General features: G+C 60.6%; 51 protein-coding genes, 1 tRNA gene and 6 pseudogenes (1 of these 58 cut by a window edge). 32 read left to right on the top strand and 26 right to left on the bottom strand.

Going from position 1 to position 56323, the window contains the following annotated elements; all coding sequences use genetic code 11:
- The 3 genes from G8O24_RS24070 to G8O24_RS24060 all read right to left on the bottom strand — a co-directional run.
- Positions 1–185, bottom strand: partial view of a glutathione S-transferase family protein gene (locus tag G8O24_RS24070; protein WP_188103649.1) — the start only. It extends 427 nt beyond the left edge of the window; the window shows 185 of its 612 coding nt (coding positions 1–185); it begins with the start codon at positions 183–185; the stop codon falls past the left edge of the window.
- Between the two features lie 172 nt (positions 186–357).
- Positions 358–1200, bottom strand: coding sequence for a fumarylacetoacetate hydrolase family protein (locus tag G8O24_RS24065; protein WP_188103647.1), 843 nt, complete (start codon positions 1198–1200; stop codon positions 358–360).
- Positions 1201–1342: 142 nt separating this feature from the next.
- Positions 1343–2194, bottom strand: a complete 852-nt coding sequence (locus tag G8O24_RS24060) for an MBL fold metallo-hydrolase (protein ID WP_188103646.1) — start codon at positions 2192–2194, stop codon at positions 1343–1345.
- Between the two features lie 121 nt (positions 2195–2315).
- Here G8O24_RS24060 and G8O24_RS24055 point away from each other — a divergent pair, with 121 nt between their 5' ends.
- A complete protein-coding gene (locus tag G8O24_RS24055; protein ID WP_188103644.1) occupies positions 2316–2747 on the top strand; it encodes a DUF3775 domain-containing protein in 432 nt (143 codons plus the stop codon).
- Between the two features lie 3 nt (positions 2748–2750).
- Here G8O24_RS24055 and G8O24_RS24050 read toward each other — a convergent pair whose 3' ends face one another.
- The 4 genes from G8O24_RS24050 to G8O24_RS24035 form a co-directional block, all read right to left on the bottom strand.
- Positions 2751–3740 (bottom strand): NADPH:quinone reductase, encoded by a 990-nt coding sequence (locus G8O24_RS24050; RefSeq protein ID WP_188103642.1) that lies wholly within the window; start codon positions 3738–3740, stop codon positions 2751–2753.
- 180 nt (positions 3741–3920) lie between these two features.
- The gene (locus tag G8O24_RS24045) at positions 3921–4703 is read right to left on the bottom strand and encodes an SDR family oxidoreductase (protein WP_188103640.1); all 783 of its coding nucleotides are present in this window, start codon (positions 4701–4703) and stop codon (positions 3921–3923) included.
- Between the two features lie 131 nt (positions 4704–4834).
- Entirely contained in the window at positions 4835–5347 is a 513-nt protein-coding gene (locus G8O24_RS24040; protein WP_188103639.1) for a CvpA family protein, read from the bottom strand.
- A 216-nt stretch (positions 5348–5563) separates the two neighbouring features.
- Positions 5564–7162, bottom strand: coding sequence for a GMC family oxidoreductase (locus G8O24_RS24035; protein WP_188103637.1), 1599 nt, complete (start codon positions 7160–7162; stop codon positions 5564–5566).
- On the opposite strand from G8O24_RS24035, the gene G8O24_RS24030 reads away from it, so the two are divergent.
- On the top strand, positions 7150–7518 hold the full coding sequence (locus G8O24_RS24030; protein WP_188103635.1) for a hypothetical protein: 369 nt from the start codon (positions 7150–7152) through the stop codon (positions 7516–7518). The two genes, G8O24_RS24035 and G8O24_RS24030, sit on opposite strands and share 13 nt — an antisense overlap.
- Positions 7519–7708: 190 nt before the next feature.
- Positions 7709–7785 (top strand) — tRNA-Met (locus G8O24_RS24025).
- Positions 7786–8458: 673 nt separating this feature from the next.
- Here G8O24_RS24025 and G8O24_RS24020 read toward each other — a convergent pair.
- From G8O24_RS24020 to G8O24_RS24000, 5 genes are all read right to left on the bottom strand, one after another.
- Positions 8459–9274: a DUF8371 domain-containing protein gene (locus G8O24_RS24020; RefSeq protein WP_188103634.1), complete on the bottom strand. Its 816-nt coding sequence runs from the start codon at positions 9272–9274 to the stop codon at positions 8459–8461.
- 124 nt (positions 9275–9398) lie between these two features.
- Complete coding sequence (locus tag G8O24_RS24015; RefSeq protein WP_188103632.1) at positions 9399–10988, bottom strand: hypothetical protein; 1590 nt, start codon at positions 10986–10988, stop codon at positions 9399–9401.
- Positions 10989–11060: 72 nt separating this feature from the next.
- On the bottom strand, positions 11061–11522 hold the full coding sequence (locus G8O24_RS24010) for a HEPN domain-containing protein (RefSeq protein ID WP_188103630.1): 462 nt from the start codon (positions 11520–11522) through the stop codon (positions 11061–11063).
- 311 nt (positions 11523–11833) lie between these two features.
- Positions 11834–12460: a DUF6036 family nucleotidyltransferase gene (locus G8O24_RS24005; RefSeq protein ID WP_188103629.1), complete on the bottom strand. Its 627-nt coding sequence runs from the start codon at positions 12458–12460 to the stop codon at positions 11834–11836.
- The gene (locus tag G8O24_RS24000; protein WP_188103627.1) at positions 12457–12843 is read right to left on the bottom strand and encodes a hypothetical protein; all 387 of its coding nucleotides are present in this window, start codon (positions 12841–12843) and stop codon (positions 12457–12459) included. Before G8O24_RS24000 ends, G8O24_RS24005 begins: the two co-directional genes overlap by 4 nt.
- 234 nt (positions 12844–13077) lie before the next feature.
- On the opposite strand from G8O24_RS24000, the gene G8O24_RS23995 reads away from it, so the two are divergent.
- The 6 genes from G8O24_RS23995 to G8O24_RS23970 all read left to right on the top strand — a co-directional run bounded on the left by G8O24_RS23995 (position 13078) and on the right by G8O24_RS23970 (position 17554).
- Positions 13078–13383 carry a hypothetical protein gene (locus G8O24_RS23995; RefSeq protein WP_188103625.1) on the top strand — a complete coding sequence of 102 codons (306 nt, stop codon included), beginning with the start codon at positions 13078–13080 and terminating at the stop codon, positions 13381–13383.
- Complete coding sequence (locus G8O24_RS23990) at positions 13380–13745, top strand: helix-turn-helix domain-containing protein (RefSeq protein WP_188103624.1); 366 nt, start codon at positions 13380–13382, stop codon at positions 13743–13745. Before G8O24_RS23995 ends, G8O24_RS23990 begins: the two co-directional genes overlap by 4 nt.
- On the top strand, positions 13745–14650 hold the full coding sequence (locus G8O24_RS23985) for an ImmA/IrrE family metallo-endopeptidase (protein WP_244645974.1): 906 nt from the start codon (positions 13745–13747) through the stop codon (positions 14648–14650). The genes G8O24_RS23990 and G8O24_RS23985 overlap by 1 nt, the downstream gene beginning before the upstream one ends.
- A complete protein-coding gene (locus tag G8O24_RS23980) occupies positions 14643–15497 on the top strand; it encodes a thymidylate synthase (RefSeq protein ID WP_191093306.1) in 855 nt (284 codons plus the stop codon). The genes G8O24_RS23985 and G8O24_RS23980 overlap by 8 nt, the downstream gene beginning before the upstream one ends.
- An 80-nt stretch (positions 15498–15577) precedes the next feature.
- Positions 15578–16642: a nucleotide kinase domain-containing protein gene (locus G8O24_RS23975; RefSeq protein WP_188103722.1), complete on the top strand. Its 1065-nt coding sequence runs from the start codon at positions 15578–15580 to the stop codon at positions 16640–16642.
- Positions 16643–16657: 15 nt separating this feature from the next.
- Positions 16658–17554, top strand: a complete 897-nt coding sequence (locus tag G8O24_RS23970) for a nucleoside triphosphate pyrophosphohydrolase family protein (protein ID WP_188103622.1) — start codon at positions 16658–16660, stop codon at positions 17552–17554.
- Between the two features lie 22 nt (positions 17555–17576).
- On the opposite strand, the gene acpS is transcribed toward G8O24_RS23970, so the two are convergent.
- Positions 17577–17969: a holo-ACP synthase gene (gene acpS / locus G8O24_RS23965; protein ID WP_244645973.1), complete on the bottom strand. Its 393-nt coding sequence runs from the start codon at positions 17967–17969 to the stop codon at positions 17577–17579.
- Between the two features lie 576 nt (positions 17970–18545).
- Between acpS and G8O24_RS23960 the strand changes: the two genes are divergently transcribed.
- On the top strand, positions 18546–18743 hold the full coding sequence (locus G8O24_RS23960; RefSeq protein ID WP_188103620.1) for a hypothetical protein: 198 nt from the start codon (positions 18546–18548) through the stop codon (positions 18741–18743).
- Positions 18744–18817: 74 nt separating this feature from the next.
- Here the strand turns inward: G8O24_RS23960 and G8O24_RS23955 are convergent, their stop codons facing one another.
- From G8O24_RS23955 to G8O24_RS23915, 9 genes and pseudogenes are all read right to left on the bottom strand, one after another.
- Positions 18818–19474 carry a nucleotidyl transferase AbiEii/AbiGii toxin family protein gene (locus G8O24_RS23955; protein WP_311972333.1) on the bottom strand — a complete coding sequence of 219 codons (657 nt, stop codon included), beginning with the start codon at positions 19472–19474 and terminating at the stop codon, positions 18818–18820.
- Entirely contained in the window at positions 19471–19758 is a 288-nt protein-coding gene (locus tag G8O24_RS23950) for a hypothetical protein (RefSeq protein WP_244645972.1), read from the bottom strand. The genes G8O24_RS23955 and G8O24_RS23950 overlap by 4 nt, the downstream gene beginning before the upstream one ends.
- Before the next feature lie 384 nt (positions 19759–20142).
- Positions 20143–20346, bottom strand: a pseudogene (locus G8O24_RS23945) (tyrosine-type recombinase/integrase); the annotation flags it as partial.
- A gap of 151 nt (positions 20347–20497) precedes the next feature.
- Positions 20498–21496 carry a site-specific integrase gene (locus G8O24_RS23940; RefSeq protein ID WP_188103617.1) on the bottom strand — a complete coding sequence of 333 codons (999 nt, stop codon included), beginning with the start codon at positions 21494–21496 and terminating at the stop codon, positions 20498–20500.
- On the bottom strand, positions 21493–22437 hold the full coding sequence (locus G8O24_RS23935) for a tyrosine-type recombinase/integrase (protein WP_188103615.1): 945 nt from the start codon (positions 22435–22437) through the stop codon (positions 21493–21495). The genes G8O24_RS23940 and G8O24_RS23935 overlap by 4 nt, the downstream gene beginning before the upstream one ends.
- Entirely contained in the window at positions 22434–23666 is a 1233-nt protein-coding gene (locus G8O24_RS23930; protein WP_188103614.1) for a site-specific integrase, read from the bottom strand. Before G8O24_RS23930 ends, G8O24_RS23935 begins: the two co-directional genes overlap by 4 nt.
- Before the next feature lie 61 nt (positions 23667–23727).
- Positions 23728–24585: a tyrosine-type recombinase/integrase gene (locus G8O24_RS23925; RefSeq protein WP_188103612.1), complete on the bottom strand. Its 858-nt coding sequence runs from the start codon at positions 24583–24585 to the stop codon at positions 23728–23730.
- Positions 24582–25550, bottom strand: a complete 969-nt coding sequence (locus G8O24_RS23920; protein WP_188103610.1) for a tyrosine-type recombinase/integrase — start codon at positions 25548–25550, stop codon at positions 24582–24584. Before G8O24_RS23920 ends, G8O24_RS23925 begins: the two co-directional genes overlap by 4 nt.
- Positions 25547–26464, bottom strand: a complete 918-nt coding sequence (locus G8O24_RS23915; RefSeq protein WP_188103608.1) for a tyrosine-type recombinase/integrase — start codon at positions 26462–26464, stop codon at positions 25547–25549. Before G8O24_RS23915 ends, G8O24_RS23920 begins: the two co-directional genes overlap by 4 nt.
- A 344-nt stretch (positions 26465–26808) precedes the next feature.
- Between G8O24_RS23915 and G8O24_RS23910 the strand changes: the two genes are divergently transcribed.
- The 7 genes and pseudogenes from G8O24_RS23910 (at position 26809) to G8O24_RS23880 (ending at position 34429) form a co-directional block, all read left to right on the top strand.
- On the top strand, positions 26809–27693 hold the full coding sequence (locus G8O24_RS23910) for a site-specific integrase (protein ID WP_188103606.1): 885 nt from the start codon (positions 26809–26811) through the stop codon (positions 27691–27693).
- An 11-nt stretch (positions 27694–27704) separates the two neighbouring features.
- Positions 27705–28910 carry an IS91 family transposase gene (locus G8O24_RS23905; protein WP_188103604.1) on the top strand — a complete coding sequence of 402 codons (1206 nt, stop codon included), beginning with the start codon at positions 27705–27707 and terminating at the stop codon, positions 28908–28910.
- Between the two features lie 529 nt (positions 28911–29439).
- Positions 29440–30633 carry a DUF932 domain-containing protein gene (locus G8O24_RS23900; RefSeq protein ID WP_188103602.1) on the top strand — a complete coding sequence of 398 codons (1194 nt, stop codon included), beginning with the start codon at positions 29440–29442 and terminating at the stop codon, positions 30631–30633.
- A 180-nt stretch (positions 30634–30813) separates the two neighbouring features.
- Entirely contained in the window at positions 30814–32961 is a 2148-nt protein-coding gene (locus G8O24_RS23895) for a ParB/RepB/Spo0J family partition protein (protein ID WP_188103600.1), read from the top strand.
- 163 nt (positions 32962–33124) lie between these two features.
- A pseudogene (locus G8O24_RS45665) lies at positions 33125–33547 on the top strand (DUF6878 family protein).
- 11 nt (positions 33548–33558) lie between these two features.
- Positions 33559–33717, top strand: a complete 159-nt coding sequence (locus G8O24_RS23885; RefSeq protein WP_188103730.1) for a DUF6915 family protein — start codon at positions 33559–33561, stop codon at positions 33715–33717.
- A 322-nt stretch (positions 33718–34039) separates the two neighbouring features.
- Complete coding sequence (locus G8O24_RS23880) at positions 34040–34429, top strand: A1S_2505 family phage non-structural protein (RefSeq protein ID WP_188103596.1); 390 nt, start codon at positions 34040–34042, stop codon at positions 34427–34429.
- 161 nt (positions 34430–34590) lie between these two features.
- On the opposite strand, the gene G8O24_RS23875 is transcribed toward G8O24_RS23880, so the two are convergent.
- On the bottom strand, positions 34591–36093 hold the full coding sequence (locus G8O24_RS23875) for a tyrosine-type recombinase/integrase (RefSeq protein ID WP_202988770.1): 1503 nt from the start codon (positions 36091–36093) through the stop codon (positions 34591–34593).
- A gap of 362 nt (positions 36094–36455) precedes the next feature.
- Here G8O24_RS23875 and G8O24_RS23870 point away from each other — a divergent pair, with 362 nt between their 5' ends.
- The 7 genes and pseudogenes from G8O24_RS23870 to G8O24_RS23840 all read left to right on the top strand — a co-directional run bounded on the left by G8O24_RS23870 (position 36456) and on the right by G8O24_RS23840 (position 45185).
- Positions 36456–40790 (top strand): strawberry notch-like NTP hydrolase domain-containing protein, encoded by a 4335-nt coding sequence (locus G8O24_RS23870; RefSeq protein ID WP_188103594.1) that lies wholly within the window; start codon positions 36456–36458, stop codon positions 40788–40790.
- Positions 40790–41851, top strand: coding sequence for a DUF7146 domain-containing protein (locus G8O24_RS23865; RefSeq protein ID WP_188103592.1), 1062 nt, complete (start codon positions 40790–40792; stop codon positions 41849–41851). The genes G8O24_RS23870 and G8O24_RS23865 overlap by 1 nt, the downstream gene beginning before the upstream one ends.
- A gap of 345 nt (positions 41852–42196) precedes the next feature.
- Positions 42197–43120, top strand: coding sequence for a DUF2493 domain-containing protein (locus G8O24_RS23860; RefSeq protein WP_188103591.1), 924 nt, complete (start codon positions 42197–42199; stop codon positions 43118–43120).
- Between the two features lie 37 nt (positions 43121–43157).
- On the top strand, positions 43158–43745 hold the full coding sequence (locus tag G8O24_RS23855; RefSeq protein WP_244645971.1) for a hypothetical protein: 588 nt from the start codon (positions 43158–43160) through the stop codon (positions 43743–43745).
- Between the two features lie 460 nt (positions 43746–44205).
- Positions 44206–44445, top strand: a pseudogene (locus G8O24_RS23850) (DUF736 family protein); the annotation flags it as partial.
- 1 nt (position 44446) lies between these two features.
- Positions 44447–44938 (top strand): annotated as a pseudogene (locus tag G8O24_RS23845) (TraB/TrbI/VirB10 family type IV secretion system protein); the annotation flags it as partial.
- Between the two features lie 5 nt (positions 44939–44943).
- Positions 44944–45185, top strand: a pseudogene (locus tag G8O24_RS23840) (DUF2274 domain-containing protein).
- On the opposite strand, the gene G8O24_RS23835 reads toward G8O24_RS23840, so the two are convergent.
- A complete protein-coding gene (locus G8O24_RS23835) occupies positions 45158–46117 on the bottom strand; it encodes a LysR family transcriptional regulator (RefSeq protein WP_188103712.1) in 960 nt (319 codons plus the stop codon). The pseudogene G8O24_RS23840 and the gene G8O24_RS23835 overlap by 28 nt on opposite strands.
- 156 nt (positions 46118–46273) lie before the next feature.
- Positions 46274–46513, bottom strand: a pseudogene (locus G8O24_RS23830) (integrase core domain-containing protein); the annotation flags it as partial.
- Positions 46514–46696: 183 nt separating this feature from the next.
- On the opposite strand from G8O24_RS23830, the gene G8O24_RS23825 reads away from it, so the two are divergent.
- The 6 genes from G8O24_RS23825 to G8O24_RS23800 are packed head-to-tail and all read left to right on the top strand — an operon-like array spanning position 46697 to position 52196.
- Positions 46697–47428 (top strand): transglutaminase-like domain-containing protein, encoded by a 732-nt coding sequence (locus G8O24_RS23825; RefSeq protein ID WP_188103587.1) that lies wholly within the window; start codon positions 46697–46699, stop codon positions 47426–47428.
- Positions 47425–47874: a MaoC/PaaZ C-terminal domain-containing protein gene (locus tag G8O24_RS23820; RefSeq protein WP_188103585.1), complete on the top strand. Its 450-nt coding sequence runs from the start codon at positions 47425–47427 to the stop codon at positions 47872–47874. The genes G8O24_RS23825 and G8O24_RS23820 overlap by 4 nt, the downstream gene beginning before the upstream one ends.
- The gene (locus tag G8O24_RS23815; RefSeq protein ID WP_210324909.1) at positions 47871–48980 is read left to right on the top strand and encodes an acyl-CoA dehydrogenase family protein; all 1110 of its coding nucleotides are present in this window, start codon (positions 47871–47873) and stop codon (positions 48978–48980) included. The genes G8O24_RS23820 and G8O24_RS23815 overlap by 4 nt, the downstream gene beginning before the upstream one ends.
- Positions 48973–50124 carry an acyl-CoA dehydrogenase family protein gene (locus tag G8O24_RS23810; RefSeq protein WP_188103581.1) on the top strand — a complete coding sequence of 384 codons (1152 nt, stop codon included), beginning with the start codon at positions 48973–48975 and terminating at the stop codon, positions 50122–50124. The genes G8O24_RS23815 and G8O24_RS23810 overlap by 8 nt, the downstream gene beginning before the upstream one ends.
- A gap of 38 nt (positions 50125–50162) precedes the next feature.
- The gene (locus G8O24_RS23805) at positions 50163–50972 is read left to right on the top strand and encodes an enoyl-CoA hydratase/isomerase family protein (RefSeq protein WP_188103579.1); all 810 of its coding nucleotides are present in this window, start codon (positions 50163–50165) and stop codon (positions 50970–50972) included.
- A gap of 27 nt (positions 50973–50999) precedes the next feature.
- Entirely contained in the window at positions 51000–52196 is a 1197-nt protein-coding gene (locus G8O24_RS23800) for a phenylacetate--CoA ligase family protein (RefSeq protein ID WP_188103577.1), read from the top strand.
- Here the strand turns inward: G8O24_RS23800 and G8O24_RS23795 are convergent.
- Positions 52193–53581, bottom strand: a complete 1389-nt coding sequence (locus G8O24_RS23795) for a TetR/AcrR family transcriptional regulator (RefSeq protein ID WP_188103575.1) — start codon at positions 53579–53581, stop codon at positions 52193–52195. The two genes, G8O24_RS23800 and G8O24_RS23795, sit on opposite strands and share 4 nt — an antisense overlap.
- Before the next feature lie 118 nt (positions 53582–53699).
- Between G8O24_RS23795 and G8O24_RS23790 the strand changes: the two genes are divergently transcribed.
- Both G8O24_RS23790 and G8O24_RS23785 read left to right on the top strand, forming a co-directional pair.
- Positions 53700–54461 carry a glucose 1-dehydrogenase gene (locus tag G8O24_RS23790; RefSeq protein WP_188103574.1) on the top strand — a complete coding sequence of 254 codons (762 nt, stop codon included), beginning with the start codon at positions 53700–53702 and terminating at the stop codon, positions 54459–54461.
- Positions 54462–54539: 78 nt separating this feature from the next.
- Positions 54540–56207, top strand: coding sequence for an AMP-binding protein (locus G8O24_RS23785; RefSeq protein ID WP_188103572.1), 1668 nt, complete (start codon positions 54540–54542; stop codon positions 56205–56207).
- The last annotated feature ends 116 nt before the right edge of the window (positions 56208–56323 follow it).

The following is a 56323-nucleotide window of genomic DNA, read 5'->3' as shown; positions in this document are numbered from 1 at the left end:
TCGCCGTCATCGGTGATCAGCACCGGCAGCTTCTTCAGCGGCGTGATCTTCGAATAGTCCTCGTTGGCCGTGCCCGGGGCAACGGTTGCGGGGGTGAATTCGATCTTGTCGATCAGCCCTAGCTCGATCGCGGCGATGCGCACCTTGCGGGCAAAGGGCGAGGCGGCGGAGAAGGAGAGTTTCATGGGGAAATATCCTGAAGAACATTCGGCAGTCGTTGTCGTCATTGCGAGCGAAGCGAAGCAATCCAGTCTGTCTCCGCGGAAATAGTCTGGATTGCTTCGTCGCCAGCGCAAAATTGCTTCGCAATTTTGTCGCGGGGCTCCCTCGCAATGACGGGGAGAGAAGGGCGGCAGGTTACGCCGCCACGATCTCCTGGCGCTGCTCGCCGAGGCCTTCGATGCCGAGCGTGATGACGTCGCCGACATTGAGGAAGGTCGGCGGCTTCATGCCGAGGCCGACGCCGGGCGGGGTGCCGGTCGTGATGATGTCGCCGGGCAGCAGCGTCATGAACTGCGAGACGTAAGAGACGCATTTCGCCATCGAGAAGATCATGGTCTTGGTCGAGCCGGTCTGGCGGCGCTGGCCGTTGACGTCGAGCCACATCGACAGGTTCTGCACGTCCTTGATCTCGTCCTTGGTCGCGAGCCAGGGGCCGACCGGGCCGAACGTGTCGTGCGACTTGCCCTTGGTCCACTGGCCGAGGCGCTCGGTCTGGAAGTTGCGCTCGGAGACGTCGTTGCAGACGCAATAGCCGGCGACGTAGTTCAGCGCGTCGGCTTCCGAGACGTATTTGGCGCGCGTGCCGATGATGGCGGCGATCTCGACCTCCCAGTCGAGCTTGGTCGAGCCGCGCGGCTTCTCGACGTTATCGTTCGGGCCCGAGAGCGAGGTGTTGGCCTTCATGAAGATGATCGGCTCGGTCGGGATGGCAGCGCCGGTCTCCTTGGCATGGTCGCTGTAATTGAGGCCGATCGCGACGAATTTCGAGATGCCGGTCACGGGGGCGCCGAAGCGCGGCTTGCCCGAGATTGCCGGCAGCGAGGCGGGATCGATCGCCGCCAGTTTCTTGAGCGACTCCGGCGAATAGGCCTCGCCGGTGAGGTCCTTCACATGCGCCGACAGGTCGCGCAACTGTCCGGATTTGTCGATCAGGCCGGGCTTCTCGGCACCCTTTTCGCCATAACGAACAAGCTTCATTCTCGTTTCTCCCTTGGGATGGACTGATCGGTTAAATAGCTTCATGGAACAGCGCGGCGGGAAATTCAACCGCCGAAAAAGGGGTGCATTGCAGCCTTTCCTCTGTAGGGTGGGTTACGCCTTCGGCTAACCCACCCGAAGCCTATGATTGCAGCGCCTCGAACCTGAACGCATCGCCGTCCCGTTTGATGTGGCCGGCCGAGAAATGCCCGCCGATCACCAGCGTCGGGGTATCGGCAAAGCGCGAGAACACCTTGTGCCTGGATGCCGCCGATTGGGCGATGTCGGTGTCGACGACGGAGCACCAGTCGAGATGGGCCATCTGGCAGGGGTGATGGGCGACGTCACCTGAGAGCAGCGCCTGTTCTCCGCCGGATTCGATCAGGACGCTCATGTGCCCCGGGCTGTGGCCGGGCGTCGCGATCACGCTGATCTCCTCGCACAGCCGGTGATCGCTCGGGATCAGCTCGACCTTATCAGCATCGACGACCGGCTTCACGGAATCGTTGAACACCGCGACCTTGTCGGGCTCGGCCGTATAGTCGCGCCAATAGTCATACTCGGTCTTGCCGAACAGATAGCGCGCCTTGGGGAAGGTCGGCACCCATTTGCCATCGACCAGCTTGGTATTCCAGCCGACGTGGTCGACGTGAAGATGGGTGCACAGCACGGTGTCGATGCTGTCAGGGGGAAAGCCTGCGGCCGTCATGGCCTCCAGGAATGGCGTCGTGCGATTATTCCAGGCCGGGATGCCACGTCCCTGCTTGTCGTTGCCGAGGCCGGTGTCGACCACGATGCGGCGCGTCGGTGTCTCCACCACCAGCGAGTGGATCGACATTTTCAGCCGGCCCTCCTCGGTGGCGAAATGCGGGATCAGCCAGGGCAGCTTCTGGATTGCGTCGGCGGTCGCGGCCGGCAGGATGAAGCGGGTCGAGCCGACCGTCTCCATTTCAACGACCTTGGTGATTTTGACCCGACCCACTGTCCACGGCATGCGGCGTCCCCTATTTTCTTGCTTTCGCGAAAGATGCGGCCTTCCGCCGGCGAACGCAATGGATCATCTGTCGCGATGTTGCGTTATGTGAGGAACCCATCGAGAGCCAAAGGGGGAGCCCATGCCAGAGCTTGCGATTTCGGCCGACAAGGTCGCCTTCATCATCGAGAAGGCGCGCGAATTCGATGTCAAGGAAGGCGCCACTGACCAGGATTCCGGTTCGAACCCCTCCGACGACGATGAGATCGACGTGCTCGAGGACACCGCGTCCGACCCTGTTGCCGCCGAGCTGGCGGGCTTTATCCGTGCGCTGAACGAGGACGAGCAACTCGATCTGGTCACGCTGATGTGGCTGGGTCGCGGCGACGGCGATGTCGACGAGTGGGACGACTTGCGCGCCCGCGCGGTCGAGGCGCGCGCCGAATACAAAACGCCGCGGCGCGAGACCGTGCAATATCTCCTGGGCGAGCCGATGCTCGGCGATCTGCTCGCCGACGGCATGGACGAACTCGGCATCGACTGGAGCGACGAGCGGACCACGCCTGTTTCCTAAACCTTACCGCGCGCAATCGACGATCACGGTGCCGAGCTTGTCGCCCTCCTCGACAGCGAGATGCGCTTGTGCAGTGTCTGAGAGTGCGAACTGCGCGGCCACATTGTGAATCCGCCGGCCGGCAGCCAGCCATTTCGAGATGTCGGCCTGCGCCGCCGCGAGCAGCGCCGGCGGCAGCGCGAACAGCACCAGCGTGCGCAGCGCGATACACTTTTCCATCAGCTCGCGCATCGGCACCACGGGCGTGCGATTGCCGTTGGTGGCGTAGACCGCGATGGTCGAATTGATCGCCATCAGCTTCAGCGTGGTCGCGATATTGCCGCCGAAATCGACGTCGACGACGCGATCGACACCACGGCCGCCGGTGAATGCCATCGCCTTGGCGACAACGTCTTCGTCTTTATAGTTGATTACCAGGTCGGCGCCCGCTTGCCGCGCCTGCTCGCCCTTCATCGCCGAGCTGACGGTGGCGATCACCTGTCCACCGCCCCATTTCGCCAGTTGCACCGCATAGTGCCCGACTGCGCCGGCGCCGCCGGTGACGAGCACGGTCTTGCCGACAACAGGCCCATCGGCAAACAAGGCGCACCACGCCGTCATCGCGGGGATGCCGAGCGTTGCGCCTTCCGCAAAGGACAGATTGTCCGGCAGCGGCGTCACCAGCTGCTCGGCAAGCGCGATATATTCCGCCGCTGTGCCGAAGGCGCGGCCGTTGCGCTGGCCGTTGAACAGCCAGACGCGATCGCCGGGCTTGAACCGCGTCACGCCGTCGCCGATCTGATCGACGAAGCCTGCGCCGTCGCTGTTCGGAATGACGCGCGGAAATTCCATGGCGCGATAGGAGCCGCCGCGCCGGCCGACATCGGCCGGATTGACGCCGGAGGCCTCCAGGCGAATGCGGACTTCGCCCGGGCCCGCGACCGGCGTCGCCATTTCACCATAGGTGAGAACGTCGACCGCCGGCCCTGTTTGCTCGTACCAAACCGCTCTCATCTGGATCACTTTCCGAGCTGTGATTTTGGGCAAGCGGGTGCGGCATCGGGAATCCACCTCTCCCTTGGGAGAGGTCGGTGCGTAGCGCCGGGTGAGGGGTCACGCTCTCACTTGTTGCAACAACCCTCACCCGATTTGCTGGCGCAAATCGACCTCTCCCCGCTGGGGAGAGGTGAAAGATCACAGCGTTCCCGGGAAGGCGCCACCGTCGAGCAAGATGTTCTGCCCGGTGATAAAGCCGGCCTTGGCGCCGCACAGGAAGGCGCAGGCATAGCCGAACTCGTCCGGTTGGCCGAAGCGGCCGGCCGGATTGAGTTTTGCGCGCTCGGCCAGGATCGCCTCCGGCGTCGTGCCGCGCTTGTCGGCCTCGGCCTTCGCGGTGCCGGTGAGACGGTCGGTCTCGAACGGACCCGGCAACAGGCCGTTGATGGTGACGTTGTTGATCACGGTCTTGCGCGACAGGCCGGCGATGAAGCCGGTGAGGCCGGCGCGGGCGCCGTTGGAGAGGCCGAGAATGTCGATCGGTGCCTTCACCGCGGCCGAGGTGATGTTGACGATGCGGCCGAACTTGCGCGCCATCATGCCATCCACGGTCGCCTTGATCAGCTCGATCGGCGTCAACATGTTGGCGTCGATCGCCTTGATCCAGTCGTCGCGGGTCCAGTTGCGGAAATCGCCGGGCGGTGGGCCGCCGGCATTGTTGATGAGGATATCGGGCTCGGGGCAGGCCTTCAGCACGGCCTCGCGCCCCGCGGGCGTCGTGATGTCGCCGACGATCTCGGTGACCTTGACGGTGGGATAGGCCTTCCGGATCTCGTCGGCCGTCTTCTTCAGCGCTTCGGCGCCGCGCGCGGTCAGCGTAACATCGACACCGGCTTCCGCCAGCGCGATGGCGCAGGCGCGCCCCAAGCCCTTGCTGGATGCGCAGACGATGGCGCGGCGACCTTTGATCCCAAGATCCACTGTTTCACTCCCGAAAATAGCAGGCAGGTTTTTGGACGGGGTGCACTCTAGCCAAGAGTGATGCCGCTGATAAGGGAGGGGCCAGCGTCAAAATGCATGGCGTGCCGCCGAGGCGATGCAAACGGGCATGATCAGATATGCCGCTCCTGCTTGAGGCGGTCGATCGCGGCAGCGGCCTCCGGCGGCAGTGACTTGAAGCCCATCTGCCCGGCCGCCGAGAACAGCGGCCGCAGGTGCGAGCCGGCCAGGAAGGGCGGCTGGCGGTTGGCCGGCACGATCTGGTCGAACACCAGCACCAGCGTGGTGGCGACGAGGCCGACCCTGATGGCGCCGAGCGCGGCACCGCCGAGCCGGTCGCCGATCCCGGCTTCGCTAATCGTGTCGTCCAGCACGAAGCGGCCGATATAGCCCAGCAGCATGCCGACCACCAGGAAGATGCCGAAGAACCAGATCCAGTTCTGGAAGAGCGGCGCGTTCGGATTGCCGGCGATCTGCGGCGCAATCATCGGCATCAGCGAAACCGCGATCGGGGCGGCGAGCAGATAGGCGAGAATGGTCATGGCGCTGCGCAATAGGCCGGTCCTGAACCCAAACCCGATCGCAAGCGCGAGCGCCGCATAGACCGCGAGATCGAAACTATTCATGAGCGAACCCTGCCTCGGTGGAACGAATGAACGTCCAACCGATCGTTCCGGTTTCAGATCGCTAAAATCGTCCGTATTTTTTGCGGCTCCAGCTCAGATACTGCGCTCACTCCATGACTATTCGACGTCAGTAAAGGAAACATCCTCGCGGGTGCGAGCCCGCGTCGAGTTGGACACCTCCGTCATCCCGGACAAGCGGAGGATGACGTAGCGCCGCTAGCTCGCTCTGATCTCTGCCTTGATCATATCCGCCGCCTTCTCCCCGATCATGATCGCAGGCGCATTGGTGTTGCCGCCGATCAGCGTCGGCATGATCGAGGCGTCGACCACGCGCAAGGCCTCGACGCCGCGCACCTTCAGTATCGGATCGACCACGGCCATCGCGTCCGTGCCCATCTTGCAGGTGCCGACCGGGTGATAGACCGTGTCGACGCGATTGCGCAGGATGGCGCGGATGTCGTCGTCCGTTTTCACCGCGGACGTGAACATGTCCTTCTTCTGCAACGCGCGCAGTGCAGGCGTTTCCATCAGCCGCCGCGTGGTCTTGAAGGCGGCAACCATCGCTTCGAGGTCTTCCGCCTCGCCGAGAAAATTCGGATCGATCATGGGAGCAGCGAGCGGGTCGGCGCTTTTCAGCCAGACGCTGCCGCGGCTCTTCGGCCTGAGCAGGCAGACATGGCATGAGAAGCCTGCCTCCTTGTGCTTCTTGCGGCCGTGGTCGTCGAGCATCGCGATCACGAAGTGGAGCTGGATGTCCGGCACGTCGAGGTGGGGCTGCGTCTTCAGGAAGCCGCCGCATTCGGCGAAATTGGTGGTCATCAGACCGCGCCGCTCGCGGCGATAGCGCTGGATGGCGCGGAGCAGGGAGGGGAGCCGGCCGAGCGAGGAATGCACGAAATGCGGATAGTCGGAGGCGTAGACGAACACGAAATCCGGATGGTCCTGCAGATTGCGCCCGACCCCCGGCAAATGATGCACGACGCCGATGCCATGGGCACGGAGCGCCTCGCCATCGCCGATGCCTGACAGCATCAAGAGCTGCGGTGACTGGAACGCGCCACCGGCGAGGATCACCTCGCGCCGTGCGCGCAGCTGCTTCTTCTGCCTGCCCTGCAGATATTCGATGCCGACCGCGCGCCCTGCTTCAAAAAGGATTTTCGTCGCATGCGCGCCGGTCTCGACGCGCAGATTGGCGCGTTTGCCGATGTGAGGCTGCAGATAGGCCCGCGCTGCGCTCCAGCGCTCGCCCTTGTGCTGCGTCACCTGGTAGCTGCCGAGCCCCTCGTGATCCTCTGCGTTGAAGTCCTCGCGGATGCGGAACTGGGCCTCGCGCGCGGCCTGCTGGAAAACGTCATGGATCGGATTGTCCGAGCGCAGCCTGTTGACGTGCAGCGGGCCGCCCTTGCCGTGATATTCGCCGTCGAAATCGGAATTGTTTTCCGAGCGCTTGAAATAGGGCAGCACGTCCGCATACGACCAGCCTTGATTGCCGAGCGAGGCCCAGTGGTCGTAGTCCCATTTGTGGCCGCGGATGTAGACCATGGCATTGATCGCCGAGGACCCGCCGAGGCCCCTGCCGCGCGGCTGATAGCCGATGCGCCCGTTCAATCCCTTTTGCGGCACCGTATCGAAGGCCCAATTGGCCGCCTTGTACGGCAAGGCCAGCCCGAACGGCGTGGTGATGCGCCAGCTGTCATTGACGCCGCCGGCGTCGAGCAGCGCCACCGACGTCGCCGCATCCTCCGACAGCCGCCCCGCCACCGCGCATCCGCCCGAGCCCGCGCCCACGACGATGAAATCGAATGTATCAGTCACTGTTGTTTTCCCCCTTGAAGAGTTCTTGTTGTCGTCGTCATTGCGAGCGGAGCGAAGCCATCGAGAGCGGCCTCCCGGCGGCCGAAATCGGCCGAGATTGCCCGCCGAAAACGCTCCGCATGATCAGCGACCACGGCGCGCAGGCGCGCGGCCATGGCCTGAAAGCGGTTCGTCAGCGCAGCCAGCGGGGCACCCGCCCCGGGGACGGTCCGCAATATCGTCCAGGGATTTGTCCATGGCGCTCCTCCCCATCCGGCAATTTCGCCGCTGTTTTGTTGCCGCAAGCTGGCGGTTTGTGGAACTTCTGGCAAGTGCAGGGCAGATCGGCCGGAATCCGCGCGCTCGACCTGTCATAAAGTCGAAAAAAACGTCCCGGCGGCCCTTTCCAAAGCCGGCCCGGGTTGGTACATACGCCCCGCACCCGAGGGCTTTGCCCGGGGTTGCCTTCCAGGGAAGCCTTCGGGACGGGAGAAGCAAGCCACGCCACCAGCGTCGGCCCTTAATCCACCGTCCCCGGCCTTTTGACGAAGGCGCGCAAGTGTTTAACGCGGGGTGGAGCAGCCCGGTAGCTCGTCAGGCTCATAACCTGAAGGTCATAGGTTCAAATCCTATCCCCGCAACCAAGCTTCAAGCCCTTGAAATCAAATTGGTTTCAGGGGCTTTTTGCTTCTCCAAATTTGCGCTCAAGTTTCGCTCGTGGAAGCGTGGTGGAAGCGGTGAGAAGTAGGTTGCAGCGTAGCTTGGCGATGGCGTGATGACTCAATTGTGATTGCCGGCTGATCGCGATCTCCTTCAGGCAGTTACCCCGACGACCGTTTCAGATGGCAACTGACGATTTTTAAAACGCACTTTGTGAGCCGAAAGTCGCCGGCTCTCCACATGTAATCCGACAGGAAAACAGCGGCTCACACGGAGTGATCCTCCCTCCTTGACCTCGTTTTTGCGAGATCAGTCCTGGTCCTCTCAAGGCTGAAACAGGGGTTCGATTCCCCTAGGGAGCGCCAAATATTTCAATGACTTAGATCTGGATTGAAGAAATCGTCGAATATCCGTCGAATAAGCAATGGCGAACATTGGCAAACGTCGGCGCACTCATCAGTAGCGCAATCTTATTCTCGCTTTTATCGCCGCCTCCGGCGTATGACCGATCTGTCACAGTAGGTCTCTCGCACGCGCAGATGCGTTCTTTGCGATTTGAACAGCAGTGTATCGCAAGCGACGACGGCGATCGCAAAATCCCCTTCGGGCTCCCGTGTCCAACACCATCGTTTCAGGGAGACACTGATCGCCGTTTGCTCAGAAGTCGCCAGACACGTCGATGACGATGACCGCCAGGCGATGGCGCATGGCGGCTGGGGTCAACTCGATGAGCATTCGCTCCATTTCGTCGGCCGATTGAGGCCGCTGCATTCCATTGGGAGGCGCTGGAAGCATCTGAGGTCTCTTGTTGCCGAACCAGAATACGCCGAACACGCCAAAGCCCTTGGCGTCCGGATCATGCGCGTAGAAGCGCTCAAGCTGGCCTTCAATCGCCGTCCAGACCTTTGCATGGTAGTCCCGCTTCCATTCGCATAGCACCTTGCAGCCGGGAATAACGACCGACATGTCGGCACGCTTGTCGCCTGCCATATGGCCCTCTGGCTCAACGGCGATACCCAAAGGCTTCAAGGTCGGACGAATAACGTCGACAAGCGCATCCCGGCAGGCTTCCTCCGGACGCGGCTCTTCTGGCCGATTGTAGGCGTCCACGTTCCAAAAGTATTTGAAGATATCCGTGTTCGTCCGCTGGATGCGTTGCCGAGCGTCCCGAAGCTGCGCGACCAGAAGGGAGTGGAGATCTGCGACGGTCGCGGGCGGCCCGTTATCCAGCGCCGCTACGGTTTTCGGCCAATCGGGACGCTCAAAAGCGGCCTCCCGTCGGCGCTGTTTCTGGCTTTCGTAAGCGTGCAAGATATGGGGCGAATAGGATGCGAGATCTGCATTCTTTTTCAAGCGCTCCAGCGCTTCACCCGCGAAATCTGCCGTCGACGAGGAAATCGCATTGACAAGCCCACGCACCCAGCCTGCCGCATCCCACGCGTTTCGGTCGCTGTCATTCAGCAGCAATGCCATTAACATGCTGAATAGACAGAATTTTCGTCGAATTCAGGTGGCCCAATCAAACGAGCCTCAGGCACGCCGGTCCTCGCTCTGCCCGGAACGACAAATGAGACCAGGATGTTTCGAGTGAACCGAATTAATCGATGACGTCTATCATGCTCTCATGGTCACCGGCAGCCTGCGTCAAGAGCCATTTGACAAGGTCCACGGCTTCCGCGGCGTCCTCGATGCGGTGAAAGACACGGAGATCTTCGGCAAATTCCTCAACGAGATCTTTCTTCGTATGTCCCCAACGACGCCCGCGTTCAAGCCTGCCAGTAAAATCGCGTACAAGCGCTCGAAAAGCTTGGAAGGCTCCCATCGCGGCCGCATAGGACTCGTTTGCGATCGCGCGCTGCCGAACTGCTTCAAAATCGATCTCGTGTGTGCAGTGGGATTGGCTGCTGAGGATGGAAGCGCGCCGGTCCCCGCAACTGAGATAAGGATCCCGGATTGATTGGTCCTTCTGCATGAGCGTTGAGCTAATTCCCGCGCAGTCTGCGCACACGGATATCTGTGAGATATCCCGGACGAAGATATCGTTGCGGAAGTCCGGGAACAGCCTTTGCCGGTTGGCGATAGTCAGGTCATCTCGCTCGAGTGTGCATTCATAAAGCGATCGAACGCCCCCCGACCATTTTCCGCTCTTGCTCTTGCGCATGAGGTATCGTTTGGTCCGCACGCAAATCGGACAGGCCCAATCCGGTGGCGTAGCAAGCCAGCGCTTCGATGAGACGGGATCAACATAGGCGGCGTATTCCTCGTCGGTGGGCGCGACCACCGTGCGCCGTGCCTGATCGCTTGGAGCAAAGGTCGCGGAATCGCGCCGCGTCGAACGAGCCAGAAACTCGTCCCGAAGTTTCCAGACTAGTTGCGCTCGTTCTGTGTTCTTCGTGTCCTGTTCAAATGATCGCATGAGAAGAGAATAGGCGTCGAAAGCACCATTCATAATTCTAGTGCTCGCCATGCCTTGGTGGTCGCGCGCTAGCCGCCCGCCGGCGAGATGGCCCAGAAGCTCGTCAAGGAGAGTGAGGCGGACCTCGAAGTTCGACCGTTCCGCTTCCCACGCGGCCTGCGCGCGCTCGTACTCGATTTCATGATCCTTGCTGGCAGCCGGGCGGATAAATGTACCGATCTCCTGCGCGGTGAAGCTGAAGCGTGAGTCGATCTCGTCGCGAAATCGCGACTTGACCTTGCCATCGGCCGCGTTGCACTCGGAGCAGACGAGACTGACGTCGAAGCGTGATGTTAGTTCACGGATGTAATCGAGGATGGTGGTCGACGATGTGGGGCGCGTCGCAAGCCAGTCCTTTCCGAACAGTTCCTGTATGCGAGGCCAGACGCAATCACGCATATGGTCATGGTGCAGCTCCAGCTTGGCGAGCAGGATCCCCCGCTTTGAGAGCCGGAAGATATCGTTCTTGTGGCGGCGACACGCCGGGCAAATCCAGTACTGAGCGCATAGTGCCCAGTTTTCATTTAGATCGAGGCCTTTGGCGTCGAGGCGCTGCGCCGCACGCTTTGTCTGATCGCTCCATCGCCCATCCCAATGACCGAAGTGAATTTGCATCTCTTCGTCGGACAAGCGCGAGGGCCGCCAGAATAGGAGGCTCGCAAACCACGCTTTCGCATCCGGATCAAAGCTGGAGAAGGGGATGTCGTTGTCTGCATCGAATATCTCGTCCATGCAGGTTTTCCTAACCGCGCGCGATAGCATATAGCAACATGAAACTTTGAATGCGGCGTGGAGCTCAGGGCGTTACTTAGGCGCTACCTTAAGCGTCGCGATGCAGGCAGGCCGGACTGATAACAGCATGCGCTCGTTGAGCTGTTGGACCTCGTGGAGCGCGGGCAGACTCAGAAAGCCCGCTTCGAAGTATCGGAACGTCTGTACCTTGCCGAGCTGATCCAGTCGTTCCAAGATTTGCAACGATCGTTTCGGCTTTCTGACTTTCAGCTTACGCTCGGTCGCCGCTGCCATCAGCCCGGTCATGCCGTGCGAGAACTTATTCTTAAGTTCCTTCACATCGATACCTTTGGCGCGCAGGAAGGCCTTCAGCGTCAGTTCAATCGAATGCGTATGGAGATGGTACAGCACGAGACTGTAATGCAGTCGCGGCTTGGTATCTTGTAGGCTGGCAGAATGCACCGCTGCCCGATAAAAATCCTCGGCCAGGTGATAGAAGCCTAACGGGCCATAGCGTTCGATTTCATCCGGCACGTGACTTCAGTTCGCTTGTTGTTTTGATACGTTCCCGTTCGGCGTTCCGCCCGGCTCGCTGAGCGCGTGGTTCGCCCAAAGACGGATAGTGGCTGGGTGAAGCGTAGTTTCGCTTCTGACAAGCGTCGCACGTCAGCGCCAGGCCTTGATGGATCAACGAGACGCGCATTCGGCTCCATTCGATCGAACATTCGCATCTTGCAGATTACTTTACCTTCACGATCCGGCGAACGGTCAGAGAGGTCGGCGGTTGTGGATCTGCGTTGACGTGCCTGCATGGCATCGACGTAGGTACGCTGGAGACGGAATGACTAATCCCTCGAGCCTGGCGTCGTTGCTTGCTGCCCCTTTGCAAGGTGGGTCACGAAGCCGATTGCCTGTTGCTGCAGTTCGAGCTCTAGGGTGGTCGCCTTGATTCTCTGAACAATCAAATCGAGATCGAGCGGCCGTGCAGCATGATAGGCTTCGACGAACTCCTTGTCCTTATCCGACAATCGCGCGAGTTTGGAGACGATGACGTCCTCGGGGCAGGGCGCAACCGCCAGGACCGGACGGCCATCCACATCAACCGGCTTGTAGATCGCCCTCGTGTTCCAATCTGCCGGAAGACGGGCTGTGTTCTCGTCTACACCGTCGATATAGAAGCCGTGATTGCGATGAAAATCGGAGCCTTCGCCGAAGAACGCGTTGATCTCTTCTGAAGCTTCCGGAGGAAAATCCGGATCCAGGGCCTTATGGGTGATCTCCCATATTCTGGCATTCTCAGGATACGCGTCGATTTCGCCCGACGTCCTCAAGATGATCGGAGCGTCCGGCCAAGAGAGCAGAATGCTCTGGCTGCCAATAATGAAGACCTTGTCGGTTTCAAACAGTCTGGCTATTGCCTTGACCGTCTCGACAAGGTCCTCAAAGGTTCGGACAAATGATTGCTGCGTCACGCCGCAACCCGCGCACCCGCGGGTTCCAGTGCAGACGATTTCGCGGCAAGTCGCTTTGCCGCTTTCCAGATACGACGCCTTAGCGCCACGTCACTGACGTCAATTCCATCGGCAATGACGAACGGCGAAGACAAGCGCAAACGCGTCATTTCCTCGTCGCGGCTGGTCAAACGACGGCGAACATTGGACGGGGGAAGACGGAGCAAATCGCTCCATTCGCCAACGAATGAATAGCCCTCGTAACGCTCCGAAGCACTACGATCGAGGGAAACCTTCGCCCTATCGATCAACGAAGGGTCGTGACCGATCGCCCGCGCAATAAGCCGATGAATCATCAGCTTCGCGGTGTCGTTCACCTGCTCCTGGTTGACTCGAATAGTCATGGTCTTCCGTTGCGTCAGAGAGAGAGAATAAGCATCCGTCGGTAAAAAAACCAACTCTTGCAGGCCGATACGTGTTCCCTGTGTGTTCGCTCTTTAGTTCCGTATTCTACGTCACGGGCTTCCAAGGGACTAGCCTAGCCTTCTTTTACGGCCAACTTTTTGTATCAGCCACCCCTTGAACCGTTCGATGTGTAAGATTATCTTACCATGTGTCGGAGACTTGAGGAGATAATCATGGACCCCGTTATCTTTAAAGAAACATTGATCAAGGTTCTCAGTCAGATCCAAACTGACAGCGGCCTGGAATGCCCGCCCCTGACGGGAGCCATAAAACCTGTCGAGAATCTCCCGAAGTTCGACAGCAAAGTCTGGCCGGTGGCAACCACCATCCTTGCAACCGAGATCAATGCCGAAATCCCCAATGACGTAAATATCTTCGTCGACGAGGCGACCAAGCTGCCTCGTACCATTGACGAGACGGCGGCGTTTGTCTGCCTCCTGGTCAAGAAGCAAAGCGAGCAGGAAGCCGCAGCAGCATGACCGAGGCTGATTCAGTCAAGCGCGGCCAGATTGTGGAGCGCCTCAAACAGGCACGCAAGCTTGCCGGGCTTTCGCAAGGACACGTCGCCAAAATGCTTGGTCTCCATCGTCCGTCGGTGACCGAAATGGAGAGTGGCAACCGTCGCGTCTCGGCTGATGAGCTTGCCCGTCTCGCCGAAATCTACGATGTGAGCGTTGCCTGGCTCCTGGGCGAAGCGCCCGAGACAATTGACACACAAGACCCGCGGCTTGAGCTGGCTGCGCGCGAGCTCTCCAAACTCAAGTCCGATGATCTTGATCGCCTACTCAAATTGTTGGCGGCGATGCGCAGCGATTCCAGCCCGAGCGGAGGCGATCGCTGATGAGCGTGATGCGTACCACGAAGCTCAGCTTCGACCGCCGTGCTTTGGCGACCGAAGCCATGCAGGCTGCCACGGCTACGCGGGCCAGGGCCAAGCTCGACCAGACCGGGCCGATCTGCATTTATGGGCTCTGTGAGACGCTAGGCGTCGTGGTGCGCTTTAACAATATCAATATGGAAGGGATGTATCAGCGGGGCGTTCCGGCCCGGATTCATCTCTCGGCGCGCCGGCCTCTGCCACGGCGCGCTTACAATTGCGCACATGAGCTCGGCCATCATGTCTTCGGCCATGGCTCGTCCATCGACGAGCTGCGCGAGGACGCGAAAGCGAGGCCTTGGGAGAATCCAAAGGAGTTCCTGGCGGACACTTTTGCCGGCTTCGCCTTGATGCCGATCATTGGGTTGCGGCGCGCCTTTGCGGTTCGACGCTGGACGCCGGAAACGGCGACCCCGTGGCAGATATTCACCATCGCCTGCGAGTTTGGTGTCGGCTACGGCACATTACTCACACACCTGTCGGCCGGCCTGAACATGCTCTCGCACCGCCGCGCGGAAGCCCTGCAACGAGTTACACCCAAGGCGCTGCGGGCGGACATTCTGGGAAAGACGACCTCGGACCCGTTGATTGTTGCTGACTGCCATCGTACGGCGCCCACTTTGGACGCCGAAGTCAATACATTGCTCCTTCTGCCACCGGGTGCCGAAATCGCCGGAGACGGACTTGTCTTCGAGCGCGACCTTGCAGTCGGGCGCCTGTTCAGAGCGGCGAAGGCCGGAATTTTCCAGGTCAGGGCCGGCGACTGGGCAGTCTTCGTGCGCATTGCCCCGGTTCAGAAAGACGAGCCTTGGTACGGCTACATCGGGCTCGCTCAATATCGCCACTTGGAGGAGGACCTCGATGAGTAAGGCCAAGAATCTGGTGGCTCCGCCACCCGTGGTGATCGACGACACCAATCTCTCGCGCGCCTGGGCGAGGTTGCTGTTGCAGATCCTCGGCGGCGCCGGTACCGAAATCGCCCCGCTGGTCTTGAGCTTGAGTGGCTTCGATCAAAACGGCGCCCCGGCCGAAGACCCAGCGGTCCGCCAGGCGCTCGACCGGCTGCTCAAGCGTAAGAGCCGGCTTGTGGTCGACGACGTCGCATTCACGATCTTCCCGCAACGCCTCTGGGAGATGTCACGCGGCGACCGAGCACGCCTTTTCGCCCTCTATCGTGCGACATTCCCGCGCTGGCAGGCGATGAATCGCAAAGCCAATGGCCGTGGTCTATATTTCGAACGCATGGTCATGTATGGGCGTGGCCCATGTGACGGGAATCAACTGGAGTGGATTTTGTCTCAATTCAATTCTAGGACGGGCGTCCGCCGCTCGATGCTTCAAGCAACAACCTTCGATCCGGCCCGTGACCATGTTGCGAGCGCGCAGCTGGGCTTCCCCTGCCTGCAGCAGGTGAGCTTCGAACCGACCGCCGCGGGACTCGTCGTCAATGCCTTCTATGCTACCCAGCAGATCTTCGATAAAGCCTACGGCAACTATCTCGGCCTTGCGCAGCTCGGCGCGTTCATGGCCCATGAGATGGGAATGTCGCTCGCACGCCTGAATGTCGTGGTCGGCATCGCCAAGCTTGAGCGGATTACCAAAAGCGACGCCGATTTTGCGCCATTGGTGGCCGCCTCCCAAGCCCTGGTCGCGCCGCCTCCCGCCCAGGTCGCACGGCCGCCTATCGCTGCTGCGACCGTCGGAGCGAGGCATTGAGTCCAAAGTCTTCGAAAGATTCCCAGAAGCGTCCACGCGGCCGCCCCCCGAAACCCCGCCCGAACGCGGCCGCGACGTCGCTGGATCTACCGCTTGTCACTCGACCGCTCGCGCCATCAGCTGCACCATCTCCGATCGTACTGCATCACATCGCGCCTGCTAAGGTCTCGGAGGTCTATGAGAGTTATTGGCGCTTCGCGGCCGAACGGCAGGCGGTCTTCTTCCGTCGCGCGCGCGGCGAGAAGCACCCCTGGACCAACAATCCCGTGCTGGCGATCTACAAATTCACCAACGCCTATCGTGCTTCCGACCGTGTCAGTCAGTATCTGATCAGGCATGTCATCTATCGTGAGGACTTGCCAAGGTCGCCGCGGGAAATCTTCTTCCGCATCCTGCTGTTCAAGCTGTTCAACAAGATCGAGACTTGGGAACTCCTGGAGCGAGTGCGCGGGCCCATCACCTTCGAGGATTATCGCTTTGCGGACTACGATGCGGTCCTTGCGCGAGCGATGCAGAGTGGCCGCCGTATCTACTCCGCTGCCTACATCATGCCGCCAGGCAGCCGCGCGTTCGGACGGCCGGCTAAGCATCAGAACCACCTGTTGTTGCTCGAGCGCATGATGGAGGATCGGCTCGCTGAGCGGTTGGCACAGACGCAAAGCATGCAGGAGGGCTTTGAAAAATTGCGTGCCTACCCGACAATCGGCGATTTTCTTGCCTATCAATTTATTACGGACATCAACTACAGCGAGCTCACTGATTTCAGCGAGATGGATTTTGTTGTGCCAGGACCTGGGGCGCGTGACGGCCTGCGCAAATGTTTTCTCGATCCCGGCGGTTTGAACGAGCCCGAGCTCATCAGGTTGATGGCCGACCTGCAAGAGCGGGAGTTCGAACGGCTTGGTCTCGACTTTCAGTCGCTTTGGGGACGCCGGTTGCAACTGATCGACTGCCAGAATTTGTTCTGCGAGGTCGACAAGTATGCTCGCGTGGCGCATCCGCATATCGCGGGAAAGACTGGCCGCGTGCGCATCAAGCAGAAATTCGAAGCAACACCAAAGCCGATCGACTTGTTCTATCCTCCCAAATGGAAGTTGAACGACAAGATCCATTCTGCAGTTTCGCTACGGGCTGCAGCAGTGTGACGCAAGGAGATGCGGATGGATTTCGATAATTACCAGAAGGAGGCCCAGCGCACCGATCGGGTGCCAATGCGCAATGAACCGGATGACACAGCATCGCTGATCGTGCCGATGCTCGGTCTTGCTGGTGAAACCGGCCAGTTGCTGAGCGAATACAAGAAACACCTTCGCGACGGCGAGGCGCATCGCCTCTTCAAGGAGCGCGTTTCGGAAGAGCTGGGGGATCTGCTCTGGTACATTGCCAACGTTGCGAGCAAATTCGAGCTCTCGCTCTCCGATGTTGCTACTGCCAATCTTGCAAAGGTTAAGCAGCGCTGGACCGACAATGGCGCCGAGCGCTTGAATTTCGACGCAGGGCTCCCTCACAATGAGCAGTTGCCCCGCCGCTTTGAAGTCCAGCTTGTCGATGTTCTAGGCGAAACAGGCCAGCGCGTACGTGTCCTGATCGACGGCAGTCCCTTCGGAGCCGAGCTGACCGATAACGCCTATGACCCGGACGGTTACCGGTTCCACGATGTCTTCCATTTTGCCTACGCAGCCGTGCTGGGTTGGTCACCTATTGCGCGCGCCTTGCTCAAACGAAAACGCAAAAGCCGTCCATTGCTAGACGAGGTAGAGGACGGCGGACGCGCCGCCGTCATTGAAGAAGGGGTGGCGGCTCTGGTGTTCGACTATGCGCGACGCCATGGGATGCTTGAAGGTGTCGCGACACTCGACTTCCAGCTTCTGCGCACCATCAAGGACATGACCTCTCATCTCGAAGTACGGCAGCGCACCACGGGCGAGTGGGAACAAGCGATATTGCAGGGATTCGAGGTCTGGCGCGCGGTTTTCGCTGCGCGAGGTGGACGAATTACCGTGGACCTCGATACGCGGCGCATCGCCTTTGTCGGACCGGCAACGGCTCAGCCGTAGCAGCGTCCAAATCTTGAGCGCCTTAACCCAGTGCGAGAGCGCTCGCCATCGCCAGTCCGCCAGCGTGGCTGATGCTGAGCCGCCATGCCGTGATGCCAAGCGCCTCTGCCGCTTTGGCCGCTCCGCCTGAGAGCCGGACCTCGGGTGGAGCACCCGGCGCTCGAAAAATCACGACGTCAGTGAATGCTACACCCGCGCCAAAGCCGGTCCCCAGTGCTTTCAGCACCGCCTCCTTCGCGGCGAATCGACCGGCGAGACGATCAATCCGATCGGCTCCATCGCCGATCTCATCAAGCTCCACTTTCACAAAGCACCTCGGCAGTAACGGATCGCGGGGATCCTCGATCCAACGCCGCAGCTCGGCAATCTCGACGAGGTCAACTCCGTGTCCGATCACGTTCATGTCTGCGTGCATTCAAAACGCCGGCGGATTAGCCGTTCCTTGTACAACTAGCTGTGTATATGCCAGAACAGAACCCGATAAGGTAGATTCTGCTTCCGATCCAGTGCTCTAAATTAGCCCGACTTCCGCGCGCCGGTTCTGGCTGGACCGGAACCGTCCCAATCGATTCAACGGTCCGATAGCGCCTAAACAAGCATCATGCCCACATTCGCGACTCTAGTGTAGCGATCTGCTCGGTCGGGGGCGCCGATCTCGGGGAATGGCTTGTTCGCAACGGTCTTGCGCTGGATTGGCCGCAATATTCGAAAGGGAAGTACAGCTCCGCCCAGAGCGATGCAGACCGTTCGGGGCGCGGGATGTGGGCGGGGAGCTGCGTGGCGCCATGGTTGTTTCGCGGGTGCATCAGGGCCGGCGGCGCTCCGACCGACTGTTCGGATGACGCAAACGCACATCCTTGAGTGCGCGCCCAGCCGGTGATTCGGAGCTTCGGTATCTAAGAGCTGAACCAACATCGGCGTGAGCTGGCGCCTCTCATGCGACTCACGCTAAGCAGTCGCCGTCACCTTCTCGCGGCACAAAGGGAATACAATGATTGCGACCGCCCACGAATTGCCAGCTTCAGGTTATGCGCTTGAAGTCGATGGTCGACTCAAGGCCGAATTTGCGACCAGGGATGGAGCCAAAACGGGCGCAGAAGAGCTGAAGAAGCGTTTTCCCATGCTTCAGATCCGGATCTATGACGCGCAGACCAAGACGCGGGAAGAAGTGCTGTTTCCGCAAGCCTAGTTCTTGATGTTCTGCCGCTTGAACAGGGCTTGCTCTTGGAAGACGCTCGCTCGCATGGCGCCGATCGAAATATATCAAATCGATTTAAGGAGTTCGGTCGCCTCGCCGAGGGCCCTACCGATGATCGGTCTGAATGAGTCCTTGATCGCGAGCTCCGCGATGGTCACATTGACGAAGTCCGGTTTCAATCGTTCGATCGCGCTCAGCGTTTTGGTGACGTCATCCTTGTAGTGCTTCAACGATTTGATGATGGAATCTCGATCGTGGCGAGCCGCCGCTGCAATGTCAAAAATGTCACGCGGCTTGATGGTCGCGCCGCGGTAGTGAATCTTCTTGGCAATGATCTCGGCGACCGTTTCCAGGTCGACTTCCTCGCCCTCAATCGTCTGCCTCGTCGTCGGGATGTCCGTGACGGCGTGAGCCACGATGAAGTCGATCTCGCCGAGACCCTCGAAAGCCAGTTTGAGGAAGCCTGTGCCATCGCCGCCGTAGTCCGATGGCCTGATCTCGAACTCGAAATCGTGCAGCTTGGGATCGAGAAAGGACAGGAGCTGCGCATCAGGCAGGAAGATATCGACGTCGTGGCTCTCGCGGTGGCCGACTTGCAGCATCATCGCCGTGCCGCCGCCGAACGACCATGAATCGATGATGAGCCGTTCGGAATTGACCTGGCGTATCAGCGAGCAGGCGATGCGAAAAAGACGCGCCCAGTCTGGTCCGTCCGCGCTCACGCGGCGAGTGGATAGGATTCGCCGGAGAATTGCGCGAATGTCTTTGCGGCGGTGACGAGCTCTGCTTCGCTGATGTGAAATGCGCCGGCAAAAGCCTTCTGCAACTCCGGAGCGACTTCGCCGAAAAACGCCGACATCTGCCCCGGCCAGGCCTTGGCGGCCTCAGGATGCGTCAGACAATGGGCAAGCGTCGGCGCGTCCAGCTTCTTGCTGTACGGCGCATTCACGGTCGTCAGAACTGACGCGGGAAACTTGCCCATGACCTTCACTGTCTCAAAATACATCCGAGCCGCAGGCCACATATTAAAGGTGGGCCGGCGCGGAACCAAGTCAACAGCTTGGCGCCTCGCCGTCAACAAAGCCTGAACCGCCTGACTTCTGGTTCGTGGACTATAAGTAATTGATTCTTAGTGCATAATTTGGCCGAAGGAAAAGCCGAAACCGCGGCATATAGGGAACCCGAACATACCGGATGCCGCGTGGACGTCGGAAGGCTGGGGCGTCTCCCTGCGGGACCGGGCTGTCGGCTCCGCTGAAACCCCGGCTTACGCCGGGTTTTCCCCCTTTCGGGCTCCTTATGCCGAGTGCTCGATTATGCCGAGCACCCGGCTTTATCGCGTCGGTTCGCTTAAGGAGTCGAACAGTCTGGCACGCGTGACTCGGCATAATCACAGGGTAGCGAGAAACGCCATAAGCCTGTCCGTGGGTCTGTAGCGAGAGAATCTCCCGGGTACGGGATCGAGCCTTTCGAGAGCCTTTTCTTTGGAAGCCAAATCGGCGGTTATGTAGATGTTCGTCGTCTGGATGCTCTCGTGACCGAGCCACAAAGCGATGACCGCAAGATCGACCCCCGACTGGAGCAGATGCATCGCGGTGCTATGCCTTCTATGTCGTCCTCTACATAGAAGGCACTATCTACCCCGCCTGACTATGTCGAGTAGCTTTGACCGCAACGGCAAATGTCTGAGGAATAAAGGGATTTCCTGCAGAAACGCCCAGGCCACCCGACATAGTCGGCTCGATCTACAGGCTGTTCAAGAACTCCAGCAAATGGTCGCCGGGCCGGAAGCGGGATGACTTGCCGGAATATGGGGACGTCCGCGCCAACGCCTCCTCCTTCATCGCCAACGTCGCCTCAAGATAGATCTGCGTGGTCTCGACCGATTCATGGCCGAGCCACAGGGCGATTACGGAGCGATCGACGCCCGCCTGCAGGAGGTCCATGGCCATCGTGTGTCTCAGACGATGAACAGTGACGCGCTTTCCATTCAGCGACGAGCACATGTCGGAAGCGGTCTGGCGGTGTTTGTTCAGTATATACTGAACGCCATGAACGCTCAGCCGTTCGCCTCTGGCACTGGGAAACAGGATACCCTCTTCTCCGCGCTGAGGCTCCTTCAGCCAGTTTCTCAAGAGTGCGGTCGTAGACTTGGCGAACGGGGTACAGCGTTCCTTGCGCCCCTTGCCAATGACGCGCAGGTGGGCGCCCGTGCCGAAGAACAAATCGTCCCGCTTGAGACCAGTGATCTCCGATAGGCGCAGTCCGGTCTGCACGGCGACCAGGAGGAACGCGTGATCACGTCGCCCGGACCAGGTCGATCGATCCGGTGCCGCCAGCAAGGCATCGACCTCCGGGCGGGTCAGGAAATTGACGAGGGTTCGAGTGAAGCGCTTACTGGGGATTGCAAGCACGCGTTGGATTTGGGCAGAACGCTCGGGTGCCTCGAAGGCCGCGTAGCGAAAGAACGAATGAATTGCCGTGAGGCGCAGGTTACGGCTGCGGACGTTGATACCCTGATGGTTCTCCAGGTCATCAAGGAAAGCAACGATCAACGGCGCGTCGACCTCCTCGAAGTTCAAGCGAGACGGCGGCTTATGCAATGTTCGTTCGGCGAACTTCAGCAACTGCCGAAATGTATCGCGATAGGAACTGATCGTATGGGGGCTTGCCTGCCGCTGTTGCATCAGGCGTTGGGTGAAAAAGCGCTCCAAAAGCGGCGCCAGGCTGGCATGCTTGGTCATGTCCGATCCTCCCAGCGGCGCTCAAGGCGGCGCATTGCTTCTTTCATCAGCTCGGGTGAACCGGTGAGGTACCATTGGGTATCGGCCACGTGGACGTGACCGAGATAGGTGGACAAAATGGGTAAGAGCCGCTCGGGATCTTGCTCGGCTTCGTACCAACGCACCAGCGTGTTCGTCGCGAACACGTGCCGCATGTCATGCAGGCGCGGGCCGTGGCTGTCAGTTGCGCCTCGCAGGCCGATCTGGCGAGACAGAGTATAGAATGTTCGATGAATGTCTCCCACATCAAGGCGGTTGCCCAACTGGGAAGTGAACAAATAAGGAGACGCCGCCTGGGCTGTACAATGCTGTCGGCGGCGTTTGAGATAATCCTGGAGCACTGCGCAGGTTGATGCGTGCATCGGCACAAGGCGGGACTTTCCGAACTTCGTGCCGCGGATCGTCAGCACAGCGGCATCGAAATCGATGTCCGAAAGCTTGAGGTTGCGGGCTTCGCCGAGGCGCAGGCCGGAAACGCTCAGCAATCCGAACAGGCAATAATATGTCCATGGCCTAAGCTTGCAGCGAGTATATCGGCACGGCATCTCAAGCGCTGCGGACAGGAGGCGCCGGACGTCGTCCTTTGAATAGAGATAAGGCCGTGCCCGCTTCGGACGAAAGGGTAGCAAACCGTCTGGGGGAATCTGGGTCCGCGGATCCGCGGCGGTTTGATGGCGGGCAAATCCGCGGATGTAGCCGAGCCGTGTCGCCCAATACGAAGGCTGCGCATGGGACGGTCGCTGGGCCCAGGCGAGAGCCAGTTCCGTCGTGACATATGGCGTGTCATTAGCCCCCAGGAAGGCGGCGAAATCGATCAATCCTCTTTCCGCCTCTCGCAGCTTGAACCCCAGCCCTCGCCGCATCTCGATGTAGTCCTGAACAGCCTGTCGGAGCGTGCTCATTGGGCTTCTCCCGGCCATGGCAAAGCCAATGTTCGCAACGCGTCGAGGTCGACTTTGGCGTAAATCGCCGTTGTCTGCACATGACGATGTCCCAGAACCTCACCGATCTCACCCAGCGAGGCGCCGCCGCGTAGCATCTCTGAGGCAAGCCCATGTCGGAACTGGTGTGCTCCCTTTGTAGGAGAATCGATGCCGGCCCGTTTGAGCGAACGTCGGATGACGCACCCGAGTCCGCTCGGACCGGAGAAGCCCCGGATCGGGGCCTTGTCGCGCAAAAAGACGCGACGATCGGCATTGCGTGGACGCGACTTCCGCAGGTAGTCGACAATCGCCTTGCCAACATCCGCGGGCAATGGCAGGTCGTGGCGTTGACCGTTCTTGCCACGTACATGGATCTGTCCGGCGACCCAATCGATATCGTCGAGTTCGAGCGAAACTACCTCACTCGACCGTAATCCCAATCGCGCCAACGCAAGGATCATCGCATAGTCGCGGCATCCGACGGGGGTATCGCGATCGATGCTGGCTAGCAATCGAGTCACCTCGTTGCGGCCGATCGCGCGAGGAATAGACGAAAGCGACCAGTTGGCTACGATCGGGACCGCTGCCGCCAAGTCTGAGGTGATGTCCCCACGATACCGCGCATAGGAGAGAAACGACCGCAGTGCGGTGGTTATGATTTTGGCGCGTCGCATGTTGAGACGCGAAATCCTCTTTTGCACGAAATTGGTCACGTCGACGGCGCGCAATTGAGTGAGCGAGACCTCACCATCACTGAAGCGGAAGTTGAGAAAATCTCGAACGACTGGCCGATAATTTATGATCGTTTGACGAGACAGCGCACGCGCGTCTTGCAAATACTGCTTGTATGCCAGCACATGTTGTTCTACCGGCGATGGGTTGTGGTCGGCTTCAGGCTCTTCGGCGATTGCGTTCTGGCTTCGTAGAAAAGCCAATAGATTCCGAAGAGCGGCGTTATCTCCAAGCTTTGGCCGCTGCGCTCGGTCTAGCAAATAACGCCCAGGATGGGCTCCACTTATGTCGCCTAGCTCAATCCCCTTTTGCCAGAGCCATTTGCTGAAGCCCGCAGCCATCAGCACCTGGTTCCTCGTAGAAACAAGACCGTAGCCTCGATCAACGAGCCATTCGGCAAACGGAATAACGTAACTCGCCACCGGGCCCTCTGGCGGCCGCGACAACGCAAACTCATCGTTGATAAAATACTTCACTGTTTGCTCCCTCTCCAAGCTGGATTGCTGGAAGGGCTACAAACTATCTCTACGTGCTATCCTATAAATCCTTGGAATCGTGGGACATCATCCTGCTACTCGACATAGTCAGGCGGGGTAGATAGTGGCGGATGACGTGTGGCGACACCGACTTGTTCGCTAAACTTGAACAGGACGCCGTCGCTTTGACGACAGCTCGGCGTAGAATGTAGTCGGCTCCATCGCGTGACAGTAGCTGGCTCCGAGCGCTTGGAAAGATGATTGCATCCGGCGCGTCGTCGATCTCGCGAAGCCATCCACGCAAAACGCGAGCTGTTTCGTCCCAGAGCGGGATGACGCGCTCCTTTCGACCCTTTCCCAACAGCTGGATATTTGCGTGGCCGGCATCGAGATACAGCTGACGGCGTCGTAACCCAATGATCTCGGAGATTCTGGCCCCTGTGTTGTAGAGAGTCAGTAGCAATGCGTGATCGCGTCGACCCGACCATGTGCTACAGTCTAGAGCAGCAACTAACGCCTTCACCTCGGCGCGGCTAAGGAAACCGACGAGCTTCTTTTCAAACCTCTTGTTTGGGATCGCCATGATCCGAGTTGCCATTCCCAAACAACTCGGGTCGTGGAGGGACACGAAGCGAAAGAAGCCTCGAAGGGCTGCGAGCCTGGCGTTGCGAGAACGGACGCTGCAGCGACGGTTGCGTTCGACATGGTTCAGGAACGCGAGGATGGCATCGGCATCGATCTTGGCAACGGGAAGGGCCGTCGGCGCGATCCCGGTCGTATCCTGCATAAACTGCAACAAGAGACGGAAGGTGTCTCGGTAAGAGGCCACTGTTCGAGGGCTGGCATGTTTGTGCACGGCCAAGTGCTCAGCGAAGAATCGCTGAAGGTGCGGACCAACAAGAGTGACAGGTGCACTCATCCCTCGCCTCCCGCTGAACGATCGAGTGTAAAGCGCGCTCCTGCTGCTCTCAGGAGGTCTGGCGTGGCGGAGAGATACCAGTAGGAGCTTTCTGGCCCAACATGACCAAGATAGACCGCCAGCGTTGGCAGTAGCGATTGCACGTCCAATCCCGCGTTGTGCCACTCGCACAAGCGCCGCACTGCAAACGTATGGCGAAACGAGGTGAGACAGGGGCGGCGATCCCGCGGGTTCGCCGGCTCGATCCCAACGCTCTGGCATAGACTCGTGAACCAACGTCCAAGATCGTGGACGTCGAGCGGACAGCCATCCCGATTGACGAACAGTCGATCGCCCCAAGTATCACGCTCGTGGGCACGTCGTTCCTCAAAATAGCCGCGTAGGGCCACAACAACAGTCGCATGGATCGGCACAATCCTCGATTTATGGAGCTTCGTTTGCAGGATTTGAAGGTGGGGGTGGGCATCGGCGAGGCGCACGTCGGCAATGGTCAAACGACACGCTTCGCCTACGCGGACCCCGGTGCTTCCGAGCAAACCGAGCATTGTTGACAGAACGATTGGTCGAAACGGTACGTACGAGTTCTGCTGTCTCGCCGAGTTTATCAGAGTCGTCATCTCGTCATCGGAGAACACATACGGCCGCCGCCGTCGACCTGCGGCGATGACGCGCGAGCCCGGCACTTCTGTTCCCGGAATGATCGCAGCCAGATAATTGAGAAAGCCGCGAACGAGGATAAGCCGATCGCCTCGCCCCCTGATGCCGCACGTCGCAGGCGCGTGATCCCATGCCCAGGAGACCGCAGTAGCCGCTCGAATTGGAGACCCATCGGTCGCGCCGATGTTCTTGGCGTAAGCGATGAAATCTCGTAGCCCACGCCCATGTCTCGTGTTTGTCAGGCCGACAGCCTTGCGGATCGCCAGATAGTCATCGACGTGTCGCTCGAATTCCAGCGGACCGGTCATCGTGCACCTCCGATCCATGGCATCGAGACGCGCGATAGTGTGGGGAGGTCGAGCTTGGCGTAGATGGCAGTGGTTTGGAGGCGTTGGTGACCTAGCAGGTCGGCAACCTCGCTGAAGCTTGCGCCGCCGTTGATCAATCGGCTCGCAGCCGTATGGCGGAGCATATGGGCGCCGCTAAGCCGACCGAGCGGAATCCCAGCGCGCCTCAGGTTACGCTTGACGATCTGGGTGATCGCAGTGGTATTACTGAGGCGGCTGGGCGGATTGTTGACGCCTATGAACAAGCCGCGACCCAACCCAGAGGGCCGCTCCTGTTCAATATACGCTGCAAGCGCCGTCCCCACATCCTGAGGTAAGGGCAACGCCCTCTCGCGGTGTGACTTGCGAACGCGGGTGCGAATGACACCGGCTCGCCAATCGATGTCGTCGATCTCCATTGCAATGATCTCGGCGCAGCGCAACCCCAACTGCACGGCCAGAAGCAGTATTGCCCGATCGCGGCATGGCGCTTTGCTGGTCATAACCGCGTCGAGCAAGCGCGAAATGTCGTCGGCCGATAGGCGTCGCGGTAAGCTCGCATGCGCCGCCAGTCGGGTCCTCGGAATCGCGCGATCGAGTCCGCTTGGTACGATGCCGCGCCAAGCTAGAAACCGTAGGAATGACCGAACCGCGGTCACCGGCACGCCGCGGCCACACCCCTTCTTCGATGCCGCTTCCTCGCAAATAAAGCCAGTGATCTGCTGAACCGATGGCGCGGCCCATTGGGCAGTGTCATCAAAACAGGCGGCAACAAACCGGCGCACGACGCGCCAGTATCGTGTCCGTGTCGCTGCCGCCACACCGGCGACGTCACGCAAGTAGCAATCATAGCTGTGCACCCATGAGTTGGCATCGTTCTCGGATTGGAAGTGCATTGTTGTTGTCTCCCACGGCCAGGATGGCCAACCGGGAAAGCTCTTGGATTATTCGAGAACGGTCCTGGATTATCCCGAGCCGTGCACAGGAAATTGCTCGACGAACCGACGCATAAAGCCGGGTGCTCGGCATAATCAAGCACTCGGCATAAGGAGCCTTGGACGAACCCGCTCCGCGGGAGGGTGTCTGCGTTGAGCGCGGGGGATTCCCCTTGAAGCTAGCCCGTGTCTCTGCCCCCGGCACACTCGCACGGCGACGTACTCCACCGCATTTCAGAAGCGCTTGCCCTGGCAAGATGGTGTTGCTGCCCGCGCGCAGCGTCCCTCTTGTCAAGGAGTTCGCTATGACCACGCTTCGAACACGCATGATGGAAGACATGCAGGTGCGCAACCTGTCGCGACACACGCAGGATGCGTATCTGCTGCAGATTTCGCAGTTCGCCCGGCATTTCGCTAAATCGCCGGCTTTGCTCGGTCCAGAGGATATCCGCGCCTACCAGGTCTATTTGACGAACGAGAAGAAGCTGGCACCACGTTCGGTGCACGTGACCGTCGCGGCGCTCCGATTCCTCTACCGCGTCACGCTCGGGCTGGATTGGGATTTCGACCAGGTCATTCCGTGCCCAAAGGCACCAAAGACACTGGCCGTCATTCTCAGCCCCGAGGAGGTGCTGCACTTCCTTGGATGCATCAAGAGTTTCAAACACCACGCGATCCTGACGACATGCTATGCCGCCGGCCTGCGTATTTCCGAGGCGACCCGCCTGAAGCCTGAGGGTATCGACCGCCAGCGCATGGTGCTGCGCGTCGAGCAGGGCAAGGGACAGAAAGACCGCTACGTCATGCTGTCAGCCAGGTTGCTGGAGCTGCTGACGAACTATTGGCGCGCCGTGCGCCCCACAGGGGTATGGATGTTTCCCGGGGCCGTTGTTGGAGAACCGATATCGACAAGCGCCGTGGATGCTGCCTGCCGCCAGGCACATCGGATGTCGAAACTCTCCAAACCGGTAACACCTCATTCCCTGCGGCACGCATTTGCGGTGCACCTGCTCGAAGCTGGAACCGATCTCCGCACCATCCAGCTCCTCCTCGGCCATCGCAGCCTATCAACGACCGCTCAATATCTGCGGATCGCTACCAACAAGGTCTGCGCGGCGACGAGTCCGCTTGAACTGCTGCCGCGTCCGATCCCCAAGGCTTCCTCGCCGCCAGCGCCCGAACATTTCTGACGGCCAGTCTCATGGGCCGCTCAGGTCCAGAGGTGGCGGATATATTCCGTCGGTACGGTGCTGCCTGGCGAGAGCAGCACTGGGCCTCACTATCGATCGAACGACGCGCAGCAATGACTGCCATCGAGCGCTGTCGAACGTCGGCGCTCGGAGGCCATGTCGAACAGTGCGACCGCTGTGGCGAACGACGGATCGCGTATAACAGCTGCCGTTCCCGCAGTTGCCCCAAGTGCCAGTGGCTCGCCCGAGCGGAATGGATCGAGGCTCGGCGGGAGGAGCTACTCGATACCCAGTATTTCCATGTCGTCTTCACCGTTCCCGATGAGATCGCCGCGATTGCCTTCCAGAATGCCAGCACGGTCTACAAGATCCTGTTCCATGCAGCCGCCGAGACGTTGCGGACCATCGCTGCCGATCGGCGACATCTCGGCGCGGAGATCGGGTTTTTCGCGGTGCTCCACACCTGGGGTCAGAATCTCAGCCATCATCCCCATCTCCATTGCGTCGTGCCCGGCGGCGGGCTGTCGCCGGACGGAAGCCACTGGATTTCGTGTCGTCCCGGCTTCTTCCTACCAGTCGCCGTGCTCTCCCGACTCTTCCGGCGGCTGTTCCTCGAAGGTCTGCAAAGGGCATTTGATGCCGGCGAGTTGCGATTCTTTTCGGCATTGGAACGGCTGCGCGATCCCGTCGCATTCCGGAGCTATCTGGATCCCGCCCGCCGGGTCAACTGGGTGATCTATGCGAAGCCACCCTTCGCGGGCGCTGAGCAGGTTCTGGAATATGTCGGACGCTACACACACCGGGTGGCAATCACCAACAACCGGATCGTCGATATCGAGGATGGCAAAGTACGCTTCGGGTGGAAGGACTATCGCAACGAGAACCGGCAAAAGGTGATGACGCTCGACGCCGGAGAGTTCATCCGGCGTTTCCTCGTCCATGTCTTACCCGAGGGATTTCAGCGCATCCGCTATTACGGTTTCATGGGCAACCGCTACCGCAAGCAAAAGCTCGCCCGCTGCCGCGAACTGCTCGGAATGCAGCAGTCCGATACGCCGGCAAAGCCGAAGGAAGGGCGCGATTATCGCGATAAGGTCGAGGAACTGACCGGAGTTTCCCTGCGGGAGTGTCCCTTTTGCCGTCAAGGGCAGATGGTGTGCATCGAGGTGCTCGCGCCCGTTGCGTCACAAGACCCACCTCTTATGGACACTTCATGATGGTCGTGCTTTTCAACTCATTGATCATCGTGCTTTCCGTCTGCCAAGGCAGAGAGCAGGCGTCCTATTGTCACGCCACCGACATCGAGCCCTCCAGACGCAGGCGTCGCCGGTCTTTCCGATGGGGAGACCATATCTCGATTAGAATGTTTCGCTATAAAGACCGCATCCAGCATGTCCCCGGAGCCCAGCGACGGGACTCTCCGCTGGGAAGCAGCATCCAATTTCCATAGCGGCACCGCCGAGCTAGGCGGCTTCGTCCAACACGTTTTTAGATTACCGGCGCACTCACATCGGCGCACGTTGAAGCTTCGGTGCCGCGCCGCCAATCTAAAAACGCTCTCTATTATGCCGAGCACGGCATAAGCGTCCATCCCTGACCCGGTGTTCGCGACTTCGCTCGGCCGCTTCGCAACCCGTCGCGGGCGCTGAGGCAGGGCCAAGCGAGAGGAAGAGTGGAGCCGATCTGGTCATGACGGGTTGAGGGCCGGAGGAGAGTCTTCCGGCGCCCGTCATGGAGATTGCTCCCATGAACATGCAGATTCTTGATGCCCGCCGTGACGCCGGCGGCGGTTACAGGGTGGACGTGAGCCGCGGCGAGCGCGTCGGCCGGGTGTCCTCCGAGTGGTTTTCTCGTCCGGCAGACCAGCGCTATCTGTCGCTCAACGAACTGGCAAGCACGGTGCGTGATCGCACGGACCGCAGCCGCACGCGCGTGGTCGAAAGTGCGCTCATTCATGTCGAGGCGAGCCGCGGCGATCCCGAGCGGTTGGCCCTGATGCTGCCCGGCTCGGACAAACCCGTCGCGCCGACTCATTGGAGTTTCGGCCAGCTTGCAAGCCAGGTTGGCGCTCCGGCCGCCTATCTCCGGCAACTGCCCGCAGCGCTCGCAGGCATCAACCTGCAATATGGCCTGACCGCCAATCGCGCCGAACAAATCAAGACGCTCGAGACCGACGATGGCCGCGTTGAGCTTCGTGCCGTCACCAGTCCGGACTATGGCCGGATCTTTGACCATGAACTCGTTGAGGCCGTGCAGCGCATCGCCGGCAATGGCACCGGTGATACGCGCTGGAAGGTGCCAGGGGTGCTCGACTGGTCAACCGGGATCTACAATCCCCGCGTCGACATCTCCAAGGACACGACGACCCTCTATGCATCGGACAGAGATGTTTTCCTTTTCCTGGTCGATGACCTGAATCCGATCGAAGCCGGTCGTCTTCCGGACGGCTCGCCCGACCTCTATTTCCGCGGCTTCTATTGCTGGAATTCGGAGGTCGGGGCGAAGACGCTTGGCATGGCGAGCTTCTATCTCCGCGCAGTCTGCCAAAATCGCAATTTGTGGGGTGTGGAAGATTTCGAGGAGATCATCATTCGCCATTCCAAATACGCCTCGTCCCGCTTCGCTCACGAAGCGGCCCCCGCGCTGCTGAACTTCGCCAATTCGTCACCCACACCCTTCGTCAATGGCATCAAGGCCGCGCGCGAACGGATCGTGGCACATAGTGACGAGGACCGCACCGAGTTTCTGCGTCGCCGCGGTTTCTCCAAGGCCGAGACAGCCAAGGTGATAGAAACTGTGCTGGCGGAGGAGGGCCGCCCGCCTGAAAGCATCTTCGATTTCATGCAGGGCATCACGGCCGTCGCGCGCGATAAGCCGCATCAGGATGCTCGCCTCGACATGGAGGCGAAGGCGAAGAAGCTGTTGGATCGCGCGTCCTGACCCCTGCCAAGCCAGGACGATCTTTTGTGCCTTCTTCTTTCTTCTTGGCTTCTTTCTTCACACTTCTCGGTTCGTGTCCTGCGTGGCGCTGTCCTCTTAGAGCGAGAGGGCGGCGCTTCGCTCCTTGAATGGGTTGGAGGCCGAGAGAAGGTCTTGGCCGCCCGTTCCGGAGAAACTGACATGGCAAAGGCCGTTCAGAAGATCAAGCTGTCGCCATCGTGCGACATTCCTTTCGACAAGCTCGTGCTTTCACAGTCCAACGTCCGCCGGACCAAGGCCGGCATCTCGATCGAGGATCTCGCAGAGGACATCGCCCATAGGGGAAAGCTATTACAAAGTCTCTACGTGCGCCCCATCCTCGATGCGGAAGGCCAGGAGACCGGCATGTTCGAGGTGCCGGCTGGCGGTCGCCGCTATCGCGCGCTCGAACTCTTGGTGAAGCAGAAGCGCCTCGCGAAGACCGCGCCGATCCCCTGCATCGTCGGCGAAGCCGGCGGCGAAATTTCCGCGGAAGAGGACTCGCTTGCCGAGAACGTGCATCGCGTCGCGCTTCATCCTCTCGACCAGTTTCGTGCATTCCAGACTCTGCGCGAGCAAGGTCGATCCGAGGAGGAGATCGCGGCCGTCTTCTTCGTCCCCGTCGGTGTCGTGAAGCAGCGCCTTCGGCTTGCGTCAGTCTCTCCAAAACTGCTCGACGTGTATGCCGACGACGGCATGTCGCTCGAGCAGTTGATGGCGTTCTCCGTCACGGACGATCACGCGCGGCAGGAGCAGGTCTGGGAGAACGTCAACCGGTCGGGCTATGACGAGCCGTATCAGATCAGGCGCGTTCTAACCGAGCGGGCGGTACAGGCCTCCGACAAGCGCGCCCGCTTCGTCGGCCTCGCCGCCTATGAGGCGGCCGGCGGCAACGTGCTGCACGATCTCTTCGAGGAAGACGGCGGCGGCTGGCTCGAGGACATCGCTCTGCTCGAGCGTCTTGTCGCCGAGAGGCTCCGCACCGAAGCCGAGACGATCGCAGCCGAAAATTGGAAGTGGATCGAGGTCGCCCCGAGCTTCCCCTACGGTCACGATCATGGGCTGCGCCGGATCGAAGGCGAACCCGCTGATCTCACCGCCGAGGAACAGGCAAGCCTCGATGCGCTCCAGGCGGAGTATACGGCGCTACAGGAGAAATACGAGAACGCCGACGAAATGCCGGATGAGGCGGACGCGCGCCTAGGCGAACTCGAAGAGGCCCTCGCGGCCTTCGAGGACCGGCCGCATATTTTCGACGCGGCCGCCATGCCGCATGCCGGCGCCTTCGTCAGCATCGATACGGATGGGACGGTGCAGGTCGCGCGCGGCTATGTCCGCCGCGAGGACGAATCGGCGTTCGTTGCGGCGGTAGCTCAGTCCGATCCTGAAGACGGCTCGGTAACGCCTCGCTCCGACGACGGCTATCAACCCGCGCCCCCGGTTCAGGGCAGCGTGATTACCATGGCCGGCCAGGTACCGCCGGATGAGGAAGAGGATAATGCTATCCGGCCCTTGCCCGATCGGCTCGTCATCGAACTCACCGCGCACCGAACGCTGGCCCTGCAGGACGCGGTCGCGGCCCAACCGCATGTCGCGATGACGGCGCTCTTGCACAAGCTCTGCCTCGATGCCTTCTATCGGACTTACGGTCCGGGCTGTATCGAGGCCGGCGTGCGTCATGTGCAGCTTTCGGTCCAGGCGCCCGAATTGAAGGATAGCGCCTCGGCCAAGTCGATCGCCGCTCGGCACGAGGGCTGGAAGGCTGACGTGCCGGCCGACGAGGCCGCGTTGTGGGATTGGCTGGTCGCGCTCGACGATTCGAGCCGGCTGGCGTTGCTCGCCCACTGCATTTCGAGCGGTGTGAATGCTCTGTTCGAGAAGATCGATCGCCATGGCGGGCCCGGCATTACCAGCCATGGGCTGCAGCGCCGTCTCGATCAGGCTGATCGCCTCGCCCGTGCGGTTGGTCTGGACATGGTGGAGGCCGGCTGGCGTCCGACGGTCGACAACTATCTCGGCCGTGTCACCAAGGGCCGTATCCTCGATGCGGTCCGCGAGGCAAGGGGCGAATCCTCGGCCCAACTCATCGACCATCTCAAGAAGTCGGAGATGGCGAAGGAAGCCGAGCGCCTGCTCGAGGGCGCCGGCTGGCTTCCCGAACCGCTGCGCATCACCGCCGTGGCTTCGCCTTCGAACAGCTCCGACGCTGCAGCCGAGCCGCTTCCCGAATTCCTCTCCGGCGACGACGAGGAGCAATCGAGCGACAGCGAGGAGAGCGAGCAGCAGCCGCAGCCTGTCGCAGCCGAATAGGCCATCGCGCTGCGGGGCGGCATGCCGCTGCCCCGCAGTGCTTCTCCACATTCGCCTCATCTTTCAGCCCGGCGCTTGCGCCGGGCTTCATCGTCTTGGGAGAACCATCATGACCGACGATACCTGAACACCCGGCTCGGGTTTCGACTCTGCTTCCTGGCTCGTGCGAGACCGGGAATTTGTCAGACTGTGTGCGTCGATCCTCTCCGAAAACAAGGCAGCGTTGTTCGATGCGCTCGCCGCCGCGCGCATCGACACCGTGGAGGTTACATTCAATGGCTATGCGGACGAGGGGCAAATCGACGGCGCTGTCGCGGACGGAGAGGGCGGTGACACGGATCTCCAGAGTATCCATGTCGAGATCGCGCGGGTCGAATGGGGCAACCAAATTGTCACGCGCCAAACGCTCTCCCTGAAGGGCGCGATCGAGAAACTCGTCCACGACGTCCTTGAGCAGACCTACTCCGGATGAGAGAATAACCAGGGCGCCTACGGTGACTTCCTCTTCGACGTCGTGGAGCGAACGATCACGCTCAACTTCAATGAGCGCATCGAAACCTCCGAATTGACGCAGCATGTGTTCTGAAGGAGGAAGCAATGGCGCATCCCTATCATCATTCGCTCTCCTCGGTGAAGAAATGGGGCGGAGCGGTCGATGACTATCTGCCGATCCATAGCTGGTTCGATGTTATCTGGACTGTCAAGTCTCGCTGCCGTGCGACAATCAAGGTGAGACAGCAGCGTCAATCAGGATGAGAATGCGCCGGGCTGGACGGACGGAGCGAGGGCGTAGCCCGAGCGAAGTTCGTCCAGCCCGGCGTCGCACTTTTCGCCAAAGGGGTCAGTGCGGTCTGGCGACCGGGTCAAGTGTCTGATTCACAACGATCATGATCTCAGGCGAGAGACGAGCGCTGTGCGTTGTCCTCCCATGATGACGCCGGACCCGCAAAGTCAACGGCTTCGCCGTTCCCCCAGCGCGGACGCCTTCGGACGCCCGCTCCGGTGACTATGCGGGACCCCCGTCGCCTGCTGGGAGGCCTGCCGCACACGATGGGCGGCAGTAGTCAGGAGCATGTCGATGCATACCCTCACATCCACCATTCCGGTCTTCGTCTTCGGATCCAATCTCGCTGGTCGTCACGGTAAGGGCGCGGCCCTATGGGCCCGTCAGCATCGCGGCGCGATCTACGGCCAGGGCGTCGGGCGGCAAGGCAATGCCTACGCCATTCCGACCAAGGATCGCCAATTGCGGGTGCTCCCGCTGCACGTCATCCAAGCACATGTTGCCGACTTCCTCGATTACGCGCGGCAATGGCCTGACATCACGTTCGAGTTGACGCCCATCGGTTGCGGCTTGGCCGGTTATCGCCCCGACCAGATCGCTCCGATGTTCTCGAGCGCTCCCGCAAACGTGACGTTGCCGGATGCCTTCTCGGTAGCACTGGCGGCGGGGCCGCCTACGAGCTGACCGACCGGCGTGAAGCTGCAACTGATGCGCCTCGGCCTTCGCCGGAGCGTGCATACCGCCAAACCTAACCAAACACAGGGCGGCTCTCCGCCCAGCCAGAAAGCGAGGACAATATGGCTGATTGCGTATCTGCTTCAATCATGGTGGGCCGTAGCCGTACCTCAATCGGCTGTCTCGCCGAGATCGGACAGCAGCTGCTCGATGCGGCGCGCAATGCCGCAGTGGCGCTCGACCTCGCGCGGCCAAGCGCGATCACGGGCGTCATCGGCGAGGCTCAGCTCCAGAGCCCGCCTCTCGCGCAGCCGTGGCGCATAGGCCGGTGTCGTTACGAAACGCGAGCAGTTGAGGTAGAGGTCGCACTCGCACGGCCCTTCGCTCGGCAGCCGCAGGCAGTGCCCAAGCTCAAGCTCGGTTTTGAAGAAGTTGCTGCGCAGCCAGTCGATCGCGGGGCCGCCGAGCTCACCGGTGCGGATCGCGTCCGCGCCGGCGCCGGCGATAATGGCGCCCGGCTCGAGCACCGAGCGATAGTCGCGCAGCACCTCGGCGTCGCTGATCCGGGCGTAGATCATCGACATGTGCGGACTCTCGTGGCCAAGCACGCTCATGATCGTGTTCAGCTTGGCGCCGCGCTCCGCAAGCTGGGTGCCAACCGTATGCCGAAACCGGTGCGCGGTGATGGTTGGCCGATCCGCCTGGTCGACTAGGCCGGCAGCGTTGCAGGCGTCACGGAGCGCGTAATCGAAGAGGTAGAATGCCGACATAGGCCGGCCGCGGCGAAGAAACAGGAAGCGGACCCTGTCGCCGGTCCGGCCGTCGAGCAGCGGGTGGTCGGTTGCCGCTTTGCGCAACGCGATGATCGGGTGCAGTGCTTCAGCGGCGTCATCGTGCAGCGGCACGAGCCGCTCCTTCATGGTCTTGCCCGCAGGGATGCGCAGCCTGGCCGTTCCGTCTGGATAGGCGTCAAGGCAGTCGATCGGGAGCCGGCAGATCTCGCCGCGGCGGGCACCCGACCAGCGGGCAACAAGCAGCGCGGCGCGCTGCCAGGGGCATGGCAGCTCCACGACCGCTGCCATCAGCCCGGTCAGCTGATCGGCGGGAATGTAGCGCGGGATGCGCGTCGGCATCTTCGGCATGTCGCGATGGTCGAGCAACGGCCGGCTCGGCATATCCGGCCAGCCCCACGCGATCGCGTCGCGGAAGAACATGATGATCGCGGCGATCCGCGCACGTCGCGCCGTCGCCGACAACGACCGGCCGGTTTGCGTCCGGGCGTCTTCAGCCATCGCCGACACGAACCCGAGCGCATGATCGCGGGTGACATCGGCGAAACGCGACAACTCCGGGACGGCGATCGCGAGATGCTGCATGAAATGCCGAAGCGACACCTCCTGGTGATCGACGGTCTTCCTGCTGAGCGTGAACCGGCGGATCGCGATCCAGCGTTCGACCGCGGCTTGCATAACGGCGCGATCGGACGGCAGCGGCTCGCGGCGCTTGGACGGCAGTGCTGGATACTCGCCGACTTGCCCGCGATGATAGAGCAAGAGCTGAAGCTGGCGGGCGTTGATGCGCCAGCACCGTTTAAGCTCGGCCGCCGCTATCCGGCGGGCTGGCATCCGCTGCTTGTCCTGACCGTGGAAGATACGCTCGAACAGGCGCGCCAAGAGATCGCGGACCATATCCCAACCTACCCCGTCTCGTTGCGGACGGCTGCGCACGCGTCGGCGACAAATGGGAACCCTACTACGGTGAACTGTTGGAGGCGCGATGCTGGGCGATCAACCTTGCCAAGAATTACGCCGTCGACGAGGGCATCACATTCGTCCTGCTCAACGATGAGCACGATTCCAACATGTGATCGCCGGTTCGGATAGTTCGCTTAAAGGGTCCAGCACTAGTCGCCGGACCCTTTCTTTTTGGCTGGTGATCAAGAGGGAGGGGCGGGCCGGGAAGGGTTTGAGCCGCGACGGTCGAGGAGAGTGCCGGGCGGTTCGGCCCTTTCCCGCTCTCCGAAAGACATCCTCCCATGACCGAATCTCTCGTCGGCGGCGCCAGCGCCGCGCCGCTCTCGATGCGTGCTACCGCAGTCGTCGCAGCCGCGATTGTCAACGCTGCACGACAGATTTTGACCGAACTCGAACAGGGACGTCGCATCGATGCCGCTATTCTGCGCAACGCCATGGAGGCAGCGTTCGACAGCTCCGATGCGACCGGGGGCTGGAATTGGAAAACCGCCTACGATGCCTGCGAGGCGGCGACCGTCCTATTCTTGCGGCGGCATGGCGCCACCATGCGCGCCAAGGCGGCGTCGTCGGCGGCCATGCTGTCGATGCTGATGAGGATCACTGCTCTCCTTCCGACCCAGACACGCCGGTCCGAGGAAAGCCAATCCCTGCAGCAGTTCTCGACACCGATCGGATTGGCTTACGTCGCGAGCGTAGCCGCCGCGATTACGCCGGCCGACGTTGTGCTGGAGCCATCAGCCGGCACCGGCCATCTCGCCATCCTCGCAGAGCTCGCCGGCGCCTCCCTTGTCCTCAACGAGTTCGCCGAGAGCCGCGCCGGTATTCTCGGGGAGATCTTTCCTGCCGTCTCCACCACGCGGTTTGATGCCGCCCACATCAACGACCACCTCGATGGGCGCATCGTGCCGAGCGTCGTACTGATGAACCCGCCGTTCTCGGCCGCGGTTCATGTCGATCGCCCGACGGCGGATGCGGCATTGCGGCACGTCGGCTCCGCGTTGGTCCGTCTTCCAGAAGGCGGACGGCTGGTCGCCATCACGGGCGCAAACGTCTCCCCCGAAAATCCGGTGTGGACCGACTCCTTCAAGCGGCTCCAGGAACAAGGCCGGGTCGTGTTCTCGGCTGCGATTGACGGTGCCGTCTATGCCAAGCACGGCACCACCATCGACACCCGCCTGACAGTTATCGATCGCGTGCCGGCGGACGACATCGCGTCATTGCCACCATCTGCCGGCATCGCGCCAGACCTGCCGACTTTGCTCGGCTGGATCCTCCAGGGCGTGCCAGCACGTCGCCCAATTGCTGGCACGCCGACTGCGGTGGAGCCAACAATTGCCGGCCCATCGACGCCACGGAGTGTCCGCGCCTACATTGCCCAGCGTCAGCCGACGACCGCGGCGCTGGCATCCGATCTCGTGGCGACGGAAGTCGCCTATGAGCCCACCGAATGGGCGCCCACCGAAGCCGGCAAGATCACCGACGCGCTTTATGAATCCTACGCGTTGCAGTCGATCCGCATTCCGGGCGCGCATGCCCATCCCAGCAAACTCGTTCAGTCGGCCGCAATGGCCTCGGTCGCGCCGCCAAAACCGTCCTATCGGCCGCGTTTGCCCGCCAACGTCATCGCGCATGGCATCCTGTCGGACGCGCAGCTCGAGAGCGTCATCTACGCTGGTGAGGCGCATTCGGAGTTTCTTAGCGGTTCCTGGACGGTCGACGCGACTTTTGACATCGTGGCGGCCGCACGTGATGACGCGGAGAATGCCGTTCGCTTTCGTCGCGGCTGGTTTCTGGGAGATGGGACGGGCGCGGGCAAGGGGCGACAGGTCGCCGGTATCCTGCTCGACAACTGGCTCAAGGGCCGCCGTCGTGCGATCTGGATCAGCAAATCCGACAAGCTGATCGAGGATGCGCAGCGCGATTGGTCGGCGCTCGGCGTCGAGCGGCTGCTCGTGACGCCGCTTTCTCGCTTCCGGCAGGGCACGCCGATCCGGCTGTCGGAAGGTATCCTTTTTGCGACCTACGCTACGCTGCGCACTGACGAGCGCGGAGAAAAGCTTTCGCGCGTCCGTCAGATCGTCGAATGGTTGGGCTCCGATTTCGACGGAGTGATCGTCTTCGACGAGAGCCACGCGATGCAGAACGCGGTCGGCGGCAAGGGTGAGCGAGGAGACCAGGCGGCCTCTCAGCAGGGGCGCGCCGGCCTAAGGCTGCAGCATGCGTTGCCGAACGCCCGCGTCGTCTATGTCTCCGCGACCGGCGCCACCACGGTCCATAACCTCGCCTATGCCCAGCGCCTTGGTCTTTGGGGCGGCAGTGATTTCCCATTCACGACGCGAGCCGAATTCGTCGAATCGATCGAGGAGGGCGGCGTCGCAGCGATGGAGGTCTTGGCTCGCGATCTCAAGGCGCTCGGCCTTTATGCCGCGCGTTCGCTGTCTTATGAGGGCGTCGAATACGAGCTGGTCGAACACCAGCTCACCCCCGAGCAGATCCGCATCTACGACGCCTATGCGGGTGCGTTCAGCATCATCCATAACAATCTCGACGCGGCCATGCGGGCCGCGAATATCACCGGCGAAACTGGGACGCTTAACGCGCACGCGAAGTCCGCCGCGCGCTCCGCTTTCGAGAGCGCCAAGCAGCGCTTCTTCGGCCATCTGCTCACCTCGATGAAGACCCCCTCCCTGATCCGCTCGATTGAGCGCGATCTTGACGCGGGACACGCCGCCGTGATCCAGATCGTCTCGACCGGCGAGGCGCTGATGGAACGCCGGCTCGCCGAGACCCCAACCGAAGACTGGGGCGACGTGCAGGTCGACATCACCCCGCGCGAATATGTCCTCGACTATCTCGCCCATTCCTTCCCGGTCCAGCTCTACGAGCCCTTCACCGACAGCGAGGGCAATCTCTGCTCCCGGCCAGTCTATCGCGACGGCCAGCCGCTCGAGAGCAGGGACGCAGTCACCCGCCGCGACCGCCTGATCGAGAAGCTGGCCTCGCTCCCGGCCGTGCCGGGCGCGCTCGACCAGATTGTCCAGCGGTTCGGCACGGACGTGGTCGCTGAAGTTACCGGCCGCTCGCGCCGCGTCATTCGCAAACGGGATCGGCTGATGGTCGAAAACCGCGCCGCCTCGGCCAATCTCGCCGAGACCGCGGCCTTCATGGACGACGCCAAGCGCATCCTTGTCTTCAGCGAAGCAGGCGGCACGGGGAGAAGCTACCACGCCGAGCTCTCGGCACGGAATCGCAGGTTGAGGGTTCATTATCTGCTCGAGCCCGGCTGGAAGGCGGACGCCGCCATTCAGGGCCTGGGCCGCACCAACCGCACCAACCAGGCGCAGCCGCCGTTGTTTCGGCCGATCGCCACGGACGTAAAGGCGGAGAAGCGATTCTTGAGTACGATCGCGCGCCGGCTCGACACGCTGGGCGCGATCACCCGAGGCCAGCGCCAGACCGGTGGCCAAGGTCTCTTCAGACCCGAAGATAATCTCGAAAGCCATTACGGTCGCGACGCGCTGCGCCAGCTCTATCATCTTCTTGTGCGCGGCAAGGTGGAGGGGTGCTCGCTTGAGATGTTCGAGGATGCGACCGGTCTGAAGCTGATGGATGCCAACGGCATCAAGGATGAGCTACCGCCGATCACCACCTTCCTCAATCGCCTGCTGGCGCTCACCATCGACCTGCAGAACGTGCTCTTCGCGACGTTCGAGCAGTTGCTCAACGCCCGCATCGATGGCGCGATCGCGTCCGGCACCTACGATGGCGGCCTGGAGACACTTCGGGCCGAGAGCTTCGTCGTTGCTGACCGGCGTGTCATCTACACCCATCCGGGGACCGGCGCGGAAACACGGCTGCTGACCATCATCGAGCGACGGCGCAATCGTCCCGTGACGTTGGAGGAGGCGTTCGATCGGGTCTCCAATTCTTGCGCTGTCCCGCTGGTCGACGAGCGCTCGGGCCGCGCCGCCATTCAGGTGCCGGGACCGAGCCTCATGCTCGATGACGGCGAAATCGAGCGGCGCGTGCGGCTGATACGGCCGATGGAGCATAACAGCCTTCCGCTGAAGATGATGGCGGAAAGCCATTGGGCGCAAGCCGACCGCGAACGCTTCGCCGCGGCCTGGCAGGCGGAACTGGCCGAAGTGCCCGAGTTCACCGACAGCACCATCCATATGGCGGCAGGCCTGCTCTTGCCGATCTGGAAGCGGCTGCCGAACGAGTCGACCCGCGTCTATCGGCTTCAGACGGATGCCGGCGAGCGCATCATCGGTCGCAAGGTCTCGCCGGCCTGGGTGGCGACGACGCTGGCTGGCGACGCACCGGCGCTGACGCCGGACGCCGCCTTCGCCGCGTTGCTCGAAGGTCGCGCGGTTCTCAGCCTGACCGAAGGCCTGAAGCTTCGACGCGTCCGTGTGATGGGCACACATCGCATCGAACTGTCTGATTTCACTGACGGTATGCGAGACCGCCTGCGCGCCTATGGGCTCTTCGGGGAGATCATTTCCTGGAAGCTGCGCATGTTCGTTCCGACTGACACCGCTGGCGTCGGCGTGCTCGCCAAGGTGCTCGAATGTTATCCGGTCGAACGAGTCAGTGAACGGGAGGCGGCGTGATGTCCCGCGATGCTTCCGAACTGGCCCACCGTCTCGCGCTTGCTGCCGAGGCCGTGTGCCGCCACTACCTTTCCAATGGAAAGCGCGATGGGCGATATTGGCTGGTTGGCGATGTCCACAATACGCCGGGCCGTTCAATGTTTGTACGGCTCCAGGATTCCTCGAAGGGACCTGCCGGAAAATGGACAGACGCAGCAACCTCCGAGCACGGCGATTTGCTCGACGTCATCAGAGAAAGCCTTGGGCTTCTCGACTTCCGCGAGGTCGCGGAGGAGGCGCGGCGATTTCTGAACTTGCCCCGTGCTGAACCACAATCGGCCTTGAAATCGGTGCATCCGCCAGCACCGGCCGGATCGCAAGAGGCAGCAAGACGGCTGTTTGCAATTTCGGGTCCGATCGAGGGCACCATCGTTGAGACGTACTTACATCGTCGTGGAATAGCCCACGTGCACCATGGTGGCAGCCTCCGTTTCCATCCGCGTTGTTACTATCGGCCTGACGAGCATCTGCCGACCGAGACCTGGCCGGCCATGATCGCCTGCGTCACCGACCTTGATGGCAAAATCACCGGCGCGCATCGCACATGGCTCGATCCGCTGGGCTTTGATCGGATCCGTCTCGGCAAGGCCCCGATCGACACGCCGCGACGAGCCATGGGCGACCTCCTCGGCAATGCGGTTCGCTTCGGGGCAGCGGACGACGATGTGCTCATCGCCGGCGAAGGCATCGAGACCATGTTGTCGCTACGCTGCATGCTTCCGACCTTGCCGATGGCCGCTGCGCTATCGGCCAACCACCTCTCAGCCATCGCATTGTCATCGAGTTTGCGCCGGCTCTATATCGCCCGCGACGCCGATGCCGCTGGGGACGCGGTGCAAGCCGTTCTGTTGCAACGCGCGGAAATCGCCGGCATCGAAGCGATTCCACTATCGCCTCGACTCGGCGACTTCAATGAGGATCTGCACGTCTTTGGCCTTGATGCACTTCGGGCGGCCTTGCGGATCCAGCTGGCACCGGAGGACGTCTCCCGCTTTCTGCTTCTGCCGGCCACTGTCAGATAGGCGCGTTTGGCTGCCATCAACGTCGATAGCTCGGTGGCGCGGCAGATTCCGATGCCGGAAAGCCGCGACCACGGCCTTCTAGAGGGCGATCGGACGGCAGCCGGCCCGGGCCGGCAATGGCTGCGGCCAGCTATTTTCCGCCGCGCGCCGCGAAGGGACGATCACATTATATAGGGGGCGATGGCGCGCTTTGCATCGCGAAGCAAAATAGCCGGCCTCCGCCATCCTTCGCTGGCGCTGCGGCCCTCCGCTAGCGCTCCGGGTGCTGGCCCGTCCCGCCCGCCGTGAGGTGATCGCCACGAAGGCCGCGATGGACGCGGCCGTTCCGGCAAAGGACCTCATCCCATGACCGATCGCGACGACATCGAACTACAGCATACGGCATCTCCGACCGACATCGTCCTCAACGAATTGCAGCTCTTTGGCTACCGTCCATTCGACGACCAGCCCGATCCAAGACCTCTACCGGAAGGCAAGATGATCGCGGGCGCCGTTGCCGACATCTTCGACGCACTGGTCGCCACGCTGAACGACACCCGGCTCGAACCGGACCTTCCGGATCTGCTCTGGTCGACCGTCAACCTCTTCCACCGTGCCACGGACCGCATAGAACGCGAACTGGACAACAATGAACAGGCCCAACGCAAAAGCCAGCGCGAGCAGAACGGCTCGGAAGTGCGATCAGTCGAACTCGAGCGCCTGACGGCTGAAGGCATCACACTGATCGAGCGCCGCAATTGCCTCGAACTCTTCCGCGAACAGGCCATCGAACGTTTCGAGGTCCACACGGGCTTAGCCTGGCGCCCTCGATCGGGGTCACTCGTCAACCACCGGACCCTCACCGCGGCGATGATCGACTCCCGCGACTTTCTCGCGGCCAAGCGCCGCACCGAGACTGAGGTCATGTTGCCAGCAGGGCCGAAGATCGCACTCACGGGCGGCTTTGACTTCAACGACCACCACTTGATCTGGGATCGCCTCGACAAGGTTCACGCCAAGCATCCCGACATGGTCCTGATCCATGGCGGCTCGCCAAAAGGCGCAGAACTGATCGCCGCCAAATGGGCGACCACCCGAAAGGTGCCACAGATCGCGTTCAAGCCGGATTGGACCAAGCACGCCAAGGCAGCGCCTTTCAAGCGCAACGACGCCATGCTCGAACTACTGCCGATCGGCGTCATGCATTTCCCGGGCACCGGAATCCAGGACAATCTCGCCGACAAGGCGAAGCGCTTCGGCATCGCGGTCTGGAAATTCGGCGCTTCGTGAGCGCCGACCTGCCATCTTCCACACCACCGAGGTGGAGTTGCATCGCCGCAACTCCGCCTCGTTTCGATTGCATATCCAGAACCGCGCCGTGGTGGTGGTGGAAGGCGCGACCGTTACACCCTTGCAACATGGAGCCACCACCATGCTCGCCCTTGGACTACTCCTCAACACTGTTGGCCTCGGTGTCATCTGCTGGCTAATGTTCACGCTGGCGGTTTACATTCTGCCTTTTATCGTGGCGCTCAATGCTGGCTTTTGGGCCTACTATAGTGGCGCCGGTGTGCTTGGCACGCCGCTTGTTGCCGTCGCCGCTGGCGGCATGACGCTGGCAATCGCACAAATCGCGTTCGCAATGACACAATCTCTGATCTTGCGTACCGTCATTGCGGCCGCCTTTGCTTTGCCGGCCACATTCGCCGGCTATCATCTCGCTCTTGCAATAGCGCACTTCGGAGTGCCTTCGCCTGTTTGGCAGCAGCTCTTCGCTTGTTTCGGCGCGGTCTTCATCGGCGGTACAGCATGGACGCGATTGACCATCTTAACCGAGCCCCGCCCGCTCGATTCGAACGCGGCAGTCGGGAGCGGTCCTCAGCCAGGTCTCGCAGCCGCAGCGCGTCAGAAATGATGCTTGCCATCCGGCTCTTCGGTAGCTGGCGGAATCCGCACGCCGAAGTGGGAGCAACGAGATTGTGCGAAAGGTAATCGCGACTTTCCTCGCAGTACTCGATGAGATGGCGTTGGTTGCGTCCGGTACACATCGATCCGGCCCTGGAGTCGGTCGCTTGCGGTTGGCTTTATGCTGACAACTACCGCTTTTGCCTGCCTTCGTTTCTTTTCCTACGCCGAACCGTAATGACCTCTTGCCTTGTTGAACCGACGCTCGCCATTTTCTCCTGGATTTTGTGGTTCAGCACGCGACGCACAGGGCCTCTTTGATGGCTCGATCTGGCCGAAGACCGGGCTGCGCCTCGATCGCCTGAGCCGCAACGCCGTCGCAGCGACTTTCTTCCCCTGGGCTTCGCCCATTCCTCGCGAGGCAAGAAAGTCGCTGCGACGGCATCCTCCGCTGCGCTGCGGCCCTTCGGGTGCGTCGCCGATCGTCTTCGGCCCGCAGATCGCCATCGAGGCCGCGGTGGTCGCGGGCTCGAAACACAAACAGGAGAAGACACATGGCTACCATCGGTTCGTTCAAGAAGGTCGGCAACGATTTCCAGGGCGAGATCGTCACCCTCAGTCTGCAGGCCAAAGGCGTCCGCATCGTCGCGGAAACCAGCCCCTCCAACGAAAAGGCTCCCAGCCACCGCATCTTCGTGGGACGAGCCGAGAACCGCGCAGGTCATCGAGACGGTATATGATACGCCTTCTGGCCGTATCCGCTTAATTCCTCAGGGAGCGAGATTAATTGGCATTTACGACAGCCAAATCGCATTCGGCCAATCTCGGGTACTCTTGGTGTGGACTCGGCTCATTATGCCGAATGGTCGCTCGATTGTATTGGAACGGCAACAGGGTGCTGACGCAGGTGGCTATTCCGGTCTCGAGGATGAGGTCGACAATCATTGGAAAGAGCTGTTCGGAGCTGCCGCTCTGTCGACGTTGCTCGGCGTCGGTTCGGAACTTGGGTCCGGCGCTGACAGCGGCAGCAACACAGCGCTTCTGCAAGCCCTTCGGCTGGGCGCGGCTAATTCGCTCAACCAAACAGGACAACAGGTTGTCCGTCGAAATCTCAACGTTCAGCCAACGCTATCTATCAGACCGGGATTTCCAGTCACTGTGATAGTCAACCGCGATCTTGTGCTCGAGCCGTACAGAGGATGAGAGCGATGGCTAAGCTTAGACTCGGAGCGATCGAGGACGATAAGCCGGTTAAACTCACACACGAATTGCCAGCGAGCGTACATCGGGACCTTGTCGCCTACGCGAAATCCTCGCACGCGAAACTGGTCAGCCGATCAATGATCCAGCCAAACTCATTGCACCCATGTTGGCGCGGTTCATGGCAACGGACAGGAGCTTTTTGAAGGCTCGCCGCGCTCGTCACCCCTCTAAGCGTGGCGAGGGATAGCGCTCGGAGAGCATCTTGAGGAAAGCATTCAAGGCGGGGTTTTCGTTATCGCTTTGCCAATATGCTGAATAGTCCAATCTACTTGGCCCAGTGCCATCACGCAGCTCCCGATACACCAGACCTGAGAAATTGGCGCCAATGTCTGATTCCAAGACCAGGCTGATACCCACTTTCATTGTAACGAGGCTCTTCACGACGCCGCGACTGATATCATGACGTTCAATCCTTGGGCGATCGTCTGGCGACATAAGCTTCGAAACCAACAGGTCTTCGATCTCGCGCCCTGGATCGTATTCGCTTAATATGATCGTTTCATCGCGCAAGTCAGTCCAATAGACGACTTGCTGTGCTGAAAGCGGATGGTCCTCAGGCAACACAACTAATACTCGCTCACTCCAAAGGAATTTTGTCTTGCTGTCCTGCAACGATGTGCTTCCACCCGTTAGAATTAGAACATCGAGCACACTATTACGGAGTGCGGTCGCCAAACGCGTGCGCCTGCGCTCAACGGTGGCAAGTTCGATCTGCGGAAATCTCTGCCGAAAATCAAGCAAAGATGCTCTCAGGTTGCCGGTTGTGAGCGATGTACAGAAACCAATTGCTAGCCGGCCGCTCTCACCGTTACGCGTCGACTTCGCGGTTGCCAGGAGCGCGTCAAGTTCTTCGAGGATCGTTCTTGCCATGCGTAGAATTTGTCGCCCGGCAGGAGTGGACCTCACTCCACCGCTTGAACGCTCAAACAGTGTGACGCCGATCGAGAGTTCGAACTGGCAAACGGTACGGCTGAGCGTCGATTGTCGTACCGCCAGGCTCTCGGCTGCTTTTCGAAAACTCCCATAATCCGCGGCTGCGACAGCGAATCTAAGGTGCCGCAGATCAACCGATAAGAGCCGATTTGGTGCAGGGAGCTTGAGGGAGCCACTTACTAACATTTTTGAATTTCCAAATGCATTATCCGGCTGGGCGCTCACGGCGACATATAGCGGTTTTCCGCGAAAGATCGTCTGCTGTAGTTCAGGCGTTTAGCTGAAGTGGTCCCGGTTGTCTGAACAGATTTTCCGCGTCGCTAAGTGGAGCCTATGCCGTGGTTAGGCTGCCAAGCGGAGGGGCAGCGGGTTGAAGTAGGCTTGATCGGGGGTGATCCCGTCAAGGCTCGAATGCGGTCTTCGGCTGTTGTAAAAGTCGAGATAGCGGCCGATCGATGCACGGGCTTCGCTGACGCTGTCATAGGCCCTCAGGTAGACTTCCTCGTATTTGACGCTACGCCATGGCCGCTCGACGAACGCGTTGTCGCGCCATGCGCCCTTGCCGTCCATGGTGATCGACAGCCGCCACGACAGGACGCGGCGACACTGACCTTTACCAAGGTCGGCCGTTCTGCGCTCCCTCATAGGAGAAACCAGTCGAAGGCTGTCGATTCACACGCAAAATTGTAGCCCGTTGACAGGCGTCGACACGGAAGGTAATCTAACGAATGTTAGAAAATAGCGGCTCGCTGGAGAGAAATTAAAATGTCGAACGCGAACCATCAGCCGCTGGCGGATCCGGCGCGCTTCACGTCCCCGACCAGATTTGTCGATAGCGACGCCGCAGAGGTGAGGGCCTTCGTAAAGTCTGCTTTGCGTGGCCTGAGCTCCAGCGTTTCCAACACGGAAAAGGCAATCCAACTATTCGAAGCTGTGCGCGATGGAATCCGGTATGATCCCTACACGTTTGAACTGGACCCCAATGCTTATCGCGCCAGTGTGGTGGCAGGCGTGGAGTCTGCGTTTTGCGTGCCCAAGGCGATCCTGCTGACCGCTTGCTTGCGTGCTGTTGGGATTCCAGCTGCATTGGGGTTCGCCGACGTCCGTAACCATCTGAATACGCCGAAGCTGACCGAGCTGATGCAAACGGACCTCTTCATCTATCACGGATACGTGCAGCTGTGGCTCGACGGAAGGCCCTACAAGGTTACGCCGGCCTTCAACATGGAGCTGTGCAAGCGCTTCGGCGTAAAGCCTCTTGTCTTCGACGGGGCATCTGACGCGCTGTTTCATCAGTTCGACGAAAAGAATCAGAGGCACATGGAATATGTTCATGACCGGGGCTTGTACGTGGACGTGCCATTTGACGAATTCCTGACTGCATTCAAGGCAACCTATCCGAGGCTGGAGGAATTTAACCGTTGCCGGATCGCGGGACAGGACGCCAAAGGCCCTGAAGATGTTTTTACTTCGATGAACGAAGGGCATCGCAAGTGACGTACTTAGAGGATTTCAAGGTTGGACAAATCTTTGCGTTCCGCACGCCGCCCTTAAGCAAGGACGAGATCATTTTGTTTGCCAGGGAATGGGATCCGCAGCGGCTGCATACGGATGAAGACTATGCCAGGCAAATCCATGGCGGTCTGATCGCATCGGGATTCCAGACGCTTCTGCTCGTATTCAGGCCGATTATGCGAGATTTCATGACGGGGGTCGCAAATATCGGTGGTTTGGGTTTCGAGAGGCTATGCTGGAACATGCCAGTACGGCCGAATGAACCGCTTGATATCACGCTAGAAATGCAGGCAATTCAGCCCTCCCGAAGCAAGCCCGATCGCGGTGTTATCGGCTACCGTGTCGAAGCGCGTAACATGGCAGGAGAGCCCGTGCTGACCGTCGATACCGCTGCGATGGTTAAACGAAAGACAATGTTAGCGTCATGAGCAATGTGAGGGCGCATTCACAGGAAGATCTGCGGATGCTGCGCGCAAGCGTGCGCACACTTTTGGAGCGCGCGGGCGGCATCGCGCGCGCCCGTAACGCTCGCGAAAATGGCTGGGATCGGCGGGTGATGAGCCAGTTGGCCGATGCGGGCGTGCTTGGCGTCGCCGCTCGAGAATCGGTCGGTGGGCTTGGCATGGGCCTTATGGCGGCCGGCGTTATTTCGGAGGAGGTTGGCCGCGCGCTCGCGCCCGAACCGGTGGTGCCAGCCATCGCCCTTGCGATCGGAATGATGCAACGGGTATGTCCGGGCGATACGACGCTCGCTGTGGCGATCACTGGCGAAATCGCGTCTGCCTTCGCTTGGCAGGAACGCGGCCCTCGAGGTTATCCTGACCAAATGGCGTGCCGTTTCGACGGCAAAGCGCTGAACGGCTCGAAGGCCTGGGTTGCCGGCGCGGTCGGCGCGGATCAACTGCTCGTGGTGGCGCAAAATAATTCCCAGCCTGTTCTTGTTGCCCTCGATGCTGATGGCAAGGGGATCTATTCGGAGCCGCGACGACAGTCCGACGGAAGCCAGCTCTGTGACATCGACTTTGTCGACGCCCCAGCTAAAGTGCTTGCCGAAGGCTCGGTGGTGTCGGAAGCGTTGTCCGGCGTCGTTGCCGACGCTACGGCGCTCGCCGCCGCGGAGTTGGTCGGCGTCAGCGCGAAAGCGCTCGAACTGACACTCGATTATGTGAAGACGCGCGAACAGTTCGGCAAACCGATCGGGTCGTTTCAGGTGATCCAGCACCGCGCCGTAGACCTGTATGTCAGCCAGCAGGTGGCCGAGGCGGGGGTGAGCGAGGCGCTGGCCCGGATGCATGTGTGCACCGATCCGCGCGCGCGCACACGTGAGGCGAGCCGCGCCAAAGCTCGCGCCTGCAGCACGGCCAAGAAGATCACGCGGGAGTCGATTCAACTTCACGGCGCAGTCGGCTATGCGGACGAGTTCGACATCGGTTTGTTTCTGAACCGTGCGCTTGTGCTTTCGGCCTGGCTCGGGGACGCGGCTTACCACCGGGCTCAGTGGATGGATGCCGTTGAGGCAAAGGCTGATGACTGACTGGAATGCATTGAGTGATGAAGCGTTCCGCCGCCAGGTTCGCACTTTCTTCGAGACGGAGTATCCCGAAGAACTACGCCATCTACCGCATCGGGCGAAGTTCGCCGAGATCCGCCAATGGCACGAGAAGCTCTACGCCAAGGGCATGGTCGCACCAGCTTGGCCGGTCGAATATGGCGGGATGGGTCTGGAAGCTTCGAAGCTGCTTATCTTTTATGAAGAGCAGCAGCGCTGGGGCGTGACCCGGGGCCGTGACATGGGTGTGCAGATGGTTGGTCCCCTGATCATCAAGTTCGGCACCCAGGCGCAGAAACACTACTGGCTGCCGCGTATCCTGAGTTGTGAGCACATCTGGTGTCAGGGCTACTCCGAGCCGGGCTCGGGGTCCGATCTCGCCAGTCTGCGCACCAGTGCCGTAATCGACGGCGATTATTTCGTGATCAACGGGCAGAAGATCTGGACCACGATGGCTCATGACGCCACACACATCTTCATGCTGGTGCGCACCGATCCTCGTGCGACGAAAAAACAGGAAGGCATCAGCTTCGTGCTCGCCGAAATGAACCAGCCGGGCATCGCAGTTCGCACGATCACGACGCTCGCGGGCGAAGACGAGTTCTGCGAGGTGTTTTTCGACAATGCCCGCGCGCCCTGCGAGAACCTGATTGGCGAACTGAACAAGGGGTGGGCAATGGCCAAGACCCTGCTCGGCTTCGAACGAATCTTCATCGGTGCGCCCAATCTGGCGCAAAACGCACTGGTTCAGTTACGGACGATTGCGCAAGGGCGCTACATGTTCAACGATCCGGTGTTCCGCGATCGCTTTGCGAAGGTCGCTTTGGATGTTGAGGATCACGCGGCGCTCTATACCCGCTTCGCCGACCAACTCAAGCGAGGCGAGACGCTCGGCCCGGATGTGTCGATGTTGAAGATCTGGGTGACCGAGACGTTTCAGGAGATTACCGAACTGATGATCGAAGCCGCGGGGCCTGACGGCGGCATGATCGGTCCCTTGCAGGTTGGCAATGTCGGTATCGACGTGCTGGCGAACTTCTACAAGGCGCGACCGACGACGATCTACGGGGGGACGAATGAGATCCAGCGCAACATCTTGTCCAAAGCAGTTCTCGGGTTGCCTGAGTGAAGGCCGGTTGCCCACACATTAAAGGAGGAAAAACAGTCATGACTGAACGCTACGCCAAGTACAATAGGCTGAAATTCGATCATCCAGCGGACCGTGTTCTTCGGATCACGTTCGATCGTCCCGAAACCTTCAACTCCGTGGATGCGGAAACGCACACGCAAATGACCGACATGTGGATTGATGTCGACCGCGACCCCAACATCAACGCGGTTATCGTGACGGGGGCTGGCAAGGCGTTTTCGGCGGGAGGAGATTTCAGCCTGATCGAAAGAATAGCGGGCAACTTCGACGAAATGATGAGAACCTGGAAGGAAGCCAAGGATCTCGTCTACAACATCATCAATTGCAACAAGCCTATCATCTCGGCGATCAATGGCCCAGCCGCGGGTGCGGGGCTCGTTGTCGGAATTCTGGCTGACGTGTCGATCGCAGGCAAGCGAGCCAAGATTGTTGACGGGCACCCTCGCCTGGGGGTTGCCGCAGGTGACGTAGCGGCGATCATTTGGCCGCTGCTCTGCGGCATGGCAAAGGCAAAGTATTATCTTCTGACGTGCAAGGCAATCTCCGGCGAAGAGGCCGAGCGCATTGGCTTGGTATCCATGTGTGTCGACGATGATCAACTGCAGCAAGTCGCTCTCGACACCGCGGTCGAGTTGGCAAACGGCGCGCAAAGCGCGATCCGCTGGACAAAGTATTCACTAAATAACTGGTTGCGCCAGGCCGGGCCAATCTTCGACGCTTCCACTGCGTTCGAGATGCTGGGTTTCATGGGCCCTGACGTCAAGGAAGGCGTGCTGTCACATCGGGAGAAGCGCGCTCCGAATTTTCGCAAGGACTGCCCTATTTAGTTTGCGCGGGAGAGAGGTAGCAAGCATATGCCCGACGCGATTTACCGGGAGATCGCTGCAGCCTATGGCCAGGCGGCACGTAAGGCACCCGGCCTAAAGGCACGCTTCGATGCGGCTGATTTCGACCCGGCAAGCATCAGATCATTGAGGGATCTCTCTCGCCTGCCGGTTCTGAAGAAAGAACAGCTCCTGGCACTCCAAAGGGACAATCCGCCCTTCGGAGGCTTTCTCGCAGCCGATCCCGAAAGCCTGTCGCGGATCTATGTGTCGCCCGGACCGATCTTCGAGCCTTCATTGTCGGGAGGTGGCGGGCACGGCCTCGAGGAGCTGTTCAAGGCTGCGGGGATCACGGTGGGCGATCTCATCCTGAACACATGGTCCTATCATCTGGTCCCGGCAGGTCTTCTGTTCGACGAAGCGGCGCGTGCAGTCGGCGCGACTGTCATTCCCGGTGGTACGGGAAACCGTGAGCTGCAGGCGCAGATCATCGTTGAAACCGGGGTTACCGCGGTCTGCGCCAGCACGGCATTCTTCCTTACATTGGCGGATGCGGTAATCGAGACGTATGGGCGGAACGCTTGGAAGGTCAGATCAGCATTCCTCGGCGGCGAGATGGGCGACTGGATGGCGAAACGGCGTCGTATCGAAGCGGACTATGGTGTTACAACCTGGGCCGCCTATGCGACGGCCGATCTGGGTCTTGTAGCTTATGAGGATGACGGCGAGGGGTATGTTGTGCATCCCAATCACGTGGTGCAGATCTGCGATCCCATCAGTGGGGAACCCTTGGCCGCCGGCGAAACCGGTGAGATCGTGGTGACCGCACGCGATGCCAACTGGCCGATGATCCGCTTCGGCACTGGAGATAGCAGCTTCGCTCTTGAGAGTGATGGAGATGGTCGCGTTACGCGTCTTTCGGCCTTGCAGGGACGAGTCGGCGCGGCCGTAAAAGTCCGCGAGATTTTCGTTTACCCCCGCGCCATCGAAGAGGTGGTTATCGCGACCCCGGGCGTGCGCGCCGCCCAGGCGGTTGTGACATGCGAGAACGATCGGGATACCGTGCGCCTCTTGCTCGTCGCCGAGCCCGGCGCCGATCGTATCATGGCCCAAACACGCGCCATCGAAGCTTTTGCCACCAGCGCACGAATTCGGGCCGATGGCGTGGAATTTATCGATATCCTGGAGGAGAACGCGTCGCTGATTGTAAACAAGAAAGACGCTTAGCCGGCGTGAGATCCAGCGCGCAAGGCACGCCGCCTCGTTCGTTTGCTCGTGGAGGGCAAGTCGCGATGATGAAACGAAGGACCGGCATCGTACTGAAGGCCATCCAACAGCAGGCTCTGCAACATCACAATCAGTTCAGACAGCGAATAGTATCCATCGCGTTGGCCCTTTTCGGGATTGAACCACTCTACAGTCCAGTTGAGCGCTCCCAGCATGGCCTGCCGCAAAGGCACAACCTTGATATCGGAGCGCAGCTCACCCGCTTCCTGCGCTTTGCGTAAGCAGTCATCCCAAAGGTTCGCGTATTTGTGTCGTATTGGCTGATGACGTGCTCGCACCTTCTTGGGTAGCTGCCCGTAGATGCGGATATTCGCAGACGTAAATTCGCTCAAACGAAAGAGGTACTCCATATGGGTACGGATCGCGGCGGCGATCCGGCTGCGGTGATCGGGAAACTGATGTGTCTTCGAAATGGTCGCCGACATTCCGCGCAAGACCGCTCGCAATCCGATATCGAGCACTTCGTCGAGTATCTCATCCTTTGAACTAAAATGATAATAGATGCTGCCTGCTTCCATGCCGGCTTCTTGCGCGATATCTCGCATTGTTGCGGCCTTGTACCCTCTGTCGCGAAAAATTCGCGCTGCAGCGGAGAGCACTTGGACGCGGGTGCGGGATGATTTGCTGTCGTCGGAATCAATCAGGTCCAGGGTTTCCAGTTCGATTGGAGCTGGCTGTTTCAATGGCATGCCGCGTGCGATGGACATTCCGTCCAAAAGAAGTTTACACAAGCGCTCAGACAGCATGCTTACGGGATAGCGCGTCGCATCATACCATTCGACTGTCCAATTCATTGCTCCCAGCACGAACTGTCGCAGCGGTACGACTTTGATGTCGCTCCGAATGTCCCCGGCCGTTTGAGCCTCTGCCAAGAAATTGTCCCACACGGAGGTGTAGGCTTGGCGCAGTGGTCGATGGGCCACGCGCATGTCCTGAGGAAGCCTCGAGTAATTTCGGATATTTGCCGAAGTGAAATCACTTTCTTTCAGGAAATACGTCAAGTGCGCGTCGATCATCAAGGCGAATGTCTGGCGGAAATCCCTGCCGGAGAGCCGGCAATCCTCTCGGACCTTCTGTACGGCGTCGAAAACGTGCCGTACCCCCAATCGAAGGATTTCGTCGAAGATCGCCTCCTTCGACGCAAAGTGATAATATAGGCTACCCGCCTCCATACGCGCAGCCTTCGCGATCTTGCGGAGCGTCGTGGCATCGTATCCTTCATCTCGAAATAGCTTCGCGGCGGCGCTCAGGATGAGGGCGCGCGTCTGCTCCGACTTGCCATGATTCTTTCCAGTAGTTCCAAGCTGCGGTGAGGGCGAATTCATATTGTGTAATTTGCCTCTAGACATCGAAATAGCAAGTGCGATAATCTAACATACGTTAGAATTTGGTCGCCAAGGTAGAACACCGATGGCGTATCCGCGGAAGGGAGGGGTGATAACCATGCGCGGGCTCAAAGGGAAGCGGACAATCGTAACCGGCGGCGGCAGCGGGATCGGACGCGAGGTCTGCAAGCGATTTGCCGAAGAAGGCAGCGAGGTCGCCGTTTTCGACATCAATGCCGCGGGTGCGGCCGAAACAGTGAAAATCATAAAGGATGCAGGTGGCAAAGCCACTGCCTACGCCGTTGACATCACCGACCGTGCGGCAGTCGATGCGGCTGTGGCCGAAGTGGAGAAAGTCGGACCCGTCGATGTTCTGGTCAACAATGCCGGCTGGGACGTACCTCGACTTTTCCTGGAATCCGACGCGACACTTTGGAAAAAGGTTATTGACATTAACCTCTACGGTCCGCTGAACATGCATCACGCGGTACTTCCGGGCATGGTTAGAAACGGAGGCGGGCGCGTGGTCAATATCAGTTCCGACGCGGGCCGCGTTGGCTCCTCAGGCGAAGCTGTTTACTCGGCCTGCAAGGGCGGCATTATCGCCTTCACCAAAACAGTGGCGCGGGAATTGGCGCGCAAGGGAATACAGCTCAATGCCGTGGCCCCAGGGCCGACCGACACACCGCTTTTCGCCGAATTCTCGAAGGGCGAAGGTGGCGAGAAAATCGCGGAAGGTCTCAAGCGTTCCATTCCGATGAGGCGGCTCGCGCAACCGACCGACTACCCGGGGATCATCTGCTTCCTTGCCTCCGACGACGCTGGTTTCATCACCGGCCAAGTGATTTCGGTCTCCGGCGGGCTGACGATGCATGGATGACGTGCGCGACGGCGGCGCCCTCAACTTGCGGATTGATACGGCCGGACCGTGCCGAGATACCGTATCGGATGAAATGGTATGTTTACGCCATCTAAAGACATCCAGGACGGCAGCGCGATCAGAGCTTTTCTCACGCGCTGCGGCCTGACAGATTACGAAAGTCTCGTCGAGCGGGCGGACGCCGGCCCCGATTGGTTCTGGTCACAAATTCTCGATCTTGCGAACGTACGGTTTTCGCGTCGTTACCGAACGTTGCGGGACGTGAGCGGTGGGCCAGCCGGAATCCGTTGGGCCGCGGACGCCACTCTCAACCTCACCGAGACTTGCCTTGACGCTCGTATCGAAGTTGGGCTCGGGGAAAAAGCCGCCATCGACTGGATCGGCGAAGACGGGGAACGGCGCGTCTGGACCTACCGCGATCTCGCCAGCGAAAGCGCCCGGGTTGCCAGCGCCCTGGCCGCCCGCGGCGTCGGCGCGGGTGATGCGGTTGGCATCTACATGCCGATGGTGCCCGAGATCGAAGCGGCCCTCCTGGGCGTTGCGAGGCTCGGCGCTATCGCCGTCCCCCTGTTCTCCGGATACCCGGCGCCGGCCGTGGCGGCACGCTTGAACGACTGCGCGGCCAAAGCGGTTTTGACGGCCGATGCGAGTAGGCGTCGCGGCAAGCCTGTTCCCATGGAATCCGTGCTGGTTGAGGCTCTGGCCGACGTATCCAGCGTGCACACGGTGATCAGCCTGCGCCGTTTCGGCGGCAGCGCTGCCGACCCACGGCGGGATCTGGACTGGGCTGCCACAGTCGGGGCCGCAAAGGCGGATTTTGCACCCGTTCCGGTTGCATCAGAGGCGCCGCTGATGATTGCCTACACGTCTGGGACAACCGGTCGGCCCAAGGGGGTGGTTCACACGCATCTCGGTGTGCAGGCGGCGGCAACGACCAATTTCTTGTTGTGCCTCGACTTGAAGCGCGAGGACCGGCACCTGTGGATGACCGATATGGGCTGGGTTATGGGCCCGCTGACCCTGATCTCGACGCTTCTGGCGGGCGCGACACTGGTGCTGGCCGAAGGGGCGCCCTCCATGCCGGACGATCCATTTCGCCTGCTGCGCCTCGCGAGCGAACACGGCGTTACCCATCTTGGCGTCGCGCCCACGTTGGTGCGACAGTTCATGAGAAGCGATCCCGGTCCGCTGGCGCGGTACAATCTCTCCGCTCTGCGCATCGTCGCTTCCACCGGCGAACCCTGGACCGAGGATGCCTGGTTCTGGCATCTGGAACACATCTGCCGCCACAGGGCGGTGCCACTCAACATCTCCGGCGGGACTGAGCTTTTTGGCGCAATCCTGACGTCGACCGTGCTGCACACGTTGCGGCCCTGCGGCTTTTCCGGCGAGGCGTTGGGCGTCGGGGCCAAGGTGCTACGACCGGATGGGTCCGAGGCCGGTGACGGCGAGGTGGGCGAGTTGGTGGTCACCAAGCCGCCGCTGGGCCTGACCCCGACGATCTGGCGAGATCACTCGCGATATCTCGAGACCTACTGGTCCGATTACCCCGGCGTTTGGCGGCATGGCGATTGGGCGCGCCGCGATTCCGACGGAACATGGTTCATTCTCGGCCGTTCGGACGACACACTCAACATTGCCGGCAAGCGTATCGGCCCGACCGAGATCGAGGCCGCACTAACCGCCACTGGTAGTGTGATCGACGCCGCTGCAATTGCAGCGCCGGATGATCTAACAGTTTGCTGAAAAACCTCGAAGTGGAGAGTTTTCTTAGTTGTGGCCGGTCGTTGTTGGGGGGCCTCGGTGAGGTTGGATGTGGTTTTCCAGCCTGGTGTTGGTGCCCCCTGACGCGGGTGGCTAAG

The organism is Bradyrhizobium campsiandrae, from assembly GCF_014529705.1.
Taxonomy (GTDB): domain Bacteria; phylum Pseudomonadota; class Alphaproteobacteria; order Rhizobiales; family Xanthobacteraceae; genus Bradyrhizobium; species Bradyrhizobium campsiandrae.
This window is presented reverse-complemented; position numbering and strand designations above follow the sequence as displayed.

Excerpts from the sequence above, each read along its gene's own strand:
- G8O24_RS24065 (WP_188103647.1), bottom strand. The coding sequence starts at position 1,200 with ATGAAGCTTGTTCGTTATGGCGAAAAGGGTGCCGAGAAGCCCGGCCTG.
- G8O24_RS24060 (WP_188103646.1), bottom strand. The coding sequence starts at position 2,194 with ATGCCGTGGACAGTGGGTCGGGTCAAAATCACCAAGGTCGTTGAAATG.
- G8O24_RS24055 (WP_188103644.1), top strand. The coding sequence starts at position 2,316 with ATGCCAGAGCTTGCGATTTCGGCCGACAAGGTCGCCTTCATCATCGAG.
- G8O24_RS24050 (WP_188103642.1), bottom strand. The coding sequence starts at position 3,740 with ATGAGAGCGGTTTGGTACGAGCAAACAGGGCCGGCGGTCGACGTTCTC.
- G8O24_RS24040 (WP_188103639.1), bottom strand. The coding sequence starts at position 5,347 with ATGAATAGTTTCGATCTCGCGGTCTATGCGGCGCTCGCGCTTGCGATC.
- G8O24_RS24030 (WP_188103635.1), top strand. The coding sequence starts at position 7,150 with ATGTATCAGTCACTGTTGTTTTCCCCCTTGAAGAGTTCTTGTTGTCGT.
- G8O24_RS24020 (WP_188103634.1), bottom strand. The coding sequence starts at position 9,274 with ATGGCATTGCTGCTGAATGACAGCGACCGAAACGCGTGGGATGCGGCA.
- G8O24_RS24015 (WP_188103632.1), bottom strand. The coding sequence starts at position 10,988 with ATGGACGAGATATTCGATGCAGACAACGACATCCCCTTCTCCAGCTTT.
- G8O24_RS24000 (WP_188103627.1), bottom strand. The coding sequence starts at position 12,843 with ATGACTATTCGAGTCAACCAGGAGCAGGTGAACGACACCGCGAAGCTG.
- G8O24_RS23995 (WP_188103625.1), top strand. The coding sequence starts at position 13,078 with ATGGACCCCGTTATCTTTAAAGAAACATTGATCAAGGTTCTCAGTCAG.
- G8O24_RS23990 (WP_188103624.1), top strand. The coding sequence starts at position 13,380 with ATGACCGAGGCTGATTCAGTCAAGCGCGGCCAGATTGTGGAGCGCCTC.
- G8O24_RS23985 (WP_244645974.1), top strand. The coding sequence starts at position 13,745 with ATGAGCGTGATGCGTACCACGAAGCTCAGCTTCGACCGCCGTGCTTTG.
- G8O24_RS23980 (WP_191093306.1), top strand. The coding sequence starts at position 14,643 with ATGAGTAAGGCCAAGAATCTGGTGGCTCCGCCACCCGTGGTGATCGAC.
- G8O24_RS23970 (WP_188103622.1), top strand. The coding sequence starts at position 16,658 with ATGGATTTCGATAATTACCAGAAGGAGGCCCAGCGCACCGATCGGGTG.
- acpS (WP_244645973.1), bottom strand. The coding sequence starts at position 17,969 with ATGCACGCAGACATGAACGTGATCGGACACGGAGTTGACCTCGTCGAG.
- G8O24_RS23960 (WP_188103620.1), top strand. The coding sequence starts at position 18,546 with ATGATTGCGACCGCCCACGAATTGCCAGCTTCAGGTTATGCGCTTGAA.
- G8O24_RS23950 (WP_244645972.1), bottom strand. The coding sequence starts at position 19,758 with ATGTATTTTGAGACAGTGAAGGTCATGGGCAAGTTTCCCGCGTCAGTT.
- G8O24_RS23940 (WP_188103617.1), bottom strand. The coding sequence starts at position 21,496 with ATGACCAAGCATGCCAGCCTGGCGCCGCTTTTGGAGCGCTTTTTCACC.
- G8O24_RS23935 (WP_188103615.1), bottom strand. The coding sequence starts at position 22,437 with ATGAGCACGCTCCGACAGGCTGTTCAGGACTACATCGAGATGCGGCGA.
- G8O24_RS23925 (WP_188103612.1), bottom strand. The coding sequence starts at position 24,585 with ATGAGTGCACCTGTCACTCTTGTTGGTCCGCACCTTCAGCGATTCTTC.
- G8O24_RS23920 (WP_188103610.1), bottom strand. The coding sequence starts at position 25,550 with ATGACCGGTCCGCTGGAATTCGAGCGACACGTCGATGACTATCTGGCG.
- G8O24_RS23915 (WP_188103608.1), bottom strand. The coding sequence starts at position 26,464 with ATGCACTTCCAATCCGAGAACGATGCCAACTCATGGGTGCACAGCTAT.
- G8O24_RS23910 (WP_188103606.1), top strand. The coding sequence starts at position 26,809 with ATGACCACGCTTCGAACACGCATGATGGAAGACATGCAGGTGCGCAAC.
- G8O24_RS23905 (WP_188103604.1), top strand. The coding sequence starts at position 27,705 with ATGGGCCGCTCAGGTCCAGAGGTGGCGGATATATTCCGTCGGTACGGT.
- G8O24_RS23900 (WP_188103602.1), top strand. The coding sequence starts at position 29,440 with ATGAACATGCAGATTCTTGATGCCCGCCGTGACGCCGGCGGCGGTTAC.
- G8O24_RS23895 (WP_188103600.1), top strand. The coding sequence starts at position 30,814 with ATGGCAAAGGCCGTTCAGAAGATCAAGCTGTCGCCATCGTGCGACATT.
- G8O24_RS23885 (WP_188103730.1), top strand. The coding sequence starts at position 33,559 with ATGGCGCATCCCTATCATCATTCGCTCTCCTCGGTGAAGAAATGGGGC.
- G8O24_RS23880 (WP_188103596.1), top strand. The coding sequence starts at position 34,040 with ATGCATACCCTCACATCCACCATTCCGGTCTTCGTCTTCGGATCCAAT.
- G8O24_RS23870 (WP_188103594.1), top strand. The coding sequence starts at position 36,456 with ATGACCGAATCTCTCGTCGGCGGCGCCAGCGCCGCGCCGCTCTCGATG.
- G8O24_RS23865 (WP_188103592.1), top strand. The coding sequence starts at position 40,790 with ATGTCCCGCGATGCTTCCGAACTGGCCCACCGTCTCGCGCTTGCTGCC.
- G8O24_RS23860 (WP_188103591.1), top strand. The coding sequence starts at position 42,197 with ATGACCGATCGCGACGACATCGAACTACAGCATACGGCATCTCCGACC.
- G8O24_RS23835 (WP_188103712.1), bottom strand. The coding sequence starts at position 46,117 with ATGTTAGTAAGTGGCTCCCTCAAGCTCCCTGCACCAAATCGGCTCTTA.
- G8O24_RS23825 (WP_188103587.1), top strand. The coding sequence starts at position 46,697 with ATGTCGAACGCGAACCATCAGCCGCTGGCGGATCCGGCGCGCTTCACG.
- G8O24_RS23815 (WP_210324909.1), top strand. The coding sequence starts at position 47,871 with ATGAGCAATGTGAGGGCGCATTCACAGGAAGATCTGCGGATGCTGCGC.
- G8O24_RS23810 (WP_188103581.1), top strand. The coding sequence starts at position 48,973 with ATGACTGACTGGAATGCATTGAGTGATGAAGCGTTCCGCCGCCAGGTT.
- G8O24_RS23805 (WP_188103579.1), top strand. The coding sequence starts at position 50,163 with ATGACTGAACGCTACGCCAAGTACAATAGGCTGAAATTCGATCATCCA.
- G8O24_RS23800 (WP_188103577.1), top strand. The coding sequence starts at position 51,000 with ATGCCCGACGCGATTTACCGGGAGATCGCTGCAGCCTATGGCCAGGCG.
- G8O24_RS23795 (WP_188103575.1), bottom strand. The coding sequence starts at position 53,581 with ATGAATTCGCCCTCACCGCAGCTTGGAACTACTGGAAAGAATCATGGC.
- G8O24_RS23790 (WP_188103574.1), top strand. The coding sequence starts at position 53,700 with ATGCGCGGGCTCAAAGGGAAGCGGACAATCGTAACCGGCGGCGGCAGC.
- G8O24_RS23785 (WP_188103572.1), top strand. The coding sequence starts at position 54,540 with ATGTTTACGCCATCTAAAGACATCCAGGACGGCAGCGCGATCAGAGCT.